57 protein-coding genes (1 of these 57 running past the window's edge) are annotated in these 57671 nt (G+C 42.1%); 26 read left to right on the forward strand and 31 right to left on the reverse strand.

Translation table 11 applies throughout. The features are described from left to right. Positions 1 to 348: 348 nt before the first annotated feature. Positions 349 to 1569 (reverse strand): acyl-CoA dehydrogenase, encoded by a 1221-nt coding sequence (locus Aso01_RS14665; protein ID WP_004937935.1) that lies wholly within the window; start codon positions 1567 to 1569, stop codon positions 349 to 351. Between the two features lie 220 nt (positions 1570 to 1789). On the opposite strand from Aso01_RS14665, the gene Aso01_RS14670 reads away from it, so the two are divergent. Beyond that, on the forward strand, positions 1790 to 2737 hold the full coding sequence (locus tag Aso01_RS14670; RefSeq protein WP_004937936.1) for a LysR substrate-binding domain-containing protein: 948 nt from the start codon (positions 1790 to 1792) through the stop codon (positions 2735 to 2737). 10 nt (positions 2738 to 2747) lie between these two features. Here the strand turns inward: Aso01_RS14670 and Aso01_RS14675 are convergent, their stop codons facing one another. Then, entirely contained in the window at positions 2748 to 3074 is a 327-nt protein-coding gene (locus Aso01_RS14675) for a hypothetical protein (RefSeq protein ID WP_004937939.1), read from the reverse strand. Between the two features lie 164 nt (positions 3075 to 3238). Here Aso01_RS14675 and Aso01_RS14680 point away from each other — a divergent pair, with 164 nt between their 5' ends. Together Aso01_RS14680 and Aso01_RS14685 are read left to right on the forward strand one after the other, a co-directional pair. Continuing rightward, entirely contained in the window at positions 3239 to 3679 is a 441-nt protein-coding gene (locus Aso01_RS14680; protein WP_004937943.1) for an HD domain-containing protein, read from the forward strand. 100 nt (positions 3680 to 3779) lie between these two features. Then, positions 3780 to 4679, forward strand: a complete 900-nt coding sequence (locus Aso01_RS14685) for a LysR family transcriptional regulator (RefSeq protein WP_004937946.1) — start codon at positions 3780 to 3782, stop codon at positions 4677 to 4679. A gap of 22 nt (positions 4680 to 4701) precedes the next feature. On the opposite strand, the gene Aso01_RS14690 is transcribed toward Aso01_RS14685, so the two are convergent. Next, positions 4702 to 5781: a YheT family hydrolase gene (locus Aso01_RS14690; RefSeq protein WP_004937948.1), complete on the reverse strand. Its 1080-nt coding sequence runs from the start codon at positions 5779 to 5781 to the stop codon at positions 4702 to 4704. 111 nt (positions 5782 to 5892) lie between these two features. Beyond that, positions 5893 to 7920 (reverse strand): oxidoreductase, encoded by a 2028-nt coding sequence (locus Aso01_RS14695; RefSeq protein ID WP_004937952.1) that lies wholly within the window; start codon positions 7918 to 7920, stop codon positions 5893 to 5895. A 123-nt stretch (positions 7921 to 8043) separates the two neighbouring features. On the opposite strand from Aso01_RS14695, the gene Aso01_RS14700 reads away from it, so the two are divergent. The 5 genes from Aso01_RS14700 to putP all read left to right on the forward strand — a co-directional run bounded on the left by Aso01_RS14700 (position 8044) and on the right by putP (position 13750). Further along, positions 8044 to 8586, forward strand: a complete 543-nt coding sequence (locus Aso01_RS14700; protein WP_004937953.1) for a PadR family transcriptional regulator — start codon at positions 8044 to 8046, stop codon at positions 8584 to 8586. A gap of 8 nt (positions 8587 to 8594) precedes the next feature. Beyond that, positions 8595 to 9506 carry an alpha/beta fold hydrolase gene (locus tag Aso01_RS14705; protein ID WP_004937956.1) on the forward strand — a complete coding sequence of 304 codons (912 nt, stop codon included), beginning with the start codon at positions 8595 to 8597 and terminating at the stop codon, positions 9504 to 9506. A 328-nt stretch (positions 9507 to 9834) separates the two neighbouring features. Next, positions 9835 to 11121, forward strand: a complete 1287-nt coding sequence (locus tag Aso01_RS14710; RefSeq protein ID WP_025094681.1) for an MFS transporter — start codon at positions 9835 to 9837, stop codon at positions 11119 to 11121. A gap of 47 nt (positions 11122 to 11168) precedes the next feature. Further along, positions 11169 to 11870: an SIR2 family NAD-dependent protein deacylase gene (locus Aso01_RS14715; RefSeq protein WP_004937960.1), complete on the forward strand. Its 702-nt coding sequence runs from the start codon at positions 11169 to 11171 to the stop codon at positions 11868 to 11870. A gap of 386 nt (positions 11871 to 12256) precedes the next feature. Then, entirely contained in the window at positions 12257 to 13750 is a 1494-nt protein-coding gene (gene putP, locus Aso01_RS14720) for a sodium/proline symporter PutP (RefSeq protein WP_004937963.1), read from the forward strand. Between the two features lie 28 nt (positions 13751 to 13778). Here the strand turns inward: putP and Aso01_RS14725 are convergent, their stop codons facing one another. Then, complete coding sequence (locus Aso01_RS14725; protein ID WP_004937965.1) at positions 13779 to 14279, reverse strand: Lrp/AsnC ligand binding domain-containing protein; 501 nt, start codon at positions 14277 to 14279, stop codon at positions 13779 to 13781. Between the two features lie 121 nt (positions 14280 to 14400). Between Aso01_RS14725 and putA the strand changes: the two genes are divergently transcribed. The 5 genes from putA to Aso01_RS14750 all read left to right on the forward strand — a co-directional run bounded on the left by putA (position 14401) and on the right by Aso01_RS14750 (position 21403). Then, positions 14401 to 18168, forward strand: a complete 3768-nt coding sequence (gene putA, locus Aso01_RS14730; protein WP_004937968.1) for a trifunctional transcriptional regulator/proline dehydrogenase/L-glutamate gamma-semialdehyde dehydrogenase — start codon at positions 14401 to 14403, stop codon at positions 18166 to 18168. A gap of 186 nt (positions 18169 to 18354) precedes the next feature. Beyond that, positions 18355 to 19440, forward strand: a complete 1086-nt coding sequence (trmA, locus tag Aso01_RS14735) for a tRNA (uridine(54)-C5)-methyltransferase TrmA (RefSeq protein WP_004937970.1) — start codon at positions 18355 to 18357, stop codon at positions 19438 to 19440. Between the two features lie 251 nt (positions 19441 to 19691). Next, the gene (locus Aso01_RS14740) at positions 19692 to 19919 is read left to right on the forward strand and encodes a hypothetical protein (RefSeq protein ID WP_004937974.1); all 228 of its coding nucleotides are present in this window, start codon (positions 19692 to 19694) and stop codon (positions 19917 to 19919) included. Between the two features lie 185 nt (positions 19920 to 20104). Further along, complete coding sequence (locus Aso01_RS14745) at positions 20105 to 20323, forward strand: hypothetical protein (RefSeq protein ID WP_004937977.1); 219 nt, start codon at positions 20105 to 20107, stop codon at positions 20321 to 20323. A gap of 279 nt (positions 20324 to 20602) precedes the next feature. Further along, the gene (locus tag Aso01_RS14750) at positions 20603 to 21403 is read left to right on the forward strand and encodes an undecaprenyl-diphosphate phosphatase (protein WP_004937982.1); all 801 of its coding nucleotides are present in this window, start codon (positions 20603 to 20605) and stop codon (positions 21401 to 21403) included. Positions 21404 to 21440: 37 nt separating this feature from the next. On the opposite strand, the gene Aso01_RS14755 is transcribed toward Aso01_RS14750, so the two are convergent. Beyond that, entirely contained in the window at positions 21441 to 21674 is a 234-nt protein-coding gene (locus Aso01_RS14755) for a hypothetical protein (protein WP_004937983.1), read from the reverse strand. Positions 21675 to 21938: 264 nt separating this feature from the next. Here Aso01_RS14755 and Aso01_RS14760 point away from each other — a divergent pair, with 264 nt between their 5' ends. From Aso01_RS14760 to Aso01_RS14775, 4 genes are all read left to right on the forward strand, one after another. After that, complete coding sequence (locus Aso01_RS14760; protein WP_004937988.1) at positions 21939 to 22484, forward strand: GNAT family N-acetyltransferase; 546 nt, start codon at positions 21939 to 21941, stop codon at positions 22482 to 22484. 131 nt (positions 22485 to 22615) lie between these two features. Continuing rightward, a complete protein-coding gene (locus Aso01_RS14765; RefSeq protein ID WP_025094686.1) occupies positions 22616 to 23185 on the forward strand; it encodes a nuclear transport factor 2 family protein in 570 nt (189 codons plus the stop codon). After that, positions 23158 to 23661: a chalcone isomerase family protein gene (locus tag Aso01_RS14770; RefSeq protein WP_004937992.1), complete on the forward strand. Its 504-nt coding sequence runs from the start codon at positions 23158 to 23160 to the stop codon at positions 23659 to 23661. Before Aso01_RS14765 ends, Aso01_RS14770 begins: the two co-directional genes overlap by 28 nt. A 17-nt stretch (positions 23662 to 23678) precedes the next feature. Continuing rightward, positions 23679 to 24374 (forward strand): response regulator transcription factor, encoded by a 696-nt coding sequence (locus tag Aso01_RS14775; protein WP_039910060.1) that lies wholly within the window; start codon positions 23679 to 23681, stop codon positions 24372 to 24374. On the opposite strand, the gene Aso01_RS14780 is transcribed toward Aso01_RS14775, so the two are convergent. The 8 genes from Aso01_RS14780 to Aso01_RS14815 all read right to left on the reverse strand — a co-directional run bounded on the left by Aso01_RS14780 (position 24371) and on the right by Aso01_RS14815 (position 32535). Beyond that, entirely contained in the window at positions 24371 to 25696 is a 1326-nt protein-coding gene (locus tag Aso01_RS14780; RefSeq protein ID WP_004937997.1) for a sensor histidine kinase, read from the reverse strand. The genes Aso01_RS14775 and Aso01_RS14780 overlap by 4 nt on opposite strands. Before the next feature lie 31 nt (positions 25697 to 25727). Further along, positions 25728 to 26777 (reverse strand): SAM-dependent methyltransferase, encoded by a 1050-nt coding sequence (locus Aso01_RS14785; RefSeq protein ID WP_004937999.1) that lies wholly within the window; start codon positions 26775 to 26777, stop codon positions 25728 to 25730. A gap of 8 nt (positions 26778 to 26785) precedes the next feature. Beyond that, positions 26786 to 27565 carry a DUF1295 domain-containing protein gene (locus Aso01_RS14790; protein WP_004938002.1) on the reverse strand — a complete coding sequence of 260 codons (780 nt, stop codon included), beginning with the start codon at positions 27563 to 27565 and terminating at the stop codon, positions 26786 to 26788. A gap of 29 nt (positions 27566 to 27594) precedes the next feature. After that, positions 27595 to 28794, reverse strand: coding sequence for an SAM-dependent methyltransferase (locus tag Aso01_RS14795; RefSeq protein WP_004938006.1), 1200 nt, complete (start codon positions 28792 to 28794; stop codon positions 27595 to 27597). A 3-nt stretch (positions 28795 to 28797) separates the two neighbouring features. Next, positions 28798 to 29583, reverse strand: coding sequence for a DUF1365 domain-containing protein (locus Aso01_RS14800; protein WP_004938008.1), 786 nt, complete (start codon positions 29581 to 29583; stop codon positions 28798 to 28800). A gap of 18 nt (positions 29584 to 29601) precedes the next feature. Beyond that, positions 29602 to 30864 carry an NAD(P)/FAD-dependent oxidoreductase gene (locus Aso01_RS14805; RefSeq protein WP_004938013.1) on the reverse strand — a complete coding sequence of 421 codons (1263 nt, stop codon included), beginning with the start codon at positions 30862 to 30864 and terminating at the stop codon, positions 29602 to 29604. After that, on the reverse strand, positions 30861 to 31850 hold the full coding sequence (locus Aso01_RS14810) for an acyl-CoA desaturase (RefSeq protein WP_004938016.1): 990 nt from the start codon (positions 31848 to 31850) through the stop codon (positions 30861 to 30863). The genes Aso01_RS14805 and Aso01_RS14810 overlap by 4 nt, the downstream gene beginning before the upstream one ends. A gap of 130 nt (positions 31851 to 31980) precedes the next feature. Continuing rightward, positions 31981 to 32535 carry a lipocalin family protein gene (locus Aso01_RS14815; RefSeq protein ID WP_004938021.1) on the reverse strand — a complete coding sequence of 185 codons (555 nt, stop codon included), beginning with the start codon at positions 32533 to 32535 and terminating at the stop codon, positions 31981 to 31983. 315 nt (positions 32536 to 32850) lie between these two features. Here Aso01_RS14815 and Aso01_RS14820 point away from each other — a divergent pair, with 315 nt between their 5' ends. Further along, on the forward strand, positions 32851 to 33771 hold the full coding sequence (locus Aso01_RS14820) for a LysR family transcriptional regulator (protein WP_004938025.1): 921 nt from the start codon (positions 32851 to 32853) through the stop codon (positions 33769 to 33771). Positions 33772 to 33825: 54 nt separating this feature from the next. Here Aso01_RS14820 and madM read toward each other — a convergent pair whose 3' ends face one another. The 9 genes from madM to mdcA are packed head-to-tail and all read right to left on the reverse strand — an operon-like array spanning position 33826 to position 41146. After that, complete coding sequence (gene madM, locus Aso01_RS14825; RefSeq protein WP_004938028.1) at positions 33826 to 34587, reverse strand: malonate transporter subunit MadM; 762 nt, start codon at positions 34585 to 34587, stop codon at positions 33826 to 33828. Between the two features lie 31 nt (positions 34588 to 34618). Beyond that, the gene (madL, locus tag Aso01_RS14830; RefSeq protein WP_004938029.1) at positions 34619 to 35020 is read right to left on the reverse strand and encodes a malonate transporter subunit MadL; all 402 of its coding nucleotides are present in this window, start codon (positions 35018 to 35020) and stop codon (positions 34619 to 34621) included. Positions 35021 to 35065: 45 nt separating this feature from the next. After that, positions 35066 to 35995, reverse strand: a complete 930-nt coding sequence (mdcH, locus tag Aso01_RS14835) for a malonate decarboxylase subunit epsilon (protein ID WP_004938031.1) — start codon at positions 35993 to 35995, stop codon at positions 35066 to 35068. Positions 35996 to 36007: 12 nt separating this feature from the next. Continuing rightward, positions 36008 to 36610, reverse strand: a complete 603-nt coding sequence (locus Aso01_RS14840) for a malonate decarboxylase holo-ACP synthase (protein WP_004938033.1) — start codon at positions 36608 to 36610, stop codon at positions 36008 to 36010. Further along, positions 36607 to 37434: a biotin-independent malonate decarboxylase subunit gamma gene (mdcE, locus tag Aso01_RS14845; protein ID WP_004938036.1), complete on the reverse strand. Its 828-nt coding sequence runs from the start codon at positions 37432 to 37434 to the stop codon at positions 36607 to 36609. The genes Aso01_RS14840 and mdcE overlap by 4 nt, the downstream gene beginning before the upstream one ends. Then, entirely contained in the window at positions 37431 to 38282 is an 852-nt protein-coding gene (locus Aso01_RS14850; RefSeq protein ID WP_004938038.1) for a biotin-independent malonate decarboxylase subunit beta, read from the reverse strand. The genes mdcE and Aso01_RS14850 overlap by 4 nt, the downstream gene beginning before the upstream one ends. Then, the gene (locus tag Aso01_RS14855) at positions 38275 to 38574 is read right to left on the reverse strand and encodes a malonate decarboxylase subunit delta (protein WP_004938041.1); all 300 of its coding nucleotides are present in this window, start codon (positions 38572 to 38574) and stop codon (positions 38275 to 38277) included. Before Aso01_RS14855 ends, Aso01_RS14850 begins: the two co-directional genes overlap by 8 nt. Next, positions 38562 to 39467, reverse strand: coding sequence for a triphosphoribosyl-dephospho-CoA synthase (locus Aso01_RS14860; RefSeq protein WP_004938046.1), 906 nt, complete (start codon positions 39465 to 39467; stop codon positions 38562 to 38564). The genes Aso01_RS14855 and Aso01_RS14860 overlap by 13 nt, the downstream gene beginning before the upstream one ends. Next, positions 39467 to 41146 (reverse strand): malonate decarboxylase subunit alpha, encoded by a 1680-nt coding sequence (mdcA, locus tag Aso01_RS14865; RefSeq protein WP_004938048.1) that lies wholly within the window; start codon positions 41144 to 41146, stop codon positions 39467 to 39469. Before mdcA ends, Aso01_RS14860 begins: the two co-directional genes overlap by 1 nt. Positions 41147 to 41522: 376 nt before the next feature. Here mdcA and Aso01_RS14870 point away from each other — a divergent pair, with 376 nt between their 5' ends. Next, positions 41523 to 42176, forward strand: a complete 654-nt coding sequence (locus Aso01_RS14870; RefSeq protein WP_004938051.1) for a cupin domain-containing protein — start codon at positions 41523 to 41525, stop codon at positions 42174 to 42176. A gap of 53 nt (positions 42177 to 42229) precedes the next feature. Here the strand turns inward: Aso01_RS14870 and Aso01_RS14875 are convergent, their stop codons facing one another. Both Aso01_RS14875 and Aso01_RS14880 read right to left on the reverse strand, forming a co-directional pair. Further along, positions 42230 to 42706, reverse strand: a complete 477-nt coding sequence (locus Aso01_RS14875; protein WP_004938052.1) for a nuclear transport factor 2 family protein — start codon at positions 42704 to 42706, stop codon at positions 42230 to 42232. A gap of 51 nt (positions 42707 to 42757) precedes the next feature. After that, positions 42758 to 43333 (reverse strand): TetR/AcrR family transcriptional regulator, encoded by a 576-nt coding sequence (locus Aso01_RS14880; protein WP_004938055.1) that lies wholly within the window; start codon positions 43331 to 43333, stop codon positions 42758 to 42760. Between the two features lie 324 nt (positions 43334 to 43657). Here Aso01_RS14880 and Aso01_RS14885 point away from each other — a divergent pair, with 324 nt between their 5' ends. The 6 genes from Aso01_RS14885 to Aso01_RS14910 all read left to right on the forward strand — a co-directional run bounded on the left by Aso01_RS14885 (position 43658) and on the right by Aso01_RS14910 (position 50335). Beyond that, complete coding sequence (locus Aso01_RS14885; RefSeq protein WP_004938058.1) at positions 43658 to 44398, forward strand: NADPH-dependent oxidoreductase; 741 nt, start codon at positions 43658 to 43660, stop codon at positions 44396 to 44398. A 414-nt stretch (positions 44399 to 44812) separates the two neighbouring features. Beyond that, on the forward strand, positions 44813 to 47407 hold the full coding sequence (mutS, locus tag Aso01_RS14890) for a DNA mismatch repair protein MutS (protein WP_042065575.1): 2595 nt from the start codon (positions 44813 to 44815) through the stop codon (positions 47405 to 47407). A gap of 189 nt (positions 47408 to 47596) precedes the next feature. Next, complete coding sequence (locus tag Aso01_RS14895) at positions 47597 to 48055, forward strand: BLUF domain-containing protein (RefSeq protein WP_004938066.1); 459 nt, start codon at positions 47597 to 47599, stop codon at positions 48053 to 48055. A 296-nt stretch (positions 48056 to 48351) separates the two neighbouring features. Then, complete coding sequence (gene fdxA / locus Aso01_RS14900) at positions 48352 to 48675, forward strand: ferredoxin FdxA (protein ID WP_004938070.1); 324 nt, start codon at positions 48352 to 48354, stop codon at positions 48673 to 48675. Between the two features lie 128 nt (positions 48676 to 48803). Then, positions 48804 to 49526 carry a D-Ala-D-Ala carboxypeptidase family metallohydrolase gene (locus Aso01_RS14905; protein ID WP_004938074.1) on the forward strand — a complete coding sequence of 241 codons (723 nt, stop codon included), beginning with the start codon at positions 48804 to 48806 and terminating at the stop codon, positions 49524 to 49526. Between the two features lie 140 nt (positions 49527 to 49666). After that, positions 49667 to 50335: an O-methyltransferase gene (locus Aso01_RS14910; protein ID WP_004938079.1), complete on the forward strand. Its 669-nt coding sequence runs from the start codon at positions 49667 to 49669 to the stop codon at positions 50333 to 50335. A 111-nt stretch (positions 50336 to 50446) separates the two neighbouring features. Here Aso01_RS14910 and Aso01_RS14915 read toward each other — a convergent pair whose 3' ends face one another. Beyond that, positions 50447 to 51289: a universal stress protein gene (locus tag Aso01_RS14915; RefSeq protein WP_004938081.1), complete on the reverse strand. Its 843-nt coding sequence runs from the start codon at positions 51287 to 51289 to the stop codon at positions 50447 to 50449. Positions 51290 to 51626: 337 nt separating this feature from the next. Here Aso01_RS14915 and Aso01_RS14920 point away from each other — a divergent pair, with 337 nt between their 5' ends. Next, positions 51627 to 52634 (forward strand): hypothetical protein, encoded by a 1008-nt coding sequence (locus tag Aso01_RS14920; protein ID WP_004938084.1) that lies wholly within the window; start codon positions 51627 to 51629, stop codon positions 52632 to 52634. 50 nt (positions 52635 to 52684) lie between these two features. Here the strand turns inward: Aso01_RS14920 and Aso01_RS14925 are convergent, their stop codons facing one another. From Aso01_RS14925 to Aso01_RS14945, 5 genes are all read right to left on the reverse strand, one after another. Next, the gene (locus tag Aso01_RS14925; RefSeq protein WP_004938087.1) at positions 52685 to 53299 is read right to left on the reverse strand and encodes an acyltransferase; all 615 of its coding nucleotides are present in this window, start codon (positions 53297 to 53299) and stop codon (positions 52685 to 52687) included. Continuing rightward, a complete protein-coding gene (locus Aso01_RS14930; RefSeq protein WP_039910061.1) occupies positions 53289 to 53888 on the reverse strand; it encodes an IMPACT family protein in 600 nt (199 codons plus the stop codon). The genes Aso01_RS14925 and Aso01_RS14930 overlap by 11 nt, the downstream gene beginning before the upstream one ends. 97 nt (positions 53889 to 53985) lie before the next feature. Then, positions 53986 to 55176, reverse strand: coding sequence for a beta-barrel domain-containing protein (locus tag Aso01_RS14935; RefSeq protein ID WP_004938097.1), 1191 nt, complete (start codon positions 55174 to 55176; stop codon positions 53986 to 53988). Next, on the reverse strand, positions 55173 to 57317 hold the full coding sequence (locus tag Aso01_RS14940) for a type I secretion system permease/ATPase (protein ID WP_004938099.1): 2145 nt from the start codon (positions 57315 to 57317) through the stop codon (positions 55173 to 55175). Before Aso01_RS14940 ends, Aso01_RS14935 begins: the two co-directional genes overlap by 4 nt. After that, positions 57314 to 57671, reverse strand: partial view of a TolC family outer membrane protein gene (locus Aso01_RS14945; RefSeq protein WP_004938101.1) — the 3' portion only. 1169 nt of this gene lie beyond the right edge of the window; 358 of the gene's 1527 nt are visible here — the last part of the coding sequence; the start codon falls outside the window, past its right edge; the stop codon is at positions 57314 to 57316. Before Aso01_RS14945 ends, Aso01_RS14940 begins: the two co-directional genes overlap by 4 nt.

Consider the following 57671-nt stretch of genomic DNA (forward strand, 5'->3'; position numbering starts at 1 on the left):
TTTTCTTTCAACTTAACCCTGTAAGCTAAGTTGCTTTCGTGTATCGCGTCGGGATGCTGCGTATTCTAAGCAAAAAACCAACCAACGCAAGTATTATTTAAAAAAAAACAAACAATGGTTTATTTTTTAATCAAAATTATATGATTTAGCTCAATATCGATCATATAATAGTCAATTATACCCGATTCATTGAATTAATTTAGATCAGATTTACTTTTTATTGTCTCATAATATGTAGAACGTATTCTCCGAATTGAAAAAATAAATGAGCACACGGCTTAATGAGCATTTTAAGCCATGTGATTTCTAATGATTATGATCTCTTTAGAAGCTGCGTTTTTTAAAGAACTAAAATGCTGCAAGACCAGTCTGAGCACGCCCCAAAATAAGAGCATGTACATCATGTGTACCTTCATAGGTATTGACTACTTCAAGATTCACCAGATGGCGTGCAACCCCAAATTCATCACTGATTCCGTTGCCTCCCATCATATCGCGAGCTAAACGTGCAATATCGAGCGCCTTGCCACAGTTGTTGCGCTTGATGAGTGAAGTGCCTTCAACTGCCGCCAACCCTTCATCTTTCATTCGGCCAAATCGAAGTGCGGCCTGTAAACCTAATGCAATTTCGGTTTGCATGTCGGCCAATTTTTTTTGTATAAGCTGGGTGGCAGCCAGCGGTCGACCAAACTGTTTACGATCCAGTGTGTATTGACGTGCAGTGTGCCAACAGAATTCTGCCGCGCCCATCGCACCCCAAGCAATGCCGTAACGGGCACTGTTTAAGCAGGTAAATGGACCTTTTAAACCTCTAATATCTGGAAAAGCATTTTCTTCAGGTACAAAAACATTATCCATCACAATTTCACCGGTGATAGAGGCGCGTAGTCCAACCTTGCCATGTATGGCTGGTGCCGATAAACCTTGCCACCCTTTTTCTAAAATAAATCCGCGAATTTCGCCAACATTTCCTTCACTCGATACTTCTTTGGCCCAAACCACAAATACATCGGCGATTGGGCTGTTCGTGATCCACATTTTTGCACCAGAAAGACGATAGCCTCCATCAACTTTTTTTGCACGTGTGATCATACTTCCAGGGTCTGAACCGTGATCCGGCTCTGTTAAACCGAAGCATCCAATATATTCACCTGTAGCGAGCTTCGGTAAATACTTTTGTTTTTGTGCTTCAGATCCAAATTCAGAAATTGGCACCATCACTAATGAACTTTGTACACTTGCCATAGATCGATAACCCGAATCTACACGTTCGATTTCTCTTGCAATTAATCCATAGCTGACATAATTCAGACCGGCTCCACCATACTGCTCATCAATGGTTGGGCCCAAAAGACCTAACTCGCCCATTTCACGAAGAATAGCTGGATCAGTTTTTTCGTGACGAAACTGTTCTAACACTCGAGGCATGAGTTTATCTTGACAATAGGCATGCGCAGCATCGCGAATCATGCGCTCTTCATCCGTGAGCTGTTGCTCAATTAAGAAAGGATCATCCCAATTGAAGTGGACGCGTGCTGTTTTTTTTGTATGATCGACCATATGATTCATTGCTTTCCTAGCCTAATGATTGAACTGTTATTTCTTCATCTTAGGCTGTGTTAACGAGTACCACAAACGATAATTTCGCATGTAGTCATGCATTTTTCTCATATCTTATTTTTTGCTTTTCAATTTTCTGATTTAGAATAAAAGTGCTTTTCGAGTTTCAGATGGATTTATTTAAGAAGCCATTTTTCAATATTTAAAAGAATGATCTAGGATAAATAATATGCGACGAATGATTCCTTCTTTACAGGCATTATTATGTTTTGAATCGGCCGCCAAACATCGTAGTTATACAGCAGCAGCCCAAGAATTATCGATTACCCAAAGTGCTGTTTCTCGGCAAATTCAGCAACTTGAAGACTTTCTTGCTGTGGCGCTTTTTGTACGAGCGCGTCATGGAGTTGAGCTTACACAAGCGGGTGAGAGTTATTTAAAAACGATCAAATCACATTTACTCGGTATCGAACATGCCACACTGGATTTAATGGCTCACAAGGGATTAGGTGGAACACTGAAACTGGGCGTTGTTCCAACCTTCGCAACACGATGGTTACTGCCGCGACTTCATCGATTTAATCGTTTGTATCCTGAGATTACGATTCATTTAGAAACCAGTACCAAACCTTTTTTGTTTAGTGAGCATATTTTTGATGCTGCAATTTATGCTGGCACTCCTGCACAAATTGAAAACTGGCCCGATGCCAAAATCCAGTTTCTTATGGAAGAAGCGTTAGTCCCCGTCTGCTCTAAAACACTGATTGAAAAATATTTTCCAGAGTGCGTGTCAAGCGAGAATGAAAGTTTGGATTTGACTGCAGAACAAATCAGTCAGCTCCCTTTACTTCAGCAAACCACTCGCCCCTACATCTGGAATGAATGGTTTGCTCAAGCAGGGTATGCCCATCCTTATGCAATGGACGGGCAACGCCATGAACTTTTCTCAATGCTGGCTGTCGCTGCGATGCATCATTTAGGCGTTGCATTAATACCGCCTTTGCTACTTGAAAAAGAGCTTGAACAGGGTGACTTGATACGAGTGTCTCGTGTGGAACTTGTTGGTACTCGTTCATATTACTTTGTTTCGTCTGAGCAACATAAAAACGCATTGATTGTAAAATTTACTCAATGGCTCGAACATGAAGTCAGAGAATTTGAATCTCAGTTTCTCTAAATTCTTCGTTTTAAAGTTGATCGCTAAATCCTACGTAGCGTGAAAGCGATTGCACACCTAAATCGGCTTTGACAATCACTTGAACAGGATATGTAGTTGAAGTAATTGCATGAAAAATATTCATATCTGGATCTTCATGTAATTCATCTACAGGTTGTTGCATCTGCGCTTCAAACCGATCGGAAACAAACTCGAATCCTAAATCCATCGCGACAAAGAGAGTATGTTCGCAGGGCTGAACATATTGTTCTTGCGACCAGTCAATAACTGGGTGTTTGCATATCGGGCAATCGATATTCACTGATGCATCTGGTTGAAGAATTAATTGATAAGTCATATTTCATTCTCTAAAGGGTTCACATAGTGTAAAAGAAATATTTGTTTGCATCTAATCGTTTTAAATCGACTGATGTCGGATTGATCTTGCCAGTGTAGCGTGCTTAAGTGAGTACTAAGCGCAGTGCTGTTACTAATGTCATGTCATTCAATACTGGAGCATTCATGTCAACTTTGGAAAAAGCAATCGGACTTGCAGCAAAAAAACACGCGGGACAAGTAGACAAAGCTGGACAACCTTATATCTTACATCCATTACGACTTATGCTTCATCTGGATACTTTAGAACAAAAAATTGTTGCAGTGATGCACGACTTACTTGAAGACACCGACACCACAATTGTCGATCTAATTTCATTGGGTTTTAGCCAAGATATTATTGATGCAGTCATTGCGCTCACCAAAAAACCCGGCGAGAGCCGATTTACAGCCGCAAAGCGAATTGTAAATAACCCATTGGCCAAAGCAGTCAAACTGGCCGATCTAAAAGACAATATGGATTTAAAACGAATTAGTCACCCTACAGCCCGTGATTTTGCGCGTTTAGAAGAGTATAAAAAAGTGCAAGCCTATTTACTTGATCCAAATTCGTCTATTTTGGCCTAAATTGCATGATTTACTGAGTAATCACATATCCTCAGAAAAATATTGGGTATACTCTGAAAAAATTTGAAACCCCCTATTTTTAGAAATATGGACATGCATCATGCTCACAGATTTAGACGATTTTTATTGCTTTGCTCTTGTGGTTGAACACGGTGGTTTCAGTGCTGCCGAGCGTGCCACAGATATTCCAAAGTCAAAATTAAGTCGCCGCGTATACAATCTTGAGGAGAATTTAGGCGTCCGCTTAATTCAGCGTAGCTCTCGACACTTTGCAGTGACCGATATCGGGATGAATATTTATCGGCATGCACAAGTGATGATGAATGCTGCACAAGCCGCACATGATCTGGTAGATCACTTGAGTATCCAGCCTCGTGGCGTGATTAAAGTGAGTGTTCCTGTCGATATTGCACAAAATCAGATGTCGAAACTGCTGCCGAATTTTTTAAAACAGTATCCTGAAATTCGAGTTCAACTGATCATTAGTAATCGACGTGTTGATATTGTCAATGAAGGCATAGATATTGCGCTTCGCGTTCGCTCAAATCTTGATGATGATCCGAGTCTGGTGTTACGTCAATTCTCCATCATCGAGCAACATCTTTTTGCCAGTCAGGCGTACTTAAACGAATACGGCTCTGTTAAAGCGCCCGAAGATTTGCATCATCATCGGATTTTGAGTTTATCGGATGAGCATTTAGATCAGCAGTTTAGCTTGTACAGCCAAAGCAATGAACTACAGAAAATCAAAGTCAATCCGGTGGTGATGGCATCTAACCTTTCAGTACTTGCCAATATTACCGCACAAAACTGCGGTATCGCGCTACTTCCCGATACCATTGCCAGCGACTATGTTAAATCGGGTGAATTGGTTCGCGTCTTGCCTGAATGGAAAGCACCGCATGGTGTCTTTCATGCGGTATATCCTTCACGTCGTGGATTACTGCCCGCTGTTCGTGTGTTTATCGATTACTTGGTTGAGCATTTAACCGAGCGCTGATATTTGCTTAAGCAAAAATGACTTACTTCTGACTTAGAAAAAAATCTGCCATGAGCTTGGTGGCCCAAGACTGTGTGCGCCATCCCTCATAAAACGCACAATGACTTCCCTTCTTGGTGGTCACGACGGCAATGTTCTGCATAGCCTGAATTTCAGGCAGATAAGGTGCAAAGTTGTCGATATGACACACTGGATCATCTTGTGAGTTAAGTACCATCAGTGGCACTTTGATTTGCTTAAAAACGTGCATGGGATTGGTGGCCAACGTATAGTCTTGATAGTTTGAAAAACCAGCAAGCTGATAGTAGCGAAGATGAAACTCGGTTAAATTTTTAGATGTCAGGAGTTCTTTTAAATTATCGATATGTGACCAACCTTGCAGGTGTTTCTTAACAAAGCGATTGATTATTTTTTTTGCCATATATCGACTATAAACCGGATGAACTTTATCAAAACCCGTTTCAATGTTGTAACCCGGACAAAATGCAAATGCGGCTTTAAAACATGACTGATCTGCAACTTCACCCAAGTAACGCACCAGTAGACCCGATCCAGCCGATGATCCAACAGCATACAAATCTGATTGGGGGAGCTTAAGACGAATAAAATCAAGTTGTTCTTTTAAGTCTGCAGTTGAGCCAAACAAGTTAAATTGCGGTATAGAAAAGTTTAAATCGGCATGTCCACGGCGCACACAAAGTGCAATCCGCCAGCCAGTAAAGCGGTGTAAGTCACGAACCAACTCGCGCATACTAGACGGAGAACCGGTAATGGTATGCAAAATGACAATCGTCGGCGTGTCTGCGGGTAAGTGCGAACCGACCCATGTAATTGCAGTTTCCCCGCCGTCTTGCATCTTTAAATAATCGATATGATCATATTGCTGGCGGATAAAGCGTTTTTTAACCAAATCAAAATAAAGAAGCTGAAGATGCTCGTTAAAGAGCCAAGGTGTCGGGCGATACTTAGCATTTAATTGGGTGAGCTTTTGCATATGCTGATGAAGACCGCTCTCAGGATGCAGATAGATTTGGGGATAATCTGCTCCTGTCAAACGATCAAGCGTATCTGTTAGTTTTTTTAGCACATTTATCTTTTTCATGAAATGTATCAACTTTATAGGAATTTAGAACAACATTCGAAAAATTAGCGAACCGATATTTTAAAAGGCCTAGACCAATCGATAGCCTAAACCTTAAGGATGAACAAAAACTTAAATCATAGCCGCAAGCTCTGCACCATGACGGATAGCACGTTTAGCATCTAACTCACCCGCCTCTTTGGCGCCACCAATCAAATGTACATTTTTGCCAAGCTGCTTGAGTGGTTCATACATCGCCGTAAACGATTCTTGTCCCGCACAGATAATGACATGATCGACATCAAGTACTGTGGTCTTTTCACCGATCTGAATATGTAAACCCTGATCATCAATTTTTTCATACTGTGCACCCGCAATCATTTTCACATTACGATTTTTTAAACCTGTACGATGAATCCAACCCGTGGTTTTGCCCAGTGTTGCTCCGACCGAACTGGCTTTACGTTGTAGCAAATATATTTCACGTGCACTGTGCTCAACCGCCGCAGTTTTTAAGCCACCGACTTGGCTATAGGAGGTATCGATTCCCCATTCGTCATAAAACTTCTTAGGGTGAATACTGCCGCTTTCGCCTTCATGGGTAAGAAACTCTGCGGTATCAAAGCCAATACCACCCGCACCGATAATCGCAACTTTATGACCGACTGGCTGACGGGCTTTAAGTACATCGAGGTAACTCAACACTTTCGGATGCTGGATACCTTCGAGATTGAGATGACGTGGTGTAACACCAGTTGCAATAACAATCTCATCGAAGTCTGACTTGGCTAATTCGTCATAATCGATTTTGTAGTTTAAAACCAGCTCAATGTTCGGCTGCAGTTCAATCTGGCGATTAAAGTAACGCAGAGTTTCGTAAAATTCTTCTTTACCCGGAATGGTTTTGGCAATATTAAATTGGCCGCCAATTTGCTCAGCGGCTTCATATAATTTGATTTTATGACCACGACTAGCAGCATAGATGGCAAAACTTAAACCTGCCGGGCCTGCGCCAACGACAGCGATTTTTTTCGGTGTAGCCGCTGCTTTAAAATTGAGTTCGGTTTCATGGCATGCGCGTGGATTGACCAAACACGAGGCCACTTTACCATTAAAGATATGATCCAGACAGGCTTGATTGCAACCAATACAGGTATTGATTTCATCACTACGTCCCTCGCGGGCTTTTAAAGCAAATTCTGGATCGGCCAGCATCGGGCGTGCCATTGAGATGATATCGGCATGTCCACTTGCAAGTACGTACTCTGCCATTTCAGGAGTATTAATACGGTTTGATGTAATCAGTGGCACTTTCACGTGAGGTCGAATTTTTTCGGTCACCCATGTAAATGCGGCTCGCGGCACTTTAGTGGCAATGGTGGGAATACGTGCCTCATGCCAGCCAATTCCGGTATTGATAATTGTTGCACCAGCTTTTTCAATTTCTTTGGCTAAATGAATGACTTCATCTAAGGTTGAGCCGCCCTCGACCAGATCAAGCATCGACAGTCGGTAAATAATAATAAAATTTTCACCAACCTCTTCACGAGTACGCTTTACAATTTCAATTGGAAAGCGAATGCGGTTTTCGTACTGACCGCCCCATTCATCATCTCGATGATTGGTTCGAGCAGCAATAAACTCATTGATGAGATAACCTTCTGATCCCATAACTTCTACGCCATCATAACCCGCATATTGTGAGAGCTTGGCACAATTGACAAAGTCGGATATTGTCTGCCAGACCTCAGCTGAACTAAGTTGTTGCGGCTTGATCGGGTTGATGGGTGCCTGAATGGCGGACGGCGCGACAATTTCTTGCTGATAAGAATAACGACCGGTATGTAAAATCTGCATGGCAATTTTACCGCCAGCGTCATGCACAGCTTGTGTGATAACTTTATGTTTTTCCGCTTCTTCGAGCGTATCTAGTTTTGAAGCATGTGCAAAAGTTCGGCCTGCATCATTTGGCGAGATACCACCCGTCACAATAAGCCCCACTTCACCTTGAGCACGCTCTGCATAAAATGCAGCCATACGCGCATATCCACCCGGTGCTTCTTCAAGTCCAATATGCATCGATCCCATTAAGATACGATTTTTTAATGTAGTAAATCCTAAATCTAATGGTGCCAATAAATGCGGATAGTGCGTTGACATATAATCTCCCTGGCTGGCATAAGCGCGCTTTATGCAATATGTTGCATAAACTTATAAACAAAATTTGCTTTCTATGCAACTTATTGCATAATCTGAAGCGTCACATCGAGTTTTAGGATGGCTATGTCGCTTTCGCATGTTTTACTGACCAGCTTATTGGAGAAACCCAGTTCCGGATTTGAACTCGCCCGACGTTTTGATCGCTCGATGGGATTTTTCTGGAATGCCAGTCATCAACAGATTTATCGTGAACTCAGTGCGATGCTGGCTAAAGGCTGGATTTCAACCATTGATGAAGCCTCAAGTCACACGCGTAAAAAAACCTATCAGGTGGAACAGCTCGGTCGAATAGAACTTTCAAGCTGGTTGCTCCTGCAAAGTGAACCGTCTCAACTCCGTGATGATTTGATGGTTCGTTTACGTGCAGAAGCTCAACTGGGTGGCAATCAAATCTTGCCTGAACTCGAGCGACACTTGGCAATTCATCAAGAAAAACTAAAGCTCTACCAAACCATCTACGATAAAGATTTTAAACACAACACATCAGAAAACCGGGTATTGTTTATTCATCGAAAAATTTTAGAATTGGGCATTACCATGGAGCAAGAATGGATCAAATGGCTCGATGAAGTCATTCCTGAATTAAACGAACTAATTAACCAATAGGACCAGCCATGCCTTTTTATACTATGCCGGATCAAGAGCAATTATTTGTCAGACGTTTTGGATCAGGCGAGCCAGTGTTGGTACTTTCTGGTTTAGGTATGTTGAGCTGGCAATGGCTTCCCTTTTTACTTTCATATACCAAAGGCTTTGAGTTTATTATTCCTGAATGGCGTGGTTTTGGTCGATCACAACATTGTGCGATACCGCAAGAGCTAGATTCTATTTCTAGCCACTGGCGTGATGTTGAACACTTGATTGATGAGCTCAAACTGACACAATTTACCCTTATCGGATACTCGATGGGTGCAACCACCGCAATGCATGGTATGCAATACGGTCATTTAGGACAGAAATTAAAAGGTTATTTACATATCGATCAAACTCCAAAAATACGTGTCGATAGCACGTGGCAGTTTGGTCTTTTTGGTGAACGTTATACCGAATTTAGACGTTTTCTTCATTTGATTAACGCACTTTTACAATCACATGCAACCGTTCAATATTTAGAGGAACTTCCGCTGACTCACCAACAGGAGCTGGTTGAAACATGGCTGAAGTTTATCGAGTTTCAAAGCAGCAACTCATTTATACCCAAAATATTCAAGCTGGCTCTGCAATACCCAAAACTTCAAAAACATGTACTTCCGATTCAGCGCTTAGATTACCTCAGATGGTATGTACAAAATTATTTGAATCATACCGAAGATTATCGAACCGCTTTACAGGCACTTGAATGCCCCACCACATTTTTCATTGGAAAACAGTCGACACTTTATCCAGAACAAGGTCAGACATTAATTGCTCATCAGTTAAAAAATGCTCAGCCTATTTATTTTGAAAAGTCTGGTCATACACCGCTCATTACGGAGCCAAAAAAATTTAGAACCGAGATTGGGCATTTTTTGAAGAAAGTACACTAGTTTTAGAAAAACTTCGTCTCAATCGTTTTTATCAATAAAAACATAGAATTATGTTAATATTTTCATGCTTATAAAAAGGACAATAAATGATGTTGGCATTTTTAGGATTTACAGAATAAATTCAAAAACTTAATAAAATTAACGTGAAAAGTATTGTTTAAAACTCTGTATAAATTAATAGAATTCTGATTTTTTACCCTAGACAGTCCCGTCCTGCTGTAGTTTGATGCTTTTGTTAGACAACAGGTACAAACGTATCTGATCACGTCAAAAAATATATGATGACCATAACTAGACCGACCATAAGGATATTTATTAGATGAGTGAAGTGGTATATAGCAAAGAAGAAAAACGCAAACGCGTTATGGGAATTGTCGGAGCATCTTCAGGGAATTTAGTTGAATGGTTTGACTTTTATATCTACGCCGTTTTTGCCATGTATTTTCAGCGAGCATTGACTGCACCCGACATGAGTTCAACCGCTCAAGGTATTTATGTTTGGGGCGTTTTTGCAGCCAGCTTTTTTATGCGCCCGATTGGTAGCTGGTTATTTGGTCGAATTGCCGATAAACATGGCCGAAAACAGTCGATGGTGATTTCAATTAGCCTGATGGCGGTCAGCTCCTTCTTATTTGCCGCACTCCCGACCTATGATCAGGTTGGTATTGCAGCGCCCTTTTTATTATTAATGGTACGCTTGCTACAAGGTTTATCGGTTGGTGGTGAATACGGTGCTGTTGCTACCTATATGAGTGAAATTGCGCTTAAAGGTCAACGCGGTTTTTATGCGTCGTTTCAATATGTGACCCTTTCAGGCGGCCAGCTCTTGGCAAGCTTGCTCGGTGTGATCATGCTGGCCTTTATGACCGAACAACAACTCATGGATGGTGGCTGGAGAATTCCATTTGTGATTGGCGGCATCGCAGCAATTATTTCACTTTTAGCACGAAGCAAACTTGAAGAAACCTTGTCGCATGAAGACAGCGACAAAAAAGAATCGGGTTCATTGCGCGAGCTATTTAAAAAGCACTGGTTTACCTTTTTACTGGTGGTGGGCTATACCTCGGCAGGTTCTTTAACCTTTTATGTTTTAACCGTATATTCAAAAACCTATATCACCAGCTTGGGTATTGAAGGCCGAACTGTTGGCTACATGATGACCTGTGCACTGTTTATTTATATGATTGCTCAACCACTGTTTGGAGCACTCTCTGACCGGATTGGTCGTCGTGCATCCATGCTGCTTTTTAGTGGATTGAGCATTGTATTTATTTATCCAGTTATGGTCATTGGAATGCGTCAGTTTAGTGATTCACCGGTAATCGTGACGGCTTTACTGGTTTTTCTGATGATGATTCTGAGCCTATATACTTCTATTAGTGGTTTAATTAAGGCAGAAATGTTTCCACCACATGTACGGGCATTGGGCGTTGGGTTTTCTTATGCTGTCGGAAATGCCATTTTTGGTGGTTCAGCGCCAGCGGTTGCCCTGCAATTTAAACAGGCAGGTATTGAAAACGAATTCTTCATTTATGTGATGGTGATGCTTGCCATCTGTTTCTTCTGTAGTTTTAAATTACCGAAAGAACCAGAATATTTGCATCACGACAAATAAATTTCAAATCCGCCTTCGGGCGGATTTTTTATATCAAGGAGAACAACATGAAAAAATTAGTGGTTTTTTCTGGTGCTGGTATGAGCGCCGAAAGTGGTATTCATACATTTCGAGATAGTGATGGACTGTGGGAAAATTACAAAATTGAAGATGTGGCAACGCCAGAAGCTTGGCAAAAAGATCCTGAACTTGTACAGCGTTTCTATAATGAACGGCGTAAAAATATTTTAAACGCCACCCCTAACTCGGCACATCTGGCGATTGCCGCTCTAGAGCATCAATTTGATGTGAACGTGATTACTCAAAATATTGATGATCTGCACGAGCGTGCTGGCTCTAGCCGTGTTTTACATTTGCACGGCAATATTCGATTTGCCAAAACCAGTGGTCCAGATGCACAAATCACTCAAGAGCTATATCCTATTCGGGGCTGCGAATTAAAACTAGATCGGGATTACTGTAAAGATGGCTATCCACTTCGGCCACATGTGGTCTGGTTTGGTGAATCTGTACCTGCTTATCAAGATGCAATCCATCAAATTCGTCAAGCCGATATATTTATCGTGATTGGTTCAACCTTAAGCGTTTATCCAGTCGCGGGTTTAATCCACGAAATATCAGGCTCATGTGAAGCGTATTATATCGATCCAAAAGCCGACTATCATCGCGTTCCAAAGCAGTATCAGTTGCTCAAAATGACAGCATCTGAGGGTGTAAAAACACTATCCGAGACATTAAAAAGTAAATAATTTGACCATTTTGGGTGCTTTTTAACCACACATCACCTTTAATTTGTTCAATGCTTACACAATTGCTCAATTTTTAAGATACACAAAATTACAAAACTGCTTTGATTTTCATCCTTTCGATTTAAATACCATCATTTTTTGTATTTAAATCCATCAGATGGCTTTTTATTTTTATTTTCTATAAATAATACATTGAATTTTATAGGTTATTAATTAATCTCTACACACAAGATATTTTTACATAAAATTACATATTGTATACTTAAAGTTAACAGTTATTATTTTGGCATCCGTGTTTATATCTCAGCCTTATTTTTAGGCAACCAAATTATTATTTGGACTGGTTGAATTACACACGTAAAAGTACATAAGGATAGGTCCCATTCATGAATTCTATCAATCCAACCGTGATCACGTTTGTATTTTACATCGTGGCAATGGTCTGTATTGGTCTCTATGCGTATAGAGCCACAACAAATTTTTCAGACTACATTCTGGGCGGACGCAGCTTAGGAAGTTTTGTTACAGCATTGTCGGCTGGTGCATCAGACATGAGTGGTTGGTTACTCATGGGCTTACCAGGTGCGATTTACTTATCGGGTCTTTCCGAAGCATGGATCGCAATTGGTCTGATTATCGGCGCATGGTTAAACTGGTTGTTTGTCGCAGGCCGTTTACGCGTGCATACTGAGGTGCAATTTAACGCACTCACTCTCCCCGATTATTTTACCAATCGATTCAATGATACGAAAAAATTACTTCGCGTATCTTCTGCGCTGATCATTCTGATTTTCTTCTCGATTTACTGTGCTTCAGGCATGGTTGCAGGCGCACGCTTGTTCGAAACGATTTTTGGTATGGATTACACCATGGCACTCTGGATCAGTGCGATTGCCACGATCAGTTACGTGTGTATTGGTGGCTTCCTTGCCATTAGCTGGACCGATACGTTTCAAGCTGCCATGATGCTATTTGCTTTATTGCTCACGCCTATTTTTGCGTATTTAGCGATTGGAGACGGTCAGCAGCAATTTACGCAGCTCATTGAAACAGCTCGTCCACATGCCATGAACATGTTCTCTGGTGTGAGTTTTATTGCCATGATTTCAGCAATGGCATGGGGCTTAGGCTATTTTGGGCAGCCGCATATCCTCGTTCGTTTTATGGCAGCAGACTCGGTCAAATCAATTCCAGCTGCACGTAGAATTGGTATGTCTTGGATGATTCTGTGCTTAGGTGGCGCTGTCGGAGCAGGATTTTTTGGTATTGCGTTCTTCCAAGGTCATCCTGAGCTTGCCGGAAATGTGAGTAAAAACTCTGAATTGGTATTTATGGAGCTTGCACAGATTTTGTTTAATCCGTGGGTAGCCGGTATTGTGATGGCAGGTATTCTTTCTGCTGTGATGAGTACGTTGAGCTGTCAGCTTCTGGTCTGCTCGAGTACCTTAACCGAAGATTTTTATAAGCCATTCTTTCGCAAAAATGCCTCTCAAAAAGAATTGGTCTGGGTTGGTCGCTTGATGGTTCTGGCGATTTCTGTATTTGCAATCTGGTTGGCAAGCAACCCGGAAAGTAAAGTTTTGGGCCTTGTAGCGTACGCTTGGGCTGGCTTTGGTGCCGCGTTTGGTCCGTTAATTATTTTCTCGTTGTTCTGGAAACGCATGACTTTAAACGCTGCGGTTGCAGGTATGATTGTAGGCGCAGTGGTGGTGATTGGCTGGAAAAACCTATTTGCGTCAACGGGTATTTACGAGATTATTCCTGGTTTTGTCTTGGCTGCAATTACCATTGTGGTTGTGAGCCTCATGGGCAAACCACCAACACGTGAAGTAACGGATCGCTTTGAAGAAGCCGATCGTCTTTACCATAGCTCGAAATAATCCATCATTTGATCTAAAAAAAGGGGCGTTATGCCCCCTTTTTTGTAGTGCGCTTATTGAGCTTAATTCGAGAGGTTTCTTTGACCACTTGCATGACCGGATAACTTCGCGTTTCCTTGACCCCAGGCAATTGCCACAACGTTTGCCCAGCAAACTTTCGGTATTCTTCCATATTGGCACTGCGAATTTTCATTAAGAAATCAAAACCGCCGCTGGTCATATGGCATTCAATAATTTCAGGATATTCCGATACAGCCTCAATAAATTCGTCGAGTCCATTCGATGTGGTTTTATCGAGTAATACTTCCACAAATACTAAAAAACTCGCATTGAGCTTTTCTGGATTGAGCTTGGCTTGATAGCCCAGAATATAATTCTCCTTAGTTAGTTTCTGTACACGCGCCATGACCGCAGTAGGTGACAGACTGACTTCTTCTGCGAGTTTTATGTTTGAAATTCGACCATCTTTTTGAAGAATATCGAGAATTTTCAGATCAACCCGATCTAATGTTGAAATTGCCCCATCCATACAAAATTTTTCCCTAAAAAATGCCAAGAATATAGCGAGTTATTCGGTAATTATTCTGTAATCATAAATTATCTAAACCTCTTTAGACAATATCCTTTAGAGATCGTCATTGGAATTTGACATGAACATGATGGACAGCAACCCGAAAATGCATGAAGCACAACCTAACTTTGGTTACATCACGGAATTTAAACAAAAAACCGAGCTGGAAGAACGAATTAACAGTGCTTGGCGCCGTGCAGAACCAGAAGTCGTCGAAACCTTATTGAATGCCGCGACAATTTCAGATGAATTGAATCATCAGATTCACGAAGTTGCGTTTAATCTGGCCAACTCATTACGTGAGCGTAAGAGTTCTGCTGGTAAGGCAGGCATTGTGCAGGGTTTATTGCAGGAATTTTCGCTGTCCTCGCAAGAAGGAATTGCACTCATGTGCTTGGCAGAAGCACTTTTACGTATTCCTGATAAAGCAACACGTGACTTACTGATTCGTGACAAAATCAATCAAGGTAACTGGAAAGACCATGTCGGCCAAAGTAGCCTGATGTTTGTCAATGCAGCAGCTTGGGGCTTAATGCTGACCGGTAAGCTGATGGAAACGCCTAAACAAGGAAGTTTATCGGGCTTGCTCACCTCGATCATTGCTCGCAGTGGTCGTGGTGTCATCCGTAAAGCAGTTGACGTGGCGATGCGCATGATGGGCGAACAGTTCGTGACTGGTGAAACCATTGAAGAAGCGCTGAATCATGCTAAACCGCTTGAACACAAAGGCTTTCGCTATTCATACGACATGCTGGGCGAAGCTGCTCTCACCGATCATGATGCTGCACGTTATTTTAACGATTACACACAAGCCATTCATGCGATCGGCAAAGCCGCTCAAGGTAAGGGCGTGTATGATGGTCCAGGAATTTCGATTAAGTTATCTGCACTGCACCCTCGTTATCAACGTGCTCAAATTGCACGTGTACATGATGAGCTTTATGGAAAAGTCTTTGAACTGGCACAACTGGCGAAACGCTATGACATTGGACTCAACATTGATGCAGAAGAAGCCGATCGTCTTGAAATCTCACTCGAACTTTTAGAACGATTGTGCTTTGAGCCAGAACTTGCAGGCTGGAAAGGTATTGGGTTTGTCATTCAGGCTTACCAAAAACGTTGTTTCTACGTGGTTGATTACGTGATTGATCTGGCCAAACGTAGCCAGAAACGTCTGATGATTCGTTTGGTAAAAGGTGCTTATTGGGACAGCGAAATCAAAAAAGCGCAAATCGACGGGATGAGCGACTACCCTGTATTCACACGTAAGGTTCACACCGATTTATCTTACATTGCGTGTGCCAAAAAATTGCTGGACGCACCAGCCTATATTTATCCGCAATTTGCAACACACAATGCACAGTCATTAGCCACCATTTACCATCTGGCAGACCCGAGCAAGTATTATGCAGGTCAGTATGAGTTCCAATGTTTACATGGCATGGGAGAGCCGTTATACGAGCAAGTCGTAGGTTCGCGTAGCGACAATAAACTCGGTATTCCATGTCGTATTTATGCACCAGTGGGTAACCATGAAACCTTACTCGCCTACTTGGTACGCCGCTTGCTCGAGAATGGTGCCAATACCTCTTTTGTTAACCGTATTGCCGATCAAAACCTAAAAATCGAAGCATTGATTCAATCACCATTTGATGAAATTCATGCCACTGCCAAACGTGAACAACACATTGGTCTCAAACATCCTGCTATTGCACTGCCATATGCATTATATGGCGATGCACGTCAGAATTCGAAAGGCTTTGATCTTGCCGATGACAGCAGCCTGATCGCCTTAAATGAAACGGCACAGGCATTGCAGCATCAGGTGTGGAACAGTCAGCCCTTGCTTGCAGATGCATCGCTTGAGTTTGACGTTACATCACAGGCCATTTTAAACCCTGCTGTTCATGCAGACTTGGTCGGTTATGTACAAGAAGCAACTGAAACACATGTTGAGATTGCTTTACAGGCAGCAATACAAGCACAAATCGGTTGGTCAGGCACCCATAAAAGTGAACGCGCAGCAGCATTAAAGCGTGCAGCAGACTTAATGGAAGACCGCATGCAGGCGCTCATGATCCTTTTATGTCGTGAAGCCGGTAAAACGTATGCCAATGCGATTGCCGAGGTACGTGAAGCCGTCGATTTTCTACGTTACTACGCGACTCAGATCGAGAGCATCAATGAATTTACAACGATTCGCCCACTTGGCACAGTGCTCTGTATTAGCCCTTGGAACTTCCCTTTAGCAATTTTTTCAGGTCAGATTGCAGCTGCCTTGGTGGCTGGTAACTGTGTCATTGCAAAACCTGCCGAGCAAACGCCTTTAATTGCTGCTGAAGCAGTGCGCATCTTGCATGAAGCGGGTGTTCCACGTGCTGTACTGCAACTATTGCCAGGGCGTGGTGAAACGGTTGGTGCTAAGCTTAGTTCAGATGATCGTGTTCAGGGCATCATGTTTACCGGTTCGACCGAAGTCGCGAAAATTTTGCAAAAGACAGTTGCCAAACGCGTTTCAACGACTGGCGAGCCTATTCCGCTGATTGCGGAAACGGGCGGTCAAAATGCGATGATTGTCGATTCATCGGCCTTAACCGAACAGGTGGTGCTAGATGTCGTCAACTCGGCATTTGACAGCGCCGGCCAGCGCTGCTCTGCACTTCGTATTTTATGTGTGCAAGAAGACAACGCTAAAGTGTTAATTGACATGCTCAAAGGTGCGATGCAACAACTTTTGGTGGGTAATCCGTTTATTTTGAAAACGGATATTGGCCCTGTGATTGATGGCGAAGCCAAACAAACCATCGATCAGCATATCCAAAAAATGCGCAGCAAAGGCTATCCGGTTCATCAGCTTGCTTTAAATCAAGATGCCAAAAGCCAATTGGTGCTACAAAACGGAACGTTCGTACTGCCAACCCTAATTGAACTTCCAAATCTCGATGATTTAGAACGCGAAGTATTTGGTCCGGTATTACACGTCATTACCTATAAGCATGGCGAAATTCAGGCTTTACTTGAGCGGATCAACGCCAAGGGCTATGGTTTAACCATGGGACTGCACACTCGAATTGATGAAACAATCAATACCGTGGTGGAACATGCAGAAGTCGGCAACCTATACATCAACCGTAATATCGTTGGTGCTGTGGTGGGGGTACAACCTTTTGGCGGAGAAGGTTTATCGGGTACTGGGCCTAAAGCCGGTGGTCCGCTTTATGTATACCGCTTGATGAATAGCTGTTCAGAAAAAAGCTTAAATGTGCCTTTTGGTGTGCAGCCAGACCATCATATTCGCGCTGAACGTCCAAAACTGTTTAATGAGCTGCTGAGTTGGGCTAAACAGCATTTACCTGAAGCGAACTTCCCTGCAATTGATACAGTTAGCGTAGGTCACGCGTTTGATCTGCAAGGCCCGACTGGCGAAATCAACCGCTATATGATGCTACCGCGCAAGCGTGTTTTGACGGTTGCAACGAATCATGTCGATGTCGTGCATCAAATGCTCGCGATTTTTGCAGTACAAAGCGAAGTGGCCATTTTGCAAGGTCACAGTTTTATGCAAAGTTATGCTTCAAAATTGCCTCAGGCGATTCGTCAGGCAATTATTGAAATTGGTCATGTCGAGCATGGGGATTTCGATGCTGTCTTGCATCATGGTACTGCCGATCAACTGGAAAAATTGCAAACACAAGTTGCAGCACGTCAAGGAGCTATTGTGGGTATTACGCATATGCAAGATTCAAGTGTCCGTATCCCACTTGAGCGACTCTTGATTGAACATGCAATCAGTATTAACACGGCTGCTGCTGGAGGTAATGCCAGCTTGATGACCATTTCGGAATAGATGATTATTTCAAAATAAAGGTCTTTTCACAAAAAGCACGCCAAGTGAGAAACATGGCGTGCTTTTTTACATTGAGCGCATTAAAAATATTATGGCTGTGCTTAAAGCCATGATAAGTTTTCTCCCTGATAGTTGCTTTTTTTGCTACTATTTGCGCTTTGACGATTCTTGTTATTTTTCATATTTATGTCTCAAACGTATCAGCAACAGCTTCAAGATAAAATTGAACGAATCACCCGCCAATTTCAGGAATTTAATGCGCCAACACTGGAAGTATTTGACTCGCCAGAGCAAAATTTTCGTATGCGTGCCGAGTTTCGTATCTGGCATACCGAAAATGATTTGTTCTATGCCATGTTTGAACGCGCAGACGAAGGCAAAAATAAAGCTGTGGTACGTGTTGATACGTTTCCAATTGCTGATCAAAGCATTAATGCACTCATGCCTGTTTTACTGGCAGAGCTTAAGGCGAATGCTGTGCTATCACAGCGTATTTTTGAAGTCGATTTTTTGGCGACACTGAGTGGTGAAATGCTGGTTACGCTGATTTATCATCGTAAACTAGACGCTGACTGGGAAGCTGCGGCCAAAGCACTGGCAGATCGACTCAATATCAAGATCATGGGACGTAGCCGTGGTCAGAAAGTCATTATTGGTGATGACTATGTGGTAGAGCAATTACAGGTTCATGGCCGCACTTTTAAATACAAACAAATCGAAAGCAGCTTCACCCAGCCAAATGCTATTGTTTGTCAAAAGATGCTCACTTGGGCCTGCGATACCATTCAGGGTGAAAATCAGGATTTGCTTGAACTCTATTGCGGAAACGGTAATTTTACCTTGCCGCTTTCATTACATTTCAATCGTGTGTTGGCCACTGAGCTTGCAAAAAGTTCTGTTTATGCTGCGCAGTGGAATATTGCACAAAACCAGATTAATAACATCCAAATTGCCCGACTTTCGGCCGAAGAGTTTACTGAAGCCTATCGCGGTGAACGTAGTTTCAGACGCCTACAAGAGGCGCAAATCGAGCTTGATGGCTATCAATTTGATACGGTTTTTGTCGATCCACCACGCGCCGGAATTGATGATGAGACCCTAAAACTTCTGCAAGGTTTTGAGCGTATTTTATATATCTCGTGTAACCCGGATACCTTATACGACAACTTAAAAACCCTGACTCAAACACATCGAATTAGCCGCTTCGCTTTGTTTGATCAATTCCCGTTTACCCATCATGTTGAATCGGGTGTATTCCTCGAAAGAATTTAAACAATTTATTGCATTGTAAAGAATAATGAATAGGTTACAGATGTAACCTATTCTTCTTTAATCATTTTTTATAGCTAAAAATCAAATTAAATCAAAGATCAAGCCCCTAGCCTTGTCATAATTTCGTTAAATTTTAAATTTATCATCGGAAAATTTAGAGTTTGATTGTTGCTTTTATCACTTTGATCATCTTGTATTTTTATTTAATTTGGCTATATTTCGAGCTATGTTAAGTTGATTATGAAGGCTCTATGAGTTTTTGGCATAAACTGTTCTCATCAGATGAGATCAATAACGAGCATAAAAACCAAATTGCTTGTGTTGAAAACGATTGTTCTTGCAAAACAAACGAGCAGCTCGTTGCTGCTTTGGCAAAAGCAACTGATGAAGATATCATCAAAGGAATTAAAAAGGTTTTGGTGTCTCGCGGTTACAGCCGTAAAGAGTTGAATGAAATAAATCATCGTCCAGTGCAATAGCCATTTTACCTGTGTAAATTGATTGCATGATCCAAAAAAGCTGATATCTAAACAGATGTCAGCTTTTTTGTTTTCTAGGCGTTTGTTTAATGATTTTAAAATATACAAGCTCATCAAAGTCGACTTGACTTCATGAGCAGGGTCACGTAGAAATCACTCACTTTGTTCATGTTTATGGATCTTTAATGGCTAAACGTAAATACCAGAAAGAACTTTTTTCTGTACGCAGAATTGATCGCGAATGGTGGGTTGTGCAACAAGTAGATCCAACAGTAGCAGTAAAAAAAGTAGAAAAAACACAGACACGCTGTGTCGCAAATCAATATGCCGATGATTATGTCGAGAAGTATTATGTCGACTTGTATCTGAAGCAGCAAATGCAAGCTGCATCTAAACCACATTAAAATAAAAAAACCCATAGCACTGGCTATGGGTTTTGAGGATCACGCTGTAATACTACCTCTGGTAGTGATGATTATTATTGTTTTATTGAAGAGCCTTCTCGAACTCTTCGGAAATCATCATATAACAAAAAAACAATAAACGCAAACAATTCTCATTATCAAATTCAAATTATTTTATCTTTTTTATTGATCAAGGAATTGTTTACTTTAAGATAAGGTACGTTTTTATTCTAAAAAACATCTTCCACTCAACGATTTTAGAGATGAGTACAATATTTCATGGGAAATCTTGAAGCTTTTAAAGCGTTATTTTTAGGTTTTATCGAAGGATTAACAGAATTTTTACCGATTTCGAGTACAGGACATTTAATCTTATTTGGTCATTTAATTGACTTTCATTCCGATAGCGGTCGAGCATTTGAAGTCGTGATCCAGTTAGGTGCCATTCTCGCGGTGTGCTGGCTGTACAGAAAAAAAATTATCGATTTGGTGAAAGGCTTTTTTAGCGGTGATGCAGAAGCACGACATTTTACGTTTAGCGTTCTGATTGCTTTTTTCCCCGCGGTGATTATTGGCGTATTGGCCGTCGATTTTATTAAATCGGTGTTGTTTAGCCCAATGGTCGTGGCGGTGGCGCTGATTGTAGGTGGACTCATTATTTTCTGGGTTGAGTCTCGTGACTTTAAGCCATCTACTACCGAAGCCACACGCATTACTTTCAAGCAAGCCATCATTGTGGGTTTTGTGCAGTGTATTGCCATGATTCCAGGCACATCTCGTTCAGGTGCAACGATTATTGGTGGTATGCTTTCAGGTTTATCTCGTAAAGCAGCGACCGAATTTTCGTTCTTCTTGGCCATGCCAACCATGCTGGGTGCAGCCACCTATGACCTCATGCGTAATGCCAGTATTTTAACATCAGACAATATGCTCAATATCGGGCTTGGATTTGTTGCAGCTTTCATTTCTGCATTGTTTGTGGTCAGAGCACTGGTTCGATTTGTTGAGAAGCATACTTTACGCGTATTTGCTTGGTACCGGATTGCACTCGGTGCCATCATCATGCTGGTGATGTTTTAAATATAAAAAAGCTCAGAGTATGCTCTGAGCTTTTTTTTTAAATTGCGATCAGCTTCACTACAATGTGCTGCGCCTCTTCAATTTCATCATAATGCGAATATTTGCGATTCAACTCTTTATACTTCAAACGAAAATTGCGCTGATTTAATGTTAACTGATCAGGGATTTTGTCAAAAAAATCTGCTGGCGCATCGAGCTGCTCTTCATGCAAAGGGGTTCCAAGCTGATAATCGTCCCCTTTAAGTACTACATATTTGACTGTTGTTTTCATTCAGATTTACCCATTTTTTTCACTCCTTTTCTTTTGTATTCTGTACTAAATTGAAAATGGTTCATAGCGTGATGACAATTTAAAACAATTCGATGAAAGCCGTTTATTTGATTTGTTGATTTAACCTGTTGCGCCTTAAAACTTCATCTTTATCTCATTTTGGTATTTTGCTGATTTTCTGCTACTCTTTTGCAGCTTTTTTCTCCTAGCGCGATTTGTTCTGCAATAAAGCGCTATCGTGTCTGTCAATAAGGATAATTTTTGATGTCGAAGCCATCTGTTGAAGCATTACGTATTGTGGATTGTACAGAACAACATTCAACTGAGATTCTGGATATTCTCAATGATGCGATTGTGCATTCAACTGCATTGTACGACTACAAACCCCGCACGCAAGAAAGTATGGTGCAATGGTTTAAAACCAAACGTACACATCAATTTCCTGTCATCGGCGCAGTCAATGCGCAAGGTCAATTGATGGGCTTTGCAAGCTTTGGCACATTTCGGGCATTTCCGGCTTATAAATATACAGTCGAACACAGCGTTTATATTCATAAAGATTTTCGTGGCCAAGGCTTGAGCACCGTGCTGATGCAAGCATTGATCGAACGAGCGAAAGCCGCTGATGTGCACGTGATGGTCGGATGTATTGATGCAACCAATGTAGCCAGTATTAAATTGCATGAAAAACTCGGATTTCGTTATTCGGGCACTATCACTCAAGCGGGATTTAAATTTGGACGCTGGCTCGATGCCGCGTTTTATCAGCTCACGCTAGAGACGCCAGTTGAACCATACGATGATGTTTAACGTTTTTTAACTTAATATTCAATAACGCAAGCTATACGTTTGATCACGATCTGACGTATAAATTTCACGCCCAGTTCACACCTTTTCACCTACCTTTGATTGATAAAGATAAATTAAGGGTGAACCCAATGATGAAAAGAATCACGACACTTGCCGTCTCGGCCATTACGATTTTGAGTCTGAGTGCCTGTAAAAGCATGCCAGCATATACCAGTGATTACACTAAAGCGCGTGAGCAAGTGAATGGTGTAGTGATGGATGATCAAAAAGCTATGGACATCGGCCAGCGATTTGTGGGTGCCTTTAATACCCTCGGTACACCGTCATTTGTGAAAAATGCCAGTAATCTATATGCCGATCAGCTTTACATCAACGATACTTTATCTCAGTTTTCCAATAAGCAAGAATTGGTGAAGCATTTTGAAGGCATGAACAAACGCGTGAGCAACGTGACCGTAAAACTCATCAGCGCGACCCATCATGAAGACTCCGCATATATTCACTGGCACATGGCTTATGACTTCAAGATGTTCGGTAGTACCAAAACTATGGACTCCTACGGTATCAGCGAAATTAAAGTGAATCCGCAACAACAGATTATTTTCCAGCAAGATTTCTGGGACCCTGCTAACGGCTTATTCCGTTCATTACCTGTATTTGGAGGAGCTTACAAATGGGTACTACCATTCAAAAAATCGTAATTGGTAGTGTGTTGGGCGTGTCATCATTATGGATGACACAAACAGCATCGGCCAGCGAATTAAAAAAATGCAGTACAGCACCAATTGTGGTGACGCTCAAAAATGTCGGTAAAGTCAGCTACTATGCGCAAGATTGTGCCAAGGCATGGAATACGCAGGATATCCGGCTTGACTTCTACTACACCCGTGATATTCCAGAATGGGCATTTAAAAAAGCGGCCACACATTTTCTGGAAAAAAATATTTCTGGCTTTAGCAGTAAATCCCCTTTGAACCAGATTACCGCGCTCTATCGGCCAGTAAAATCGGGAGATTTATATAGCATTGGCTATCAAATGCAAAATCAGAAACTGGATCTGGTTTTAAACAATAAACCGCTTGGTTCAATTACCGATCCGCATGCCAATGATTATTTTAAAATTTGGTTTGGTGCAGCGCCATTTAATGCTAAGTTAAAACAACAACTTCTCAATTAATGGATTCGCTTCATCTTATGAGCCATCATTTTATACTCATGGTCGAAGATCATTTTGAGCTGGCTGCAACGGTTTGTGAGTTTTTAGAGGCGCATGGTTACGTGGTTGATCATGCGCGTAACCTTGACGCTGCCAAAAACTTCTTAAAGTCACAGCCTTTTCATTTGCTTTTATTAGACGTGAACTTACCAGACGGTACAGGCTACCAGCTTTGTGACTGGGTGCGAAATGATCAAGGACTGGATTTACCTGTACTCATGCTCACAGCGCGTGATACTGTTGAAGATAAACTTCAGGGGTTTTCTGCTGGTGCAGACGACTACTTGATCAAGCCATTTGACTTCAACGAACTGGTTGCCCGCATTCGTGCCCTCATTAAGCGTGCTTCTGGCGAGGTGTCCAATAGCCAAATCAAAATACACGATCTTGTATTAGACACATCTACTCAGCGCGTCATAAGAAACGGTCATTCAATAGAACTGCCACCGATTCAGTTTAAATTACTCAAAACATTAATGCGTCAGTCACCTAAAGTAGTGACCAAGCAAGAACTGATTATGGAATTATGGGGTGAAGAAGAGCCTGAGAGCGATGCACTCAGAAGCCATATTTATAATCTAAGAAAAATGATTGATAAACCCTTTGAACAAAAACTATTACACACCGTTTCAGGAGTGGGTTTAAAGATTGCGATTGAACAAAGCACCTCTTAACAAAGATAAACCACAACAATCAAACCTGTAGTATTTTGTAGCATTAACTCTGGATGGGTTAAAAGATAATATTGACGGTCGAACAGCTCTACTCGCCAGTTGAGCTGTTTACACAGTTTTTGCACCAGTTGTAAACCAATTCCATGCCCTTTTACATCGAGCTTCAATTGAGATTCATTGAGCTCTTGCACTTTGGCATCGTTGGGTAAATCCAATCCAATTCCATTATCGGCAATAATAAGGCTGTTTTTTTGCAAGATTATATCGATCTGGGTACCTTGCGAATAATTTAAAGCGTTACGCAAGATATTACTGAGCACCATTTTGGTCATGGAAGGATATAGCCAGCGCTTTTGCTCGGCTTCTTCGTACTGAATTTCAATATCAATGCCTTTGACCTGACTCATATCGGCCAGATCCATCACCAGATCATCGATGATTTTAGACAAATAATGATGTTCAGTATTTAGATTACTGGTGGTATTTCGCGCTATTGCCAAAAGTGTATCGACCAAAAGCTGCATGTCCTCAATGGTATTGTGCATACGCAGCAAGGATTTGTCTTGGCCAAACTTAACTTGGCATAACTGTAAATTGCCCTTTAAGATCGTCAGCGGTGTGCGCAGCTCGTGGCTTACATCCCCTGTAAACTCGCGCTCTCGGCGGATAAATTCGGTCAAAACTTGATGGTACTTTTCTAGCGCCTGCTTAAGGTATTCTGCTTCTAAATTACCATTGGTACTGATTTGGGCAAATGGCGATTGCTCAGTTTGATGCGCCCAATCGATTTGTTCAAGCGCATTGGCCAATCGTGTAATAGGAGAAAAATAGCGCTTTGCCCGCCGGTTTGACCACCACAAAAAGCTGTATAAAACAGATAAGCTAAACATGAGTGGTGCAAGACCAAACAGCCAGATCAATTTATTGACGTTGCTTTCACCAAAAACCAGCAAGACATGCTGACCATTTTTCTCACCATAAACTGTCATACGATCTTTACCATCAATAAACATCCGGTTTACACCAGGCTTGAAGGTATAAGATTTAAAACGCGGCGGTGGGTTATTGGTGAGCCATCGATAGCCATACAAGTTTTTGGTATCGGGTAAATTCGCATTCGGGTTACGCTGAACGCGAATCCAGTAATGCTCCATCTCCTGCTCAAGGGCAGTTTTTAATAAAGAGCCTTTAATGACCCATGCGCTGCATGCCAAGCCCACCACAATCGACATTGCAATCAAAACAATCTGTAGCCAATAGTATCGATTAAACACATCAGCCACAGGATGATTGGAATGGTCGTTGCGGTAGAACTTCAACATATTTACAACTCAATAACAGCCAATTTGTGGGTTAGGCCGCCTTCTTTTTAAATAAGTAATGCCCAACGACCCACTCTTGACCTTGGTCAAATCCAAACAGCTCGGCACAGGCCATAAAGAATATGCGCCAGCGCTGCCACCATGCATCTGCATCTTGTGCATAAATTTTTTCAAACAACGGTTTGAGTTCAGTTTCATGCGCATCCATGTTTTCAAGCCATGCATTGGCAGTACGCTCATAGTGCTCACCTGACCACTGCCACTGCTGGCTGAGCTCTAAATGATCCTGAAAATGTAAGAATGTCGAGACCGACGGCATCAGACCACCAGTAAAGAAGTATTTCGACATCCAGTCATATTCGTTCTTAATTTCAAATGGATAATGCAAGAATCGATGACAGAAAATATGACACCATAATAAGCCATCATCTTTCAGCCATGTTTGAATTTTTTCAAATAAACGCTGGTAATTGCGCACATGCTCAAACATTTCGACCGATACCACGCGATCAAACTGCCCTTTTTCAAGTTCAAGTACATTCACATCACAGGTCAGGATTTCAATATTATTGAGTCCACGCTGTTTCGCTTGAGCCAAGATGTGTTGACGTTGTGTGGCCGAATTAGACACGCCCTTGATTGAGGCATTTGGGTAACGCTCTGCCATCCAGAGTGTAAAAGAACCCCAGCCACAGCCCAGCTCTAAAATCTGCTGACCATCCTTAAGCTGAGCGCGTTCACAGTATATCTGTAAAGCAAACTCTTCGGCTTCGTCTAGGGTGGTTTTGGCAGTCGGGAAGTAACATGCGCTGTATTTTAAGCGCTTGCCCAATGCGGCCTGAAAAAATTCGGTCGGTAGTTCGTAGTGCTGCTCATTGGCTTTGTCGGTTTCAATGGCAATTTCACTGTGCTTGAGGGTATTCAGCACATCCATATAACGCTGGGCAGCCTGTTCAGGATCATAACGACCTTCCTGAATCAAACGTTTTTTACTGAGCGCACGAATAGCCGCACGAATGGCCTGATCGGGTACAAGGCCACTCTCGACCAGTTTGAGCGATTGTTGAATGATAAAATCCATATATTGACCTATTGTTTTGGTTTTCTAGGAATAAACATTGAAGTTCGTTGCTGATAGTCACGATAATTTTGACCACGGTTCTTTAACGCTTGTTGCTCACTAAATGGAATACCTGTGATGTAATACAAAAATAACCACATCAGCAGCGGATAAATCCACAGCACGTATACACCCACTGCCAAGCCTAAAATCGGGTAAGCAAACCAATGCAACCATTCAAAAAAGTAGTTGGGATGCCGAGAGTATCGCCATAAACCCTGATCCATTGTTTTGCCACGATTGGCCTTGTCTTGCTTGAAACGGTAAAGCTGCTGATCTGCGATGCTTTCTCCGGCAAAAGCAACCAGTATGACAAGCGCGGCAACCAACATCGCGGGCAACATAAAGCCTGACCAGGCGGAAGCAGGCTGATTGAGCAACACCCACATTGGAGCGAAAAATAGCAGTACTAGACCTGCCTGAAACAAGAAAAAAAGTAAGAAGCCGACATGCTGGAACTTGCCCATGGCTCTGCGCATATTGGCATAGCGTGTGTCTTCTTCAGTCTCGGCAAGATAACGCCGAAACAAATGCTGAAACAGGCGTAAAAACCATGCACCGCTTAACACACCAATAAATAAACGAATAGCAAGTGGTGCGGTATCAATCAACCAAGCCGAAAGTAGGATATTGATCGCAATACAAAAACTCCATGCGACATCAACAATTCCCACGCGACGATTGAAGGTTGCAACCAGCCAACATATCAGCATGATCGCAACATCTAGAATAACCAGATTCCATAGCATCACTGATCTCCTTCATTTCCAGATCGATCTCAATATGGACTGGCTTCAAATAGCATATGCACATCGCTAATAACGCCTTCTCTGAAGCCCCCTTCGCAGTAACAGAGGTAAAAATCCCACATACGAATGAAGCTTTCATCGAAACCAAGTGCAAGTACGTCTGCTTTAGCTGCTAAAAAGCGTGCTCGCCAATGATGAATGGTTTGGGCATAGCTTAAACCAATATCATCGAGCTGTTTCAGACGCAGTTTTTGGGTTGATGCTGCCAAAGTCATGACGCTGATAGACGGAATAAAACTGCCCGGGAAGATATACCGCTTAATGAAATCGACTGTATTAATGGCTTTTTCATAGCGTGCATCTTCAATGGTAATTGCTTGAATCAGGGCCAGACCATGCGGTTTAAGAAGATTGCGGCACTGGTTAAAATAAGTTGGCAGGTACTGCTCGCCCACCGCCTCAATCATTTCAATTGAAACCAGTTTGTCGAATTTGCCTTCAAGAAGACGATAATCCTTAAGCTGCACATCAACTCGATGGCTTAAACCAGCCGCTTCAACGCGTGCCACTGCTTCATCATATTGCGCTTGTGAAATGGTAATCGTGGTGACTTTACAACCATAATTTTGAGCGGCGTAAATTGCAAAGCCCCCCCAACCGCTTCCAATTTCGACCAGATGATCGAGCGGTTTAAGCTGGAGTTTTTGGCAAATCTGCTCTTTTTTCAAATCAGATGCCGTTTCAAGCGTCATGTGCTCATCGGTAAATACCGCACTTGAGTACATCATCGAGTCATCGAGAAATAGCTTAAAGAAGTCGTTGCTTAGATCATAATGCTCGGCAATATTTTTACGACTACCCGTGATTGAATTTTGTCGTGATTTGTACCAGAGTTTTAATAAGCTTTGGCTTGCTTGTGCCACCACGTTTTGATTGATTTTATCGAGTACATGTCGGTTACGCGATAAAATCTGAATGAGCTCGACCAAGTGGTCGGTGGTCCAGTCACCGCGAATATAACCTTCGGCGGCACCAAGTACGCCATTTTTAAATATCAGTTCAATCAGTGCCGGATTATGCACCTCAATGGTGGCATGAAGATCTGAGGGCTCACCCACAGTTCCGTTCCACACACCGCGAAAAGTAATCTGACCGTGCTGTATTTTAAGAAGCCCTCTTAAAATCAGCGGTAATGTATCTTGTTCACCGTAAAGAAATGTCTTAATCATGGGTTATATATCCTTATTCTTTTTTGGGTGACGATAAAATGGAACTTTCTTGCGCCACAACTGGAAGGCTTGTAAATAAATCGAAGCTAACATTTTAAAAGGCTCCACACTATAACGAAGAGCATATCGATATTGCTGTGAAGGAAACGTGATGGGGTCTAAGGTGAAATTCATCGTGGCATCGAAGATCAGTTGTTGCTGTTCATAAAGCTGCATATGAATCACATTTTGTATATTTGAATGGCTGAATTTCCACTGATATGCTAGTGCCATAGGCATAAACGGCGACACGTGAAATGCCTTATCAAACTTAAACTGATAGCTCTTAAAATGCTGAATCTGTGCGTCTTGCTCGCGGCAATCATGCACGTAAACTTTACGCTCATTCCAAGGCGTATTGGTAATTTCACTCAAAATAAATTGAAGCTGTTGATCACGATTAAAAACGTAATAAAACACCACCGAATTAAACCGAAATCCGAAATAACGGGGTAAAGCCAATACCCGAATTTCCCAGTCGGCCCGAGCAACGAAATTGGCATGTTCCAAAATTGCTTTTTTGACTCGTTCTCGAATACTACCGCTATACATCGTCAAGAAGTCATTAGGCTTTATGCTCAAAATATTCCAGCGTCGTACCGACCATAATTTACATGTTTGAGCGTCGTGTTCAATTTGATCTGGATTGAACCACAGATAGGTCAGCTCAGATTCAAAAGCATGTGATTTTGGTGAATAACGGCGGTGGCGAATTTTTGCAGGCGCACGTGCAAGTGGGGTCCAGAGCATCTGTAACTCCTTGTGCGATTAAGCATCAACCTGAATTTGATCGACAACACGCTGAGCACTTCGGGCACCATCTTCATGAAAGCCCCAGCCCCAGTAGGCACCACAAAAAGACGTTCGATTGACCCCGCTAATTTCTGACCAGCGTAACTGTGCATCAATCGCAGGTCGATCAAATACCGGATGACGGTAGTGCCGTGTCACGAAAATCTGTTTCGGGTTAATCGGCATGTTCGGATTGAGTGTAGAAAAAATCTGAGATGAACATGACAAATTTTGTAGACTATTCATCCAGTAAGTAAAACCATAGTGCACTTTGGCACCTGATTCTTTTGAATGCTCAGGCGTCACGTGGACATGCCAACTGGCCCACTGACTGCGCGATTTCGGCATAATCGAAAGGTCTCGATGCACCACCATGGTATTGTCTTGATAACTAAAACTACCCAGAATATCTTGCTCGAGCGGCGTTGCGTCATGCAGCAACGGCAAACAGTCGTCTGCATGCGCCGCAAAGATGACCCAATCAAAATTCAACACCTGATCATCTGTATGAATTTCGACATGATCGTCAAAACGCTTTACCTGCTGTACAGCCCTATGCTGCCAAGCAATATTGCTGCACTGCGCTTGAATGGCTCGAATATACGTTGCAGAGCCACCCTTCACTGTTTTCCATTGTGGACGGTCTTTAAGCTGTAGCATTCGATGATGCTGAAAAAAACTGACCACGAATTTATACGGAATCTCACCGACTTGCTCAACCGGACTCGACCATAGCGCACCGCACATCGGATATAAATGCTCTTCACGAAATGCGTCTGAATAACCATGCTGATCGAGATATGCCTTAATCGTCATTTCAGAATCGACTTCATCTATGTTTAACGCCTTGTTGGCTTCATAAAAACGAAGTAAATCCGAGATCATGCTTCTAAAACGCGAATTTGCAAAATTCTGTGGCCGGGTAAATAACGACCATTTTTTAGAAGGATTGTATTGTAAACCACTCACCAGATTGTTTACTGAAAAGCTCATGTCACTGTCTTGAGCACTTACGCCGAGTTCGTTCAGCATCGCACAAAACAATGGATAATTATGGGCATTAAAAACGATAAATCCACTATCAACTGCCACATGGCGGCCATCGACAAATAAGTCATGAGTATCGGTATGACCGCCAAAATACGCATTTTTTTCGAAGATCGTTACGTCGTGATGTTTTGAAAGTTTCCATGCGGCATACATGCCGGAAATACCAGACCCAATAATGGCGATTTTCATCGAACTTCTTCACTCTCAATTTTTTCTATATTTAGTTGTTTAAATTCACGAGACGAGACATGTTGACGCGCTGCATAAACACGCTCTGGGACGTCTTTAATGCCCCACACCAGCCCCATCCAAGACATGATTTTAAGCAGGTAATAAGTAATATCTATTTGCCACCAAAAGAAGCCTTGGCGTGTACTTCCTGCATAATAGTGATGATTGTTATGCCAACCTTCACCTAGAGTAATCAAGGACAAGAACAAATTATTGCGGCTTTCATCGTCTGTATTAAAATCACGTGAACCATAGCGGTGTGCCATGGAGTTGATACACAAGGTCGCATGCGTGAGCAGTACTGTTGAAATCACAAAGCCCCAGACCAAGAGCTGTAGGCCATTGGTACCAAGTTGAGGCGCATAGACTGCCAGTGCTTCACCCAATGCATAGATACCAATCGCAGTAAACACCACGACAGGTAAACTAAAACGATCTAGCCAGATGAGTTCTGGAAACTTGAGCCAATCTTTAATGATGTTTTTACGTGTACCAAAATTTTCTTCGTTTAAAAACCAGCCCACATGGCTATACCAAAAGCCTTTGGTCGATGAATGTGGATCTTGGTCGGTGTCGGTGAAACGATGATGATAACGATGGTGCGCCGCCCACCAAAGAGGCCCGCGCTGTGCACTCATGGTCCCAATTAAAGCAAACAGAAATTGAACCGGACGCGAGGTTTGAAACGTTTTATGCGACAAATAACGGTGAAAGAATGCCGTAATGGCAAACATACGAATAAAATAGAAAAACACCATAAATAAGATGGCAAACCATGACACACCGACCCAGAAAGCCGCCAGACATGCTACATGCAAAACAATAAACGGAATAATTCTAAGCCATTGAGTTTGATGACGTTGACTTAAATTAGACGTGATTGTTTCTTGTGTGTTGTCTGTCGTCGACCAGCTATCGATCCATCGTAGAAAAAATTTAGACATTGATTCTTCCTGATCTGCAGCATTTCTCTCTATGGTGTCATTGTAGGAGATGCGATATGAAGTTTATGTGAAGCATTTCTCTTAAGAGTCGAACCGAGTCAGTGACTCGGCTTGACCTATGCATGACTCATTATTTTTGTGGAGTTTTGACCAACTTGGTTACATCATAGCCATAATCGCGCGCGGTTTGTAAATAAGATTGGTAGGTAGTTGTATCTAATTGTGGGTTACGTGACAAAAGCCATAAGTATTTGTGTGATGGGCCACCGACTAAAACCGTTTGATAATCCGGATCAATCCGAAGTACCCAATAGTCGCCTTTGGTAAAAGGAATCCAGCGTAGACCTTTTGGTAAGAAACTTACTTTAAGTTTGCTGTTACCTGCATTTTGAGGATATGCAACACCTTCCGAACGAATCATCTCGCCAGATTGGGTGCGACAGCTATTAATGACTGCAACAGTCTTATCTGCATTGAGTGCATAGGTTGCAGAAGTATCACTGGCACATTTGCGCTGGAAATAGACTGGCAAATGCGCGATCTCATACCATTTTCCGGTATATTTATTGATATCGATCTGCTCTACGGCTTTCGGTGCTTGCGTTTCAGCGTGCGCTGCAATGGCGCCAAAAATGCTAGAACATACAACAGTTGAAATGGCTAATGTTTTACTCAAAGATTTCATGAAATTCACCTTATGTTTCTTCTATATTTTTAAAATACTGTATGTGTGTGTGAATAAAGCGTGAAATGTACAACATCACTTATGTTTGTGGCATCACATTTTCATCATTTATGAGGTATTGTAACTAGCTTAAAGCATTTTAAACAACTGATAAATCTAAATTTTAAGATTTTAAAGAAAAATCACCAAACAAACACTTCTGCTCGAGCTAATGAAAAACTATCTTCGCCAAAGCATCCACATTTGTACTACACTCACAAAGAGATACTCATGTTTTGAGTATTTGGATAAATCATAAGGACATATGCATACATTATGGATATTGATGATGAGCTAACGCTTAAAAAGATTCAGATTTTTTTAGCGTTTATGCGCTGTGGAAATTTAACAAAAACTGCAACTGAAATGCAGATCAGCAATGTCAGTGTGCATAAGGCATTACACTCTTTGGAAAGTGCGCTACGTTGTCCTTTGTTTAAACATGAAGGCCGAAGCCTAATTCCTCTCAAAAGTGCTTATGTCTTGCAAGAAAATGCACAAAAACTAGTCCAAGACATGATTACGACTGTGAATAAAACCCGTGAAGCGGCTGGCTTTGCAGCAAAGGTTTTGCATCTTGGTTCGTTATATTCGCTCACCGTAAATACGATTCCAAATGTGATTAGTCGTCTGAAGCTGCGTCGAGGCGAACTCGATATTCAATTGCTCTTAAGTTCGAATCTAGATTTGGTTAAAAAGCTGAAATCGACTGAACTCGATGCAATTATCGTGGCCTTGAACGCCACCACAGACGATCCAGATTTTGAAAGTTTACCGATGTTTGAGGATAAAATTTTCTTAGCCGTCAATAAAAACTCAGCGCTTGCCAATACGCATGAAGTGGATTTGGCTAGCTTAAAAGATGAAACCTTTTTAACTTTGTCAAAAGGATTTGCTACACGCAGTGATAGCGATGAAGTTTTCGAAAATGCAGGAATTGACCCTAAAGTGTTTTTGGAAGTGAGCGATATTTTTACTCTGATTAGTATGGTCAGTACCGGCGTTGGACTCGCCCTTTTACCTGGTCGAATCTCGACGATTCACGAAAGCTCAGTGAAACTCATTCCATTAAAAGGTGCAAAACAGATTAAACAAGAAATTGGTTTGGTTTTTTTAAAAAGTAAGGAGCGTGATCCAAATCTGCTGGCTTTAATTGCAGAATGTCGCATGTTTGCAAAACAATTCTTACATTCATAAATTGTCGGCAACTGGTCAATAAAAACCACTTGCCGAAGTTTCTTTTTAAGTGCATCAACCAAAAATTGCATTGACTGTCAGGAAAAAAACTGACGGACCGAGTAAGCATCCGAGTCCTGTATAAAAGGTTGCGACCAATGCGCCATATGGAACCAATCTGACATCTGTACCTGCTAAACCTGCTGCTGTACCACTGGTTGTTCCGGCCAAGCCACCAAATACCATTGCTGAACGTGGGCTTTTCAAATACATGAATTTTGCCAGTAACGGTGTCCCCACCATAAAAAACACCGATTTAATTAAGCCAATCGCAATTGAAAGCGCAATCACATCAGAGCTTGCCCCTATTGCAGTGCCCGTAATTGGCCCGACAATATAAGTCATCGCACCCGCACCGATCGTGGTCATTGAAACAGGATCTTTATAACCTAAACACCATGCCACAATTACACCAATTGCAAAAGGTACAACGCATCCAAGCATCAGTGCGATTAAACCGATCTTGCCGGCTTTTTTGACTTCTTTTACATCTACTTCAAACGCAGTTGAAGCAATCGCAAGATCACGAATCATGGCACCACCCAATAGTGCAAATCCTGAAAAAATTGCAATATCAGAAATACCTTTGGTGCCATGTGTATACACGCCAGCAAAATATGCGACCACCAACCCTAAAGTAATTGCAATCGCTGAACTTTGTAATTTACCTTTGGTCAGATATTTAGATAAAAGATGTGAGACAAACATCATCAAACCTGTGATCGCCAAGGCGGTCACTAGCGCATTCTTGGTGAGTACTGCAATTAATGTATCCATGTTGAAGCTCCTTTTCTTTATTCAGTTCTTTTTATGCTGTTTTTTCGACTCTTTCGATTGTCCATTCATATGTTTCATAGTCGCCACTAATACGATTGAGATAGCGAATCACCAATACGGTTCCGACCAATGAAGCCACTGAAACAATAATCCCGAGCACACCGCCTGATAGTGCAGCCACCACATTTTGTCCCGCGGACATCGCCACAACAATCGGAATATACATACCAGACCAGTACAACACACCAAACTGTGTCACTTGAGGTAGATAGCCTTTTTTTGCCAATAACTCCTTCATCAGAATAAGTAAGATCATTGAAATGGCTACACCACCGACATTGGCTTTTACTCCAAGTAACATTCCAAGCGTATTACCCAGATAATCGCCGAGTAAGTGACAAATCGCTAAAATCGCTGTTCCATAAATAATCATTTTTAACGTCCTCTATCCATTGAGTTTCTTCATTTTTTGATAACTTCAAATGCATCCTTGCTGGATGTGCATCGCCGTCATCAGACTTTCCAACTGTGTATTCTGAAAGGACAATACGGTTCCTTCTTTGAACGTTTTTTTTGCCAAGCCAGTTAAGACATTTCCTGGTAATGCTTCAATGTGCAATCGGGCGCCTCGCTCCCATGCAGCGCGCACGGTATTGTCCCAACAAATCATCCGGCACATATTAAACACGATATCGTCTACGATCTGCCGATCCGTAGGCAATATTCTGGCGCTTGTACCACTTAAATATTTAATGCTGGGTTGTTGTGTACGAATTCCCTCCATCATCGTCGCCAGTTGCTGTGCCTGTTGTGTAAGTAATTCACAATGCGATGGCACACTGATTTCGACTTTTTTACATACAGCGCCATTTTGCTGAGCAAGTGAACCCACTGCTTGCATGGCGTTTATTTCACCCGAAATTACAATTTGGGTTTCGGTGTTAATATTGGCAATATAAACTTCAGCGTGTGTTGATTTTACGGCGTTTACCCACATCTCGACACGCGCTTGATCTGCACCCAAAATGGCCGTCATACCATATCCAGAAGGATATGCTTCCTGCATGAGTTGTCCGCGCTTCGCAACCAGTTTTAATCCATCTTCAAATGTTATCATCTTGGCAGTCGTGGCTGCGGCCCAAGCTCCAATTGAAAGTCCAGCAACAAATTGGGGCTGGCCCGCATGTTCTTGTAAAAGTGCCGCACTCACCACGCCGGCTATATATAAACAAATCTGTACGGCATAGGTCGATTTCAGTGCATCTGGCTGATCAAGCAACAGCACATCTTGATCTAATACATCAGAAGCTTGCTGAATATAATGTTGCACAAGATGATGCTGAGGCAGGTCGTGCAACATATTCGGATGCTGCGCGCCTTGTCCCGGAAATACCCAAATTGTGCTCATATCGATTCTTCCTTACAGCCAAGGGTTCTGAGTCAATACCGCAGCATTCGATTGCTTGAGCAGTACTTTGCCAGTCGCCCTTGCCCATTCCTTTAAGGCAACGCCACCCCGCGGTGTTTGTAATTGCACATCTATTTTCAAAGCCAATTGATCTAACTGCTCTAACAACCATGTTGCTTGTTTCTTGCACATCGCTTCCGGTGTACGGATAATCAGATCAATATCACTTTGCGGCGTAACGGTTTTCAATCCGGTTGCCAGCTCAAAACCGACGCTCCCGGTATATCCCCAAGCCCAACCTGATCGGTGCATCAGGATATTTATTTGCTCAAGCCGATCTTTTAAATGTGGAAATAGATTTAAATCAACGTGTGCCAATTGTTCTGGTTGCACACATTTTGTAATTACATTGTAATGCAAATGTGTAGCAAAGCGCTCCCCGCGTGATCTTCCTCGAATTCCGACGGGAATCATCTGATTGATCATCACATCACGTCGAACCACTACAGGATGGCCATGTGATACAGCCGCAATCACCCATTGAGGTATATCATGACCCAGCATTTGCGGTGTTATACCCCAGAGTAAATCATGTGGCTGTATCGAATTTATCATGACCACTGCGCCTTCATTAACTCACGAACACGCAAAGAGGCTTGACGATTTTGAGCTTGCAAGCGATGCGATAAATCACAGCGCCCCTGCTGCTGAATATCCTCAAAAGCTCCTGCGATTGACTGAGTCACAGACTCTAAGTCATGTTGGGTTGGATCTTCAGCCGATTCCACCTCAATTAGACCCGATAATAATCCTAAAGAGGCATAGCTTTCGATATCATAAGCCATGGGTGGAATACGCTGAGCCAGATGCTCAAGTTCTTCAACCGTACGCAAGGTCACGCGCGCAGCAGATTCTTTGCCCATAGCATGTACAATAACGCCAGAATCTTTGAGTGCTAGTATCCGATTGGCCTGATAACCATGCGCCAAAAAAGCACCAGACATTGATTTACCTACTAGCAGGCTCACTACTGCATGTCCTGCAAGACGAGCACGTGCATAGCTGTCTACGGCTGCGGCCAAGGCCTGATGAATTCCTAAACTTTCTTCGCGTCTGCCATATGCCTGACTCGGTACATCTACCAAACAAAGAATGCCGCGCTTTTTAGATGCATCTTGATCTTGTTCGATCAGCTGGTTTACTGCATGGGCAAGCCCCCAACCTTCAAGTAGTCCCACCTCCCCATTACGCGCGCGTGGAAAACGATTTTGAGTGTCTGCCGTTATGCAAAATACCCGAACGATCTGGTTATTGATCTTGCCTTCGGCAATCTGCAACGATTCAATTCCGCTTTCGATTCGCTCAAAATTCTGGGTCAGTCGATCAAACCATACTTTCCCTCGAGTAGCCTGTTTGATTGCATTAACATCCATATTCATGCTTTTTCTCCCTGATACAATGCCTGTACTTCTGCCGGACTGATCTGCTGCGTGGTATCTAGGTGCTGAAGCTTTTCTAAGTAGTGTTCTGCTTGCATGCAACGAGGTCGTTGTGGTGAACCTTGCTGAATAAATTCGATGATCTGTGCCTTAATTTGCTCGCGGTTGTCATCGATATAGGCATCGATCAGACCAGTTTTAAAGCGCTGCTCACCCCCACAGATACTCCAAATAAATGGACGATCTTTGGCGTTATACTCTTGTAAACCCGCTTCTTGCTCAATGACTTGCGGACCATTTAGTCCCAGGCGCCCTTCTTGGGTCATGATCAGGTAACTGCATAAACCTGCAGCAATTGACATACCACCAAAGCAACCAACACTTCCGGCAACCACCCCGATGACAGGTTGATACTGACGTAACGCAACGATTGCAGCCTGAATTTCTGCAATTGCTGCCAATCCAAGGTTGGCTTCTTGTAAACGAACACCCCCCGTTTCGAGCAATAAAATCGCGACGGTAGGAATGTGATTGCGGTTGTCTTCGACGGCAAGCTCTAAAGCGCCTGCAATTTTAGCGCCTCCAACTTCACCAAGACTTCCTCCCTGAAACACACCTTCAATTGAAATGACCACCGCTGGCCGACCATCAAGCGTCCCCTTGATCACTACAACGCCGTCATCGGCTTGCGGCACGATATTTTGTTTGATTAACCACGGCGACATGACACGTGCAAAAGGATTGAGCAGTTCTTTTTGAGATGTTGCATCGAGTAGGCTTTTGGCACGCTGGCGAGCATCAAGCTCAATAAAACTCTGTTTTTTCAGTAAGTAATCAATATCAGCCATGTTGCACCTCTTCAAAAGCCTGCTCGAGTCTTAAACGGACAACACCCGGTGTTGCACCAAAGTCATGAATTTCGATGTTGACTGCACATTGCTTCGACTCTGAAAAAATACGTTCAAATAAATTTTTCCAGCGCTGCTCACTACCATCGACTGAGGTGATCACCTGAATGGTGGTGACATTCGACGAACTCGGTTCCATCAAGATTTCAAGATCTCCCGATCCGACACACCCCACCAATGCGGATTTCGCTGCCGCCTCGCTGGCTGAAAATTCAAAATTTAATATTTCCATGCTTGTAATCCTTGCGTTTCATTCCAGTTGATCTGCTCGACTTGATCGAGAAACAACAGCGAAGCCAGTAAATCTGCGGCACCTCCTGCCGATGCGCGAATCATCATCAGCGCTTGTTCATAATCAAGCAGCGCACGGTATCCTTGTTGGCTCGAACAGCCACCTAATGCCAAAATATTTAGCGCGCCGGTTTGGACACGATTCAAACCATCCAGTCCTGCGCGATGAATCACACAGGTGTCGTCTAAGTGTGCCATCATGGCCAGTAAGGCATTAATCCGGGCTTTGTTTTCTTCAATGTGATGTGCCCGACTACGATGCAGCTCGGTCAATCCGTAGGTGGTGAGCACAGGAAATGCCTGTTGTGCCTGATGTTTTGCACCTTGAATGCCAAATTTTTTCTGGATCTTCTGACCATGACTCAACACAGCCTGAGCTGGCACAAAACGATCTGTTAAGCACGCAATCTGTGCTGCAATCTGGCAAAGATGCTCTACATCATGCGCATGCTGCTGCGACAGCTCCAGTGCGGCTGCGGTGACCATGAGGCCCATCGACCAAATTGCACCACGGTGCGTATTTACACCGTTTGTTATCTTGAGCATATGCTGCTCGCCATCACGTCCAAGCTGCCCTATCTGTTCGCGCAGTGCTTGTGAAACGTGACCATGCGCTTGGGCTGCTTCTGCCATGGCTTTAAACATCGGGTAAAGGCTATTTGCAGACTGCTCCATCAATTGAAGTGTCAAATCGTGATGAGCGCCACTACCGCGACGATCCACCAATGCCGGCTTAGGTGTCAGATTGACTTCATCGATTAGTGCTTGTACTGCTAGATTTGCAATTTGCTCTGCCCGTGTAAGTGCGGGTGTTTTGTTTAATATGGCATTCATTACCAGCTCCTAAATTTCGCTGGGGGCTGATACAAACCATCTGACCAAGTCACCAAATCTGCAATATTCTTCGCGGCCAGCAATTCACGTGTCGCATCGGTACGCTTAATCCCTAGATCTTCTGGAAATACGACCAGTCCTTCTGCACGAAGTTGCTGGGTCTTTTTGGGATCTTGCTGTAAGCCAATTTCGGTCACGCCAGCCACTGCTGCAATCATGGCACGACGCTCTTCCTGACTACGTGCCTTATATAAGTAGGCGATGCCTTCCTCGGTTAATAGATGCGTGACGTCATCACCATAAATCATGACAGGAGCCAGCGGCATACCCGCTTTTTTTGCCACCTCGACAGCATCAAGTGTGTTTACAAATGTAGGTTTTCCACCTTCTTGATAGGTCTCGACCATTTGAACCACCAGCTTTTTACCTCGCGCAAGGTAGGTATCGGTATCCGAATGACCTTGCTGGCGCATATCCAGCCATGCTGGTGTATCATGACGACGACCTCGCGGATCATGACCCATGTTGGGTGCACCGCCAAAACCTGCTAAACGACCTTTGGTTACGGTCGATGAATGGCCATCACCATCCACTTGTAAGGTTGCCCCTATAAATAGATCAACCGCATACTGCCCTGCCAGTTGGCACATCATCCGGTTAGAGCGTAGTGAGCCATCTCGACCGGTAAAAAATACGTCTGGACGCGCAGCTACATATTTTTCCATTCCCAATTCGGTACCGAAACAGTGCACACTTTCAACCCAACCAGTTTCAATGGCTGGAATAAGAGTTGGATGTGGGTTCAATGTCCAGTTTCGGCAAATCTTGCCTTTGAGGCCCAAAGACTCGGCATAGGTAGGTAAAATCAATTCAATCGCAGCCGTATTAAATCCAATACCGTGATTCAATGACTGAACCTGATGCTTTTCATAAATTCCGCGGATGGCCATCATCGCCATCAGTACATGTACGGGTTTGATATGTTTGGGATCACGGGTAAATAGCGGTTCAATATAAAAAGGCTGATCAGCCACCACCACAAAATCTATCCAAGAGGCCGGAATATCCACACGCGGTAAATCTTGTACATCATCGACCAGTTCATTGACCTGTACAATCACAATTCCATCACTAAATGCAGCAGGTTCAATTAATGCAGGTGAATCTTCGGTACTCGGTCCGGTATAAATATTGCCCTGACGATCCGCCATAAAGCCTGCCGACAGCACCACATTGGGAATTAGATCGACCAATAAACGCGAATAAAGCTCGATGTAGGTGTGAATGGCGCCGATCTCGAGTAGACCATCTTCAAGTAACTGGCTAATACGAAGGCTTTGTGTACCTGCAAAAGAAAAATCGAGCTTTCGTGCTATGCCTTTTTCAAATAAATCCAGATGCTCTGGACGTCCCACACTTGGCATGATCATATGTAAATCATGCAACACTTGTGGACTAGTTTGTGCAAGTGAACGAGATAAAAAATCGGCCTGTTTTTGATTATTACCTTCAAGCACCACTCGGTCGCCCGGTGTGATCAAGGTTTCAAGTACCTTAATGATATCTTGGGTTGGGATCACGACACCGTCAGTATATTGCTGTGCCATTTCTAGTTTGAGCTGTTTACTGTGACGACGCTTTGTCCATAGGCGTTCTTTATGCTGAACAGAACCTTCCATGTAATTTTCCTTAATGGTCATGTCTTGATCTGTTCTTATAAAATGCTTTTTTTGCGCTTGAATCAATCAAGCAAAATGCAAATTCATTAACCTAAAGTTAATGTTTTTAGCTCTTTTTTGAGTCTTTAGAATGTAATTGAGTAATCAAGTCAATGCTCATGATATGCCAGATTATTCGAGCTTGATTGAATTACGAAAGGACGATCAACTTGACTGGCAGTTTCATTTACACTATCAATGGGTTGATGGAACAGGAATAAACGTCAAATAATCGATTGATGTAAACTTATTATTCTGTTGATCTTTACGACAACAGTTTAAACAAATGTTGCATGATATGGTTGAGTAAGAAAGATATACAAGGGAAAAATGTCTCATGAAAATGATTAATGCCGATTTTTCCAAAAAGGTCATTATTAAACCAGATGATTACGCATGGCTTCCATCGCCAAATGGTGAAGTCGAACGTATGATGCTTGATCGAATTGGTGATGAAAAAGCACGTGCGACGAGTTTAGTTAAGTATGCGCCAAAAACGGTATTTCCAGAACATTCGCATCCATTGGGTGAAGAGCTATTTATCCTATCTGGCACATTTACCGAAAATGGAGAACAGCATTATCCAAGGGGTTGGTATATCCGTAATCCACATAATTCGAAGCATATTCCTTCTAGCAACGAAGGTGCGTTGATTTTTGTCAAACTGATGCAAATGGGCGAAAACGAAACCGAAAAACTGGTGATCGATACCAATAACCCCGATAATTGGATCGTCGTTGAAGGTCGCACGATTTGTCCACTTTTCAGTTCCTTGACAGAAAATACGTATTTAGAAAAACTTTCTGCACAAGATGTACTCCAGCAACAGTCTTTCAGTGGTCTAGAAATTTTGGTGATTCAAGGTGAACTGCTGAATGATGATGATCATTATCCGGAAGGAACTTGGATTCGATTTCCAGCCGACGCAACACATACACTTATCGCTTCAGACGCAGGTGCTGAGCTTTATATTAAATCTGGACACCTATAAAAAAACCTCGATTAATCAATTGGGAAAAATTAACCGAGGCAAACGAGAAATATTTAAAGCCCTAAATCTGACAATCCCGGATGATCATCTGGTCGGCGACCGAGCGGCCAGTGGAATTTACGTTCGCTCACTTGAATTGGCATATCATTGATACAAGCAAAACGACGATGCATCAAACCGTTTTCCTCAAATTCCCAATTTTCATTACCATATGAACGAAACCAATTGCCAGAATCGTCGTGCCATTCATACGCATAGCGAACCGCAATACGGTTGTCGGTAAATGCCCATAGTTCTTTGATCAAACGATATTCAAGTTCCTTTTTCCATTTACGAGAAAGAAATGCTTTTGCCTCTTCTCGGTTTGTCGCAAACTCTGCACGATTACGCCATTTTGTGTCTAGGGTATATGCCAGTGATACTTTATCGGCATCTCGACTATTCCAGCCATCTTCTGCAAGCCGCACTTTTTCAATTGCCGTTTCACGTGTGAAAGGCGGCAGTGGTGGTCGATTCTGTTCTTGGGACACGGGAGATCCTCCAGAAAATTTAGATAAAAAAATAATTCACTGTTTTAAGCTTTAGACTGATTGACTGGCCTGATTTAACAACAATTGTGCGACATCTTTTGCGCTAACGGCAGAACTCATATCACCCATCACATGCGAGGTGGTAATTGCTCCTTCGATCAAGATAAGCAACTGCTTGGCCAAGACCATGGGTTGCTCAACATTCATTTGGCTAGTGAGCTCAAAAATATAATCCAGAAGTTTCTGCTTGTGCAGCTTTGCAATACGCCGCACAGGGTCTTCCGGATCACCAGTTTCTCCAGCAGTATTAATAAATGCACAACCACGGAAACCCTCAGACTGAAACCAGTTTTTGAGTGTGCTAAACATATTTAAAATACGCTCAGCGGGAGTTTCCCCTTTGTCACATTCGGTTCGAAACCAATACATCCAGCGTTCATCACGCGCATTTAAGGCTGCCGCAGCTACGTCATCTTTGGTCGCGAAATAACGATAAATACTTTTTCTTGCCACGCCTGAGGTTTTAACCAAAAGGTCCATACCCGTGGCATGAATACCCTTTTGATAAATCAGCTGCTCGGCAGTTTTCAGGATCTTCTCCCGGGTATTGGTGTTTTTTGTGTTCATAAAATGATGGTCGAACAATCGTTCTACCGGAGCAAGTTTTTTCTTTCAAATAAATTTAAAAATCAAAAAAATTTAATCAAGATTTTGAAATTTATTTGATTTATATCTGTAAGTATCTCTAATTGAAACCGCTGAGTTAGATGGTGAGTTGTTTTTGTATAAACTTTCAATCCCGTATATGAAACTCCACTGAAACATACACGATGTTGCGCTATGGTAAAGTTTTGGCTATACCAAGCTACAAAATGTCTTTATTTCACATATTGTGAGCTTAAATTATTGTCAGTTTTAGATGACTATTGTTTCCCAAATACAGGAGATCTCATGAGTAACGTGATTGATTTGTTGAATGATCATAAGAGTGAACGTAGTTTTACAGATGAGGCAATTGATGATGCAACTCTAGAACGGATCATTAGCACGGCTTATCGTGCACCAACATCAGTCAACTCACAGCAAGTTTCAATTGTGGTGATTCGCGATGAAGCAAGACGTGCTGAAATCTCCAAGATTGCAGGTGGGCAACCCTGGATTGCCCAAGCACCCGTTTTTCTGGTTTTTGTGCTAGATATGTATAAGAGTCATGTCGGATTGGAATTAATCGGAGATCAGCAAATTGCACATGAAAGTGTGGAAAGTGTTGTCGCTGGCGCGACTGATGTGGGAATTGCATTAGGCTCTGTGATGGCTGCTGCACGCTCGGAAGGCCTTGGAATTGTACCTATTGGTGGGATTCGTCGTGATTCCGATGCCATGATCAAGCTGTTAAAGCTACCCAAATATACCTATCCTGTCGCGGGTGTAGTGATTGGTCATGTAGATGTTCCGTCACATCACAAACCACGTCTTCCATTAGAAACCTTCCGTCATGATGAAACCTATAAGACAGATGGTCTAGAAGAAAAAATCTCGAAGTACAACCAAGAAATTGTCGAGCATTGGAAAGATACTGGTCGTACCGATGGTGATACATGGAGCGCTAGTGTAAGTGGTTATTACAAGCACATTTATTTTCCCGATGTACTCCCTAACTTGATCAAGCAAGGATTTGGATTTAACAAATAAGCGAACCCGACTAAATTGCCAGCATGATGTGATATGACATGCTGGCGTTTACACAATTGAATTCATTCACCCCAAAAGCTTAAAAAGTAAAAATAGAATCGAAATCTTTTCTCAATAAAAAAAGGCATAGGTTTATAGCACTCTTATGTTTTTGGTCTTTATTTCACCATTCATTCCGGTATTCCTTTTTGTTAATTCTTCTCAATTTGTTAAGATGCTGACTGTAGATTTGCTAAAATTTGGCCAGTAAACAAGATATCAAGACAAATCTTATGCGCGTGGCTCAAAGGTTTTATCTGTATTTGGCTTTAACCTAATGATGGCATCCCCCAACCGATTTAAAAACCTGAAATAAAAGGCTTTACACAATTGAAATTAGACAGTTCAACACCTGACCTCTCCACACTAACACCGATGATGCAACAATACTTTAAGGTGAAGATGGAACATCAACATGCGCTGTTGTTTTATCGCATGGGTGACTTTTATGAACTCTTTTTTGAAGATGCGCGTAAAGCTGCAAAACTGCTCGGCATTACCCTGACCCATCGTGGAAAAAGCAACGGCGAACCGATTCCAATGGCGGGTGTGCCCTACCATGCTGCTGAAGGCTACTTGGCGCGGTTGGTTAAAGCTGGCCAAACGGTGGCAATCTGCGAACAAGTTGGTGAAGTCACAGGTAAAGGCCCAGTTGAACGAAAAGTAGTTCGTATCATCACACCAGGAACCATTACCGACGACGCATTGCTCGGAAGTTATCAATCTTCAAATCTGGTCTCGGTTTGCATTCATCAAAATAAGATCGGGTTGGCTCTGCTGGACTTAAGTGCAGGGATTTTTAAGGTACAAGAACACGCGTTTCAAGCTGAACAACTGGCCATTGAGCTTGCTCGCTTGATGCCAAGTGAAATTGTAGTTGATGAGGATTTGGTCGATCAAAACATCCTTGAACAAATTAAAAAGCAAATTGAATGCCCAATCACCAAACGTCCAAATGTTGATTTCAATTTAAATAACGCCGAAAAAACCCTCTGCGATCAACTCGCTGTTGGCACGCTCGCTGGATTTGGACTCGATCATTTACCACTTGCAAAAGCATCAGCAGCAGCGCTGATTCATTATGCAAAAGAAACACAAAAAACGGCGTTGCCTCATATTCGTTCGATCCAGCTCGAACAAAGCACCGATTTTATTGCGCTAGATCCCATTACTCGCCGTAACCTAGAAATTGTCGATCCGTTGTTTGAACATGGGACATCACTTTTTCAGCTTATCAATGACTGTCAAACCGCAATGGGCGGACGTCTACTCAGCCGCACGCTCATGCAACCCATTCGTGATACTGCTATTCTTGATGCACGGCTCGACGCCATTCAGCATCTGCTTCATGGCTATCATGAAACACCACTTCGACTGGTGCTTAAAGAAATTGGAGACATTGAACGCGTCCTTAGCCGTGTCGCGCTAGGCAGTGCCCGCCCTCGCGATTTGGTACAGTTACGCCAAGCCTGTGGTCAAATTCCTTTTCTACGACATGCTTTACAGCCAGTTTTTCAACAACAAAAATCGGCATTGTTGCATGATCTTGACCAACAGTTAGGTGATTTCAAAGCACTGCATCAATTACTTAATGCCGCGATTGTAGAAAATCCACCAATCTTGTTGCGTGATGGAAATGTCATTGCAGAAGGTTACGACGCAGAACTCGATGAATTACGTCAAATTCGAGATCATGCTGGACAATTCCTGATTGATCTTGAAATTAAAGAACGTGAATTGAGCGGTATACCTACCCTTAAAATCGGTTACAACCGGGTGAGTGGTTACTACATTGAATTGACACGAGCGCAAGCAGAGCAAGCGCCAAGTCATTATATCCGTCGTCAGACTTTAAAAAATGCAGAGCGCTACATCACGCCTGAGCTAAAAAGTTTTGAAGATAAAGTGCTATCGAGTGAATCGCGTGCGCTGGCACGAGAAAAACTTTTATTCGAACAACTCCTAGAAACACTGCGTCAAAACATTGCCAATTTACAGATGATGAGTGCCGCAATTGCGCAAATCGATGTGTTAAGCAACTTTGCCCATCAGGCACGTTTACTGAATTGGAACCGCCCAAGTTTTGGGCCGGAAACCGGCATTAAAATTACGGCTGGTCGCCATCCGGTGGTGGAAGCACTCAATAAGAGTCCATACACCCCTAACGATACCTTTTTAGATACGCAGCATCGCATGGCGATTATTACTGGCCCCAATATGGGCGGTAAATCCACATTTATGCGTCAGACAGCGTTGATTAGTTTACTGGCCTACTGTGGTAGTTTCGTGCCAGCACAGTCTGCAAAACTTGGCCCAATTGATCGTATTTTCACCCGAATTGGTTCAGCCGATGACTTATCGACAGGTAAATCTACTTTTATGGTCGAAATGACCGAAACCTCGCAAATTTTGCATCATGCCACCCATCAATCTTTGGTACTTATGGATGAAGTTGGGCGTGGTACCAGTACCTATGATGGCTTATCCTTGGCTTGGGCATGTGTACTCGATCTAACCAAACGCATCAAATGTTTATGTTTATTTGCAACGCATTACTTTGAACTCACCGAGCTAGGCCATGAACATGGTATTGATAACTATCATGTAACAGCAAAGGAAATTAATGGAAATCTGATTTTACTGCATAAGGTTCAGCACGGCCCAGCGAGTCAAAGTCATGGTCTACAAGTTGCAAAACTGGCGGGTATTCCTGCAAGTGTAATTAAAGAAGCACAAAAGCGCCTTAAAATTTTAGAAAAACAGCAGCTTGATCACGCACAAACAGCAGTTCAAACTGATTTATTTGCTGCGGTTGAACATACTCTGGCCGATGAACAGATGATCGAGGTTAAAAAACCATCTCCTGTGCTCGAACATCTTCAGCAGCTCGATGTGGATAGCTTAACACCTCGACAGGCTTTAGAAGCTCTCTATCATTTGAAAGAACAGTTAGATCACTCATCGTTATAATGTGAGCCAATCAGGGTATCTGCTATGGATGCCCTTTTTTATCTCTGCTTGTAAAATGAGCCTATACAAATGTTAAAAAACGTGAGTGTATAAGCTCACAACCATACAAGTACGTCTTAATCTGTTATAGTTATTTTGGCAATCAATTATAAAAGCGGCAACAATTCTAAAAATCATTAAGGTGAGACTATGCCAGCAATTCAGCTACTATACGTGAGCAAAACCAATAGTGAACATCATCAAATCAAAAATGACCTGATGGAAATTTTAACTGAGGCTGTTCAATACAATTCACGCAATGGTATTACGGGTGTGCTGTATTATGGTAATGGTTATTTTGTGCAGTGCCTTGAAGGCGAAGAAAAGACGGTACACGATATTTTCTATACCAAAATTATCAAAGATCCACGTCATCAAAACTGTGAAATTTTAGCGTCGAAATATATCGATCATTCACTATTTCAACGCTGGAGCATGAAATTTGCGCCGATTAATAAAAAAATGAAGGCCTTTTTTGAACAGCACCATATTGATGAGTTTAATCCTTACCTTTTAACGCATCACACCACAGAACCCTTCATTCAGTTATTATCTGAAGAACTTCATCAGGATATCCAGCATTATCCACAGCATGGCTATTCAGATTAAGTTTGCTATAGGTAACTCTAAACTGAGGCTAAAAAATAAATCAGGATAAACAACTGACCGACAAAGCTTGATTAAGAATCGATATCATTTAAATACTTGTTTTTACAGGTATAAATAGGAGTACAACTAATAAAAAGTGTGCAACAAAAAAAGCAATAAAAGATTATAAATCAGTTATTTAAATCCATTTCATGGATTTAAATAACAAATATCAATAAAAGGAATTGTTCGATTGCTAGTTTTTTGCCTAAAATAGGCAAGTTTTAACGAAAACCATATTTTAGGTAGCTGTCGCCATGACCTTTGTTGTCACTGAAAACTGTATTAAATGTAAATATCAAGATTGCGTAGAAGTCTGCCCAGTTGACTGTTTCTATGAAGGTCCAAACTTTCTTGTCATCAATCCAGATGAGTGTATCGACTGTGCGCTTTGCGAGCCAGAATGTCCTGCAAACGCTATTTTCTCTGAAGATGAATTACCTGAAGGTCAGGAAGTCTTTATTGAACTTAATGCAGAATTAGCACAAAAATGGCCAAACATTACCCAAATTGGTGATCAGCCTGCAGATCGCGAAGAATGGAATGGCAAAGCAGATAAGCTTCAATATCTAGAGAAGTAATCAATTAAGGATCAGCACTGTCTGGTCCTTTTTTATACCTCAAATCAACATTTGATTGCAAAAATTTCATAATTCTAAGACCATTTTAGATTAAAATAGCGACTTTAAAATAAGTTGTTGATTTTGTTATGTCTAAGGTTTTGAAAGGTTTGCTTGCATTCAGCCTGATTCCGGTCATGATGGTTGGTTGTACCACAACCTCTCAAAAAAAAGCGACAATTCATGACATTCCTCGTGGTCATCGTATACACATTCCTCAAGAAACGATTTCAATTGAACGCCCTGTTCGTCCTAAAATAACCCCAAGTTCATACTTATACTGGCTTGAAAACCCGACAAATCGTGCGCAAGTTCAAGATTATCAGGCGTTTTTAACTCGCAACGATGTTGCCAATATTGTGCCAAATTACGAATTACTCCGTACAGCACGTGACTGGCAAAAATGCGGTCGCTCAGAATATGCCGTACCTAATCGTGAATTATGGAATAACGCCCTTCCTACACTTCGTGTCTTGAAATATCTGGTGGCTGCCAAAATTTTGACAGACTTTGAAGTCACATCGGTCTACCGCGATTTACCACTTAATCAGTGTGCAGGTGGCGCAAATTCCTCTCGCCATCTATTCAATTCAGCAATTGATTTTAGAATTGGGCCGGAAATTCCTCAGCCGCAAGATTATGCTTTTATCGAAAATACCAAATTTAAACTCTGTCAATTTTGGTCACAACACGGGCAAAGCTTGAATATGGGGCTAGGCTTGTACAGTACTGGACAAATTCATATCGATACGCAAGGCTATCGTACATGGGGGCCTGACCACAGCAGAAACAGTTCGATGTGTAATTTTTAATTGATTGATACGAGTGGCACCCAATAGAGATCGATTTGATCTCTTTTTTTATTTTATTTTTTGATTTCCTTGCCAAATCTCATAGAATTGTCAGGTTTTTAAATACACTTCCCTCTCTTAGGACTAAAGGTATACTTGCAATGCAACAGCAGTGGAACGACATTGATCACTATATTGAATCAAAATTAATTCCAGAAGATGCAAATCTTAAATTTGCCCTGAACAATACCTCAGCTCAGGGTTTTCCAGATCACTTGGCTGTTGCTCCCAATCAAGGCATGTTATTGCAAATGCTCATTCAGATGAATAAATGCAAACGCGTTTTGGAACTTGGCACATTTGCAGCGTATAGTACTTTATGGTTGGCACGGGTGCTTCCAGAAGACGGTTATCTCATGACTATTGAAGGGCGAGACAATCACGCTGCGCTAGCACAGCAAAATATTGATCAGGCGAATCTAGCCGTACCAATTGAGTTAAAGGTGGGCCGTGCAGCAGAAATTTTAGCGGCAATAGACGCCAGCACTTTCGAACCTTTCGATTTTATTTTTATAGATGCAGATAAACAAAGTTATCCTGAATATTTAGAGTTAAGCCTTAACTTATCGCATTCTGGTACAGTCATTGTTTTAGACAATGTGATTCGCGCTGGCGCACTTATCGATACCGAAAACCAGCGTCCAAGTATCGAAGGTATCCGCTCTACTTTTGAACTCATGCAGAATCATCCGCGACTTTTGTCGTCTACAGCGCTTCAAACTGTGGGTTCGAAAGGACATGATGGTTTTGCAATCGCGATAGTCAAATAGCGATCAAAAAACAGACTTGAATATTTTTTGTATTTAAATCAAATATTTAAATACAATATTTATGTTTTTCCATATAGTTATCCACAACATTTGCGGATAACTATTGTTACATTATTTGGCAACCAGCAACGGCACACTTGCATTTCTGAAAATTGAAGTGGCAATACTTCCCAAAAAGAACTGATGTAATTTACTGTGACTAAATGCACCCAGTACAATCATCTGAATACCAAGCTCTTGCTGATACTCAAGAATATTTTCAGCAACATCGCCATAACGATACACGGTTACCACATCAAGTCCTGCTGTTCGAAGGTACTCTTCGGGGTCTTTGAGTACTTCGGGATGATCCCCTACATACAATAAATGGCATTGTAAAGTTTTGAGTAAATCACTTTGGGAGATTCGTTGCATGATATTTAAGCATGTTGGTGAATACTCGTAGGCAAAGATAAACCGAGTCGGAATTTTAAAGTTCTCACCCACCGTCATTACGGTACAGTTCGCTCCACGAATAAAATTCTCTACATTACTTCCTATAGGCTTATTTTTTTCAGCGGCACGCTCACCGACTTTACCAATCACGACAAAGTCTGTTTCTCTGAGCACACTAAAACTTTGCTCTAAGAAATCACCTTTCTCCTGAATCTTTGTACTTTCCAACCCATACTTATCTAGAATCATTTCCGAGATATGTTTGAGTAGGTTATTACTATAATCGATTGCTAATTCACTTTGTTTTTGTTCAAGTTCTGCAAGCTCTTTGAGCAACATCGCGTTACTTTCAAATCCAATGACGCCACTAATTTCACCTAAATGGTAGCTTGCAGGATAATAATCTAATACTTGTAAAAGCACCAATTCCCGTTTGGTTTCTCTTGCTACCCACGCAGCTGCTTCTGCAATTGCATTGATGCAAGGTGAAGAATCAATACATGCGATTACGCGACTCATACTTGCCTCTCTTCTTTAAGGTCTTTGTGCCTAGAGATTTTTTGACATGTTTTTAACTTATCATATTTATTTCAGAATAGGATTTATTTCAGTTATTTTTTTAGATGTCTAGAATATATAATCCTTTTAATATTACTTTAAGCCCATCAAGGTATGTTTGTGATAAGATTCACATAATTTAACTAAAATATAGAAAAGCTATCAAAAATAAGAATTTAAGCAGAATTTACAATCATAAAATAGCCGACATTTTTAATTTATTTATTGAGATTTATCACTTTTTTCATTAAAAAGGTTATGCAAATTATTCTTATGCTAAATAAAAAAGAGGGTTATCATGTTTTCATTATTTACCGGGAAACTTAGCAGTGTTTTAACAACTGTATTTCAAGGACTGACTCAAGCTGTGGGCAAAATTGTTGATGCTGTTGTAACAGCAGCTGAAACAATTACTGATGTTGTGGTCGACTCAGTCGTTACACCTGTGGTTGACGTTTTAGACCATGTTCCTGTTTTAGGTGATGTTGTAGGTTCAGTCACTGGCCTTGTTACATCTACAACTGATAATTTATTCGATACACTTCATAATACCGCTGCAAACATTACTTCTGGCGATCTTGCTGAAACTGTTGGCGATCTTGTCACAGACACCACTGGTTTAGTAACTAACTTAGTGACTGACACAGCTTCTACACTTGATTCAATTTCAACAACATTGGTCGATGCGGCTCAAGACATTCCTGTAGTCGGTGAAGTGGTTGAATCTGTTTCTAATCTTGTGACTTCAACTTTAGAAAATGTTTCTACAACTGCTGAAAATCTGTATGGCAACCTTGTTGAAGGTGATTTACTGGGTGCTGTAACCGATTTACTTTCTGATACAACGTCTGTAGCGGGTAATCTGGTAACTGACGTATCTACAACTGTAGGTGATGTTCTTGACAGCACTGACGTTGTTACAAACTACGTGACTCAAGTGCCTGTACTTGGCGGTGTAATTGCGGGTGTTCTAGATTCTGTAGACAACGTTGTAGATACCGTTGGTGACGTGGGCCAGTATGTTGCTGACGTTGATCCAGTTCAATTGGTCAGCGATCTTCTTAATGCACCAGCGGAAACACTAGGCACAGTTGTTGTTGATGTTGCAGGTGTTGTTGCCGATCTTGCTGACGACCTTAACCCATTGGTTGCTTCTACTGCTTCAACACCAGTATTGGGTGCAGTAGTTGAAACTGTAACTGATGCAGTAGATTTAGTTTCAGGTACAGTTGCATCTGTAGGCACAGGCTTACAAGGCTTTAATGCACTTGACGAATTGATTAACAGCACTCTTTCTCCTGTTTAACAACTTAAATTTTACATGAGAAAAAAAGGCCCTAGTTCATAGGGTCTTTTTTATTGTCGTAATCGAATAAATCGAGCAGGATTTCCTGCAACAACATGCTGCGAGTCGATATTTTTAGTCACCATACTGTTCATACCTACAACTGCATGCGCACCAATTGTCACGCCATCTTTCACCCCTACATGCGCTCCAAGCCAGACATCCTTTTCAATACGAATGCCCTGTGATCTTACTGGCTGTTGATAAATGGGTTGATCAAAACTCATACCATGATCAAAGGCATATAAATGACAATACGCCGCAAGACGCACTTGATCACCCAAGGTAATGCCGACCCGTCCACCATCTAATATGCAATGATGGTTAATGGCAACTTCAGATCCAATATGCAATGGACCATGCAATACACAATCGGCTGCAATAAAACTGTTATCGCCGATGATAATTTTTCGTCCCGGCTCGGCAAAAATATGTGCAAGTGGCGATATAAAGCAGTTTTGACCGATTTCAACCGTTTCCATATCCATCAGATAAGTCTGATAGTCACGTTGCCATTCATCTGCCCATTCCCGATGTTTGGGTTTTAAAGTCCAGTACAGCCATGGCATGTAATTCAAACGATGTTTGTGCTGCTCTCGATATTTGAGTAAAGGATCATTGTTCATCTTGCGGTTGTATTCTCTTTAATTTTTCTCGCCCCCGAGTGACATGATTAATCTTGAGCGATAATGGCTCAATCTGATCAATTTCGACATCAGCCTCTACGATTACACCCTCAGCTGTAAAGTTGCTGGTATACACGATTTGATGTTGTTTTAGTTCATATTCAAGAATCGACCATTCATTGAAATGGCAACTAAAGTGAATAGATTCTTTATGGATAAGCGGTTTTTTCTCTGCACGTGACAGGCATTGCCCCGCACAGCCACCATAAGCACGCACCAGCCCACCTGTACCTAGCTTGATGCCACCAAACCAACGGTTGACGATTACCAGAATATTCGTCAGCTGATTTCCTTCAATTGTCGCCAGAATCGGACGACCTGCTGTACCGGAAGGTTCTCCGTCATCATTAAAACGTAATTGATTACCGATCTTCCATGCCCAGCATTGATGTGCCGTCGAGTGATCGTAATATTGATCCAAATATGCTTTGATCTGATGCTCAGTCTCTACAGGAATAGCGATTGCCTGAAAGCGACTTTTTTTTATTTCCTCTTCATATGAAACAACTTCGCTAATCGTAAACGCCATATTACCCATCACACACTGTACAAGACCGAAATTATACGCAATTTCTAGATATAATTTCGATAGAAAAAAGCCCCGATCAGTGTCGGGGCTTTTTTACTTAACGCTCTCGCAGCGCTTCTTTCGCTTTGTTAAATGGTTTTAACAAGTAGTCCATAATGGTTTTTTGTCCGGTTTTGATATCAACCGTGGCCACCATACCTGGCGTAATTCCAAATGCCTTGCCAGATTTATTGTAAAGTTTATCGGAATCGGTACGAATATAAACACGATAGTAAAACTGATCCTGCTTGACTTCATCACGAATCGTATCTGGTGAAATAAACGTCACCTTGCCTTGCATACCACCGTAAATCGAATAGTCATAAGCGGTAATTTTAACCAATGCTTCTTGCCCCGGACGAATAAAAGCGATATCACGCGGTAAGATACGCGCTTCAATCAATAATTTTTCATCCAATGGCACAATGGTCATTAGTTTACCGTTTTGAGGGATGACACCGCCCAAAGTGGTCACTGAAATTTCTTTGACTACACCGCGAACCGGTGCTTTAAATACGGTACGAGATAAAGTATCGGTACGCCCTTTAATCACCTGTTGCTGGGTTTGAACATCGGTATTTGATTTTGAAAGCTCTTCACGTGCCTTTACATAATAACTGCTACGCGCATCATTGATTTTATTTTGTAAATCATTTGCTTCACGCTTTAAACGCAGCACCTCAACCTCACTGGCTGCACCTTTAGCCACTAATGGCTCGGTCATCACCAGTTCTTGTTGAACTAAACGCAAGGCTTGTTGCAAACCCGAAACCGTTTCTTCTAAATTCGAACGACGCGAGTTATAAAGTGCAGTTTCCTCTTGGACCAGTTTTGGCTCCTTTAGCACCTGCTCAGGAAAAGATAACGGTGTTCCATTCACCTCAGCACGCAAACGTGCCGAAGTGGCTTGAGCGGCAACCAAAAGTGATTGCGACTCGCCAACATTGGATTCAAAACGTGTTGGATCTAGGAGTGCAAGTATCTGACCTTTCTCAACAATATCGCCTTCTTTGACATCCAACTTCGTCAAGATACCACCGTCTAGAGATTGAATGACTTGCTCTTTCGATGACGGAATAACTTTTCCTGTACCCGTTGATACTTCTTCAAGCTTAAACAACCACGCCCAGACAATTAGAATCAGTAAGGCAATCCCCACAATCCAGATGACAAAGCTGGCACGAGGTAAAGGTGGCTCTTTATATGAAACATTTAATGAGCGGGATTTTGTTTGTTGTTGATCGCTCATGATTTAATCCCCTGTGCTGGCGCAACTGCTTTAGCCTGAGTTGATTGATTTAAGATTTGATCACGTGGACCATCCATCACGATCTTGCCGTCGTTAATCACAATAATTCGGTCAACAAGTTCAAGTACTGCTCTACGGTGAGTTGCCACCACCAATGTACGATGCGACAACCATACTTTTAGATGATCGATAAGTTGTTTTTCTGACACATCATCAATGGCAGCCGTTGGCTCGTCGAGTAGTAAAATGTTGGGTTGACGAATGAGCAAACGTGAAAGTAACAATGCCTGACGCTGACCACCCGAAAAACCAATTCCACCCTCTAAGATAAGATGATCGAGACCTTCTTTTTTCTCTTCTACAAAGGCCAAAGCACCTGTTACACGTAATGCCTTGATGATATCTTCATCATTGGCCAAAGGAGCACCTAGCGTCAAGTTTTCACGTATCGTGCCATAAAACAAGTTAGCGTTTTGGTTTAAGAGCCCCATATCACGACGTACATCTGCCGGATCAATCATTGAAAGTTCAAGATCATCCAAGGTAATTTTTCCATTGACCGGAAATTGCATACCAGACAAAAGCTGTAGCAAGGTCGATTTACCTGCGCCATTACGGCCTAAAATGGCAACTTTTTCACCTGCCTTAATTTTTAGTCTTGAAATCGTAAGGTTCGGTTTGTTGTCTTCTGGATCATACTGAAACACCACATTGCTTAGCTCATAATCGCCATGAATCACTGGCTTATGCACCAAATGGGCACGATCTGGCTGATCCACGGATTTTTTCATGAGTTCATCAAGGCTGCTTTTGGCTACTTTGGCTTGCTGTAAACGACCTAAAACTCCAGTAATATTCGAAATAGGCCCCAGCATACGCGAAGATAGAATCGAACACGCAACTAGCGCACCTGTGGTCATATCACCATCCATGACCGCAAAACAACCCACCAAAATCACCAAGGCGTAAGTCAGCCCTTGTAGCTTTTGTGTCCAAGCAGATAGCACACCTACAATTTTACGCTGCTGCATACTGTAATCTGCAGACAGTTCGTTCATGTGGTTCCACTGATTTTGAAAGCGCGATTCTGCACGTAGCAGTTTGATATCTTCAATGCCTTGTACGGCTTCAACCAAAATAGCATTACGAATCGCAGATTCTCGCATACCTTCTTTAGCCAGTTTAGCGAGCTGTTTTTGTGCCAAAATACCCGGCAAAATCATGAGCGGCACAATAACCACAACCACCCAAAATACATGACCGCCAATGATCCACATGATCACCAAAAACAGAATAAAAAACGGTAAATCAGCAATCGCTGTAATGGTCGTCGATGTCACTAGCTCTCGAACACCTTCTAATTCACGAATTTGCGAAATAAAGGTGCCTGTCGATTTAGAGCGTTCATTATTTTTAATACGCAGTGCATGACCAAATACACGATCAGAAATTTTAAGATCTGCACGCTTTCCAATAATATCCGACAAGTAGATACGACTGACGCGTAAAATAAACTCAAAGATTGCAGCAATAAACACACCGCCAGCCAGCACCCAAAGTGTTGGGATCGACTGGGAAGGCACGACGCGATCGTACACCTGCATCGAAAATACAACCGTTGCAAGCGCCAAAATATTTGCAATTAAGGATGCAAACATAATGTCGATATAGCGCTTCCAGTCTTTGAGTACAATTGACCAGAACCAGCTCGCCTCATAAGGTTTAATGTATTCATCAACACGCGCATCGGCAATCGATGTTTCTGGTCGTAATATATAGATATTTTTGACCAGTCCTTTTAGGCTTTCTATTGCAAAACTTTGTGATAAACCATGATCACCACTAAGCTGAATGCTCACATTACCCTGCGCATCCGCTTTATCAATTACACCAATCTGGCCATCTTTAAACTCGGCAATCACGGGTAAACGCCATGGATTGATCAAGTCTAAATCAAACTTGGCAACACGTAAGCTCAACCCCATTTGTCTGCACATCAACGACAATACCTCTTCAGGATTGTGGTTTTGATTCCAATCGAGTTGCAACCGAATACGTTCTTCAGAAGATTCAATTCGATAATGACGTGCAATGGTCAGGACAGCCTGCAACCATGGTTGATATTGAAATGTTTTTGTCATGGTTGCACCTCAAAGCCCTGGATTGAAATATTATTGAGGCCGTAGGCATCTCGTGTTTTTCCAGTGGTCGAAATATATTGAACAAGACTTGAATAAATGTCGTAACGTGCATTCTCAAGCTCGTTGGCAGACGAGTGAATCGCTTGTTCAGCATTTAATAGATCAAGCGCAGATCGTGTGCCGAGCTTGTATTGTTCTTGGTAAAGTTCTCGTGTTTTCACCGACGTAATTTGACGGGCGCGTAACACTTTAATTTGCTCTTGCTTATTTTCGATATTTTCACGTGTAATTTTGACATTATCCATGACATCTAAATAAACTGAATTGACTTTAGATTTTGCGGCTTCTTCGGCA

The sequence above is a fragment of the Acinetobacter soli genome, assembly GCF_000760595.1.
GTDB lineage: Bacteria > Pseudomonadota > Gammaproteobacteria > Pseudomonadales > Moraxellaceae > Acinetobacter > Acinetobacter soli.

Excerpts from the sequence above, each read along its gene's own strand:
- Aso01_RS14665 (WP_004937935.1), bottom strand. The coding sequence starts at position 1,569 with ATGAATCATATGGTCGATCATACAAAAAAAACAGCACGCGTCCACTTC.
- Aso01_RS14670 (WP_004937936.1), top strand. The coding sequence starts at position 1,790 with ATGCGACGAATGATTCCTTCTTTACAGGCATTATTATGTTTTGAATCG.
- Aso01_RS14675 (WP_004937939.1), bottom strand. The coding sequence starts at position 3,074 with ATGACTTATCAATTAATTCTTCAACCAGATGCATCAGTGAATATCGAT.
- Aso01_RS14680 (WP_004937943.1), top strand. The coding sequence starts at position 3,239 with ATGTCAACTTTGGAAAAAGCAATCGGACTTGCAGCAAAAAAACACGCG.
- Aso01_RS14685 (WP_004937946.1), top strand. The coding sequence starts at position 3,780 with ATGCTCACAGATTTAGACGATTTTTATTGCTTTGCTCTTGTGGTTGAA.
- Aso01_RS14690 (WP_004937948.1), bottom strand. The coding sequence starts at position 5,781 with ATGAAAAAGATAAATGTGCTAAAAAAACTAACAGATACGCTTGATCGT.
- Aso01_RS14695 (WP_004937952.1), bottom strand. The coding sequence starts at position 7,920 with ATGTCAACGCACTATCCGCATTTATTGGCACCATTAGATTTAGGATTT.
- Aso01_RS14700 (WP_004937953.1), top strand. The coding sequence starts at position 8,044 with ATGTCGCTTTCGCATGTTTTACTGACCAGCTTATTGGAGAAACCCAGT.
- Aso01_RS14705 (WP_004937956.1), top strand. The coding sequence starts at position 8,595 with ATGCCTTTTTATACTATGCCGGATCAAGAGCAATTATTTGTCAGACGT.
- Aso01_RS14715 (WP_004937960.1), top strand. The coding sequence starts at position 11,169 with ATGAAAAAATTAGTGGTTTTTTCTGGTGCTGGTATGAGCGCCGAAAGT.
- putP (WP_004937963.1), top strand. The coding sequence starts at position 12,257 with ATGAATTCTATCAATCCAACCGTGATCACGTTTGTATTTTACATCGTG.
- Aso01_RS14725 (WP_004937965.1), bottom strand. The coding sequence starts at position 14,279 with ATGGATGGGGCAATTTCAACATTAGATCGGGTTGATCTGAAAATTCTC.
- putA (WP_004937968.1), top strand. The coding sequence starts at position 14,401 with ATGAACATGATGGACAGCAACCCGAAAATGCATGAAGCACAACCTAAC.
- trmA (WP_004937970.1), top strand. The coding sequence starts at position 18,355 with ATGTCTCAAACGTATCAGCAACAGCTTCAAGATAAAATTGAACGAATC.
- Aso01_RS14740 (WP_004937974.1), top strand. The coding sequence starts at position 19,692 with ATGAGTTTTTGGCATAAACTGTTCTCATCAGATGAGATCAATAACGAG.
- Aso01_RS14745 (WP_004937977.1), top strand. The coding sequence starts at position 20,105 with ATGGCTAAACGTAAATACCAGAAAGAACTTTTTTCTGTACGCAGAATT.
- Aso01_RS14750 (WP_004937982.1), top strand. The coding sequence starts at position 20,603 with ATGGGAAATCTTGAAGCTTTTAAAGCGTTATTTTTAGGTTTTATCGAA.
- Aso01_RS14755 (WP_004937983.1), bottom strand. The coding sequence starts at position 21,674 with ATGAAAACAACAGTCAAATATGTAGTACTTAAAGGGGACGATTATCAG.
- Aso01_RS14760 (WP_004937988.1), top strand. The coding sequence starts at position 21,939 with ATGTCGAAGCCATCTGTTGAAGCATTACGTATTGTGGATTGTACAGAA.
- Aso01_RS14765 (WP_025094686.1), top strand. The coding sequence starts at position 22,616 with ATGAAAAGAATCACGACACTTGCCGTCTCGGCCATTACGATTTTGAGT.
- Aso01_RS14770 (WP_004937992.1), top strand. The coding sequence starts at position 23,158 with ATGGGTACTACCATTCAAAAAATCGTAATTGGTAGTGTGTTGGGCGTG.
- Aso01_RS14775 (WP_039910060.1), top strand. The coding sequence starts at position 23,679 with ATGAGCCATCATTTTATACTCATGGTCGAAGATCATTTTGAGCTGGCT.
- Aso01_RS14780 (WP_004937997.1), bottom strand. The coding sequence starts at position 25,696 with ATGTTGAAGTTCTACCGCAACGACCATTCCAATCATCCTGTGGCTGAT.
- Aso01_RS14785 (WP_004937999.1), bottom strand. The coding sequence starts at position 26,777 with ATGGATTTTATCATTCAACAATCGCTCAAACTGGTCGAGAGTGGCCTT.
- Aso01_RS14790 (WP_004938002.1), bottom strand. The coding sequence starts at position 27,565 with ATGCTATGGAATCTGGTTATTCTAGATGTTGCGATCATGCTGATATGT.
- Aso01_RS14795 (WP_004938006.1), bottom strand. The coding sequence starts at position 28,794 with ATGATTAAGACATTTCTTTACGGTGAACAAGATACATTACCGCTGATT.
- Aso01_RS14800 (WP_004938008.1), bottom strand. The coding sequence starts at position 29,583 with ATGCTCTGGACCCCACTTGCACGTGCGCCTGCAAAAATTCGCCACCGC.
- Aso01_RS14805 (WP_004938013.1), bottom strand. The coding sequence starts at position 30,864 with ATGAAAATCGCCATTATTGGGTCTGGTATTTCCGGCATGTATGCCGCA.
- Aso01_RS14810 (WP_004938016.1), bottom strand. The coding sequence starts at position 31,850 with ATGTCTAAATTTTTTCTACGATGGATCGATAGCTGGTCGACGACAGAC.
- Aso01_RS14815 (WP_004938021.1), bottom strand. The coding sequence starts at position 32,535 with ATGAAATCTTTGAGTAAAACATTAGCCATTTCAACTGTTGTATGTTCT.
- Aso01_RS14820 (WP_004938025.1), top strand. The coding sequence starts at position 32,851 with ATGGATATTGATGATGAGCTAACGCTTAAAAAGATTCAGATTTTTTTA.
- madM (WP_004938028.1), bottom strand. The coding sequence starts at position 34,587 with ATGGATACATTAATTGCAGTACTCACCAAGAATGCGCTAGTGACCGCC.
- madL (WP_004938029.1), bottom strand. The coding sequence starts at position 35,020 with ATGATTATTTATGGAACAGCGATTTTAGCGATTTGTCACTTACTCGGC.
- mdcH (WP_004938031.1), bottom strand. The coding sequence starts at position 35,995 with ATGAGCACAATTTGGGTATTTCCGGGACAAGGCGCGCAGCATCCGAAT.
- Aso01_RS14840 (WP_004938033.1), bottom strand. The coding sequence starts at position 36,610 with ATGATAAATTCGATACAGCCACATGATTTACTCTGGGGTATAACACCG.
- mdcE (WP_004938036.1), bottom strand. The coding sequence starts at position 37,434 with ATGAATATGGATGTTAATGCAATCAAACAGGCTACTCGAGGGAAAGTA.
- Aso01_RS14850 (WP_004938038.1), bottom strand. The coding sequence starts at position 38,282 with ATGGCTGATATTGATTACTTACTGAAAAAACAGAGTTTTATTGAGCTT.
- Aso01_RS14855 (WP_004938041.1), bottom strand. The coding sequence starts at position 38,574 with ATGGAAATATTAAATTTTGAATTTTCAGCCAGCGAGGCGGCAGCGAAA.
- Aso01_RS14860 (WP_004938046.1), bottom strand. The coding sequence starts at position 39,467 with ATGAATGCCATATTAAACAAAACACCCGCACTTACACGGGCAGAGCAA.
- mdcA (WP_004938048.1), bottom strand. The coding sequence starts at position 41,146 with ATGGAAGGTTCTGTTCAGCATAAAGAACGCCTATGGACAAAGCGTCGT.
- Aso01_RS14870 (WP_004938051.1), top strand. The coding sequence starts at position 41,523 with ATGAAAATGATTAATGCCGATTTTTCCAAAAAGGTCATTATTAAACCA.
- Aso01_RS14880 (WP_004938055.1), bottom strand. The coding sequence starts at position 43,333 with ATGAACACAAAAAACACCAATACCCGGGAGAAGATCCTGAAAACTGCC.
- Aso01_RS14885 (WP_004938058.1), top strand. The coding sequence starts at position 43,658 with ATGAGTAACGTGATTGATTTGTTGAATGATCATAAGAGTGAACGTAGT.
- mutS (WP_042065575.1), top strand. The coding sequence starts at position 44,813 with ATGATGCAACAATACTTTAAGGTGAAGATGGAACATCAACATGCGCTG.
- Aso01_RS14895 (WP_004938066.1), top strand. The coding sequence starts at position 47,597 with ATGCCAGCAATTCAGCTACTATACGTGAGCAAAACCAATAGTGAACAT.
- fdxA (WP_004938070.1), top strand. The coding sequence starts at position 48,352 with ATGACCTTTGTTGTCACTGAAAACTGTATTAAATGTAAATATCAAGAT.
- Aso01_RS14905 (WP_004938074.1), top strand. The coding sequence starts at position 48,804 with ATGTCTAAGGTTTTGAAAGGTTTGCTTGCATTCAGCCTGATTCCGGTC.
- Aso01_RS14910 (WP_004938079.1), top strand. The coding sequence starts at position 49,667 with ATGCAACAGCAGTGGAACGACATTGATCACTATATTGAATCAAAATTA.
- Aso01_RS14915 (WP_004938081.1), bottom strand. The coding sequence starts at position 51,289 with ATGAGTCGCGTAATCGCATGTATTGATTCTTCACCTTGCATCAATGCA.
- Aso01_RS14920 (WP_004938084.1), top strand. The coding sequence starts at position 51,627 with ATGTTTTCATTATTTACCGGGAAACTTAGCAGTGTTTTAACAACTGTA.
- Aso01_RS14925 (WP_004938087.1), bottom strand. The coding sequence starts at position 53,299 with ATGAACAATGATCCTTTACTCAAATATCGAGAGCAGCACAAACATCGT.
- Aso01_RS14930 (WP_039910061.1), bottom strand. The coding sequence starts at position 53,888 with ATGGCGTTTACGATTAGCGAAGTTGTTTCATATGAAGAGGAAATAAAA.
- Aso01_RS14935 (WP_004938097.1), bottom strand. The coding sequence starts at position 55,176 with ATGAGCGATCAACAACAAACAAAATCCCGCTCATTAAATGTTTCATAT.
- Aso01_RS14940 (WP_004938099.1), bottom strand. The coding sequence starts at position 57,317 with ATGACAAAAACATTTCAATATCAACCATGGTTGCAGGCTGTCCTGACC.